Source organism: Streptomyces sp. CA-106110, assembly GCF_050936285.1.
Classification (GTDB): Bacteria; Actinomycetota; Actinomycetes; order Streptomycetales; family Streptomycetaceae; genus Streptomyces.
Genome location: NZ_JBNJNB010000001.1, coordinates 5,744,862 through 5,801,556, shown reverse-complemented (window position 1 = coordinate 5,801,556; position 56,695 = coordinate 5,744,862). Strand labels below are relative to the sequence as shown.

52 protein-coding genes, 1 tRNA gene and 4 pseudogenes (2 of these 57 only partly in view) are annotated in these 56,695 nt (G+C 68.6%); 39 read left to right on the top strand and 18 right to left on the bottom strand.

Annotated elements, in window-relative coordinates:
• From ACQEXA_RS26710 to ACQEXA_RS26685, 6 genes and pseudogenes are all read left to right on the top strand, one after another.
• Positions 1-144 (top strand): annotated as a pseudogene (locus tag ACQEXA_RS26710) (ISAzo13 family transposase) (its annotated part extends 828 nt beyond the left edge of the window); the annotation flags it as partial.
• A 610-nt stretch (positions 145-754) separates the two neighbouring features.
• Positions 755-2,173 carry a group II intron reverse transcriptase/maturase gene (gene ltrA, locus ACQEXA_RS26705; RefSeq protein WP_433131268.1) on the top strand — a complete coding sequence of 473 codons (1,419 nt, stop codon included), beginning with the start codon at positions 755-757 and terminating at the stop codon, positions 2,171-2,173.
• 708 nt (positions 2,174-2,881) lie between these two features.
• On the top strand, positions 2,882-4,309 hold the full coding sequence (gene ltrA, locus ACQEXA_RS26700; protein WP_433131266.1) for a group II intron reverse transcriptase/maturase: 1,428 nt from the start codon (positions 2,882-2,884) through the stop codon (positions 4,307-4,309).
• 121 nt (positions 4,310-4,430) lie between these two features.
• Positions 4,431-5,101: pseudogene (locus ACQEXA_RS26695) on the top strand (ISAzo13-like element transposase-related protein); the annotation flags it as partial.
• Positions 5,102-5,171: 70 nt separating this feature from the next.
• Entirely contained in the window at positions 5,172-5,531 is a 360-nt protein-coding gene (locus ACQEXA_RS26690) for a nuclear transport factor 2 family protein (RefSeq protein ID WP_433131264.1), read from the top strand.
• Positions 5,532-6,177: 646 nt separating this feature from the next.
• The gene (locus ACQEXA_RS26685; RefSeq protein WP_432928856.1) at positions 6,178-7,647 is read left to right on the top strand and encodes a transposase; all 1,470 of its coding nucleotides are present in this window, start codon (positions 6,178-6,180) and stop codon (positions 7,645-7,647) included.
• 8 nt (positions 7,648-7,655) lie between these two features.
• On the opposite strand, the gene ACQEXA_RS26680 is transcribed toward ACQEXA_RS26685, so the two are convergent.
• A complete protein-coding gene (locus tag ACQEXA_RS26680) occupies positions 7,656-8,903 on the bottom strand; it encodes an ISL3 family transposase (RefSeq protein ID WP_433131262.1) in 1,248 nt (415 codons plus the stop codon).
• A 126-nt stretch (positions 8,904-9,029) separates the two neighbouring features.
• On the opposite strand from ACQEXA_RS26680, the pseudogene ACQEXA_RS26675 reads away from it, so the two are divergent.
• The 7 genes and pseudogenes from ACQEXA_RS26675 (at position 9,030) to ACQEXA_RS26645 (ending at position 15,195) form a co-directional block, all read left to right on the top strand.
• Positions 9,030-10,181, top strand: a pseudogene (locus ACQEXA_RS26675) (IS630 family transposase).
• A gap of 79 nt (positions 10,182-10,260) precedes the next feature.
• Positions 10,261-10,917, top strand: coding sequence for a hypothetical protein (locus ACQEXA_RS26670; RefSeq protein WP_432930703.1), 657 nt, complete (start codon positions 10,261-10,263; stop codon positions 10,915-10,917).
• 134 nt (positions 10,918-11,051) lie between these two features.
• Positions 11,052-11,174 (top strand): hypothetical protein, encoded by a 123-nt coding sequence (locus ACQEXA_RS26665; protein WP_432930705.1) that lies wholly within the window; start codon positions 11,052-11,054, stop codon positions 11,172-11,174.
• A 222-nt stretch (positions 11,175-11,396) separates the two neighbouring features.
• Positions 11,397-11,669 carry a hypothetical protein gene (locus ACQEXA_RS26660; protein WP_433131260.1) on the top strand — a complete coding sequence of 91 codons (273 nt, stop codon included), beginning with the start codon at positions 11,397-11,399 and terminating at the stop codon, positions 11,667-11,669.
• Positions 11,670-11,780: 111 nt separating this feature from the next.
• Positions 11,781-12,710, top strand: a complete 930-nt coding sequence (locus ACQEXA_RS26655) for an ADP-ribosylglycohydrolase family protein (protein ID WP_433131258.1) — start codon at positions 11,781-11,783, stop codon at positions 12,708-12,710.
• Between the two features lie 884 nt (positions 12,711-13,594).
• On the top strand, positions 13,595-14,281 hold the full coding sequence (locus tag ACQEXA_RS26650) for a GNAT family N-acetyltransferase (protein WP_433131256.1): 687 nt from the start codon (positions 13,595-13,597) through the stop codon (positions 14,279-14,281).
• 440 nt (positions 14,282-14,721) lie between these two features.
• Complete coding sequence (locus ACQEXA_RS26645; protein ID WP_433131254.1) at positions 14,722-15,195, top strand: DUF4240 domain-containing protein; 474 nt, start codon at positions 14,722-14,724, stop codon at positions 15,193-15,195.
• A gap of 355 nt (positions 15,196-15,550) precedes the next feature.
• Here the strand turns inward: ACQEXA_RS26645 and ACQEXA_RS26640 are convergent, their stop codons facing one another.
• From ACQEXA_RS26640 to ACQEXA_RS26630, 3 genes are all read right to left on the bottom strand, one after another.
• Positions 15,551-16,243, bottom strand: coding sequence for an LAETG motif-containing sortase-dependent surface protein (locus ACQEXA_RS26640; protein WP_433131252.1), 693 nt, complete (start codon positions 16,241-16,243; stop codon positions 15,551-15,553).
• A gap of 806 nt (positions 16,244-17,049) precedes the next feature.
• Positions 17,050-17,658, bottom strand: coding sequence for a GNAT family N-acetyltransferase (locus ACQEXA_RS26635; RefSeq protein ID WP_433131250.1), 609 nt, complete (start codon positions 17,656-17,658; stop codon positions 17,050-17,052).
• Positions 17,655-18,422, bottom strand: a complete 768-nt coding sequence (locus ACQEXA_RS26630) for a GntR family transcriptional regulator (protein WP_433131248.1) — start codon at positions 18,420-18,422, stop codon at positions 17,655-17,657. Before ACQEXA_RS26630 ends, ACQEXA_RS26635 begins: the two co-directional genes overlap by 4 nt.
• Before the next feature lie 737 nt (positions 18,423-19,159).
• Here ACQEXA_RS26630 and ACQEXA_RS26625 point away from each other — a divergent pair.
• The 16 genes from ACQEXA_RS26625 to ACQEXA_RS26550 all read left to right on the top strand — a co-directional run bounded on the left by ACQEXA_RS26625 (position 19,160) and on the right by ACQEXA_RS26550 (position 31,841).
• On the top strand, positions 19,160-19,417 hold the full coding sequence (locus ACQEXA_RS26625; RefSeq protein ID WP_433131246.1) for a DUF6284 family protein: 258 nt from the start codon (positions 19,160-19,162) through the stop codon (positions 19,415-19,417).
• Positions 19,417-19,698, top strand: coding sequence for a DUF6303 family protein (locus ACQEXA_RS26620; RefSeq protein ID WP_433131244.1), 282 nt, complete (start codon positions 19,417-19,419; stop codon positions 19,696-19,698). The genes ACQEXA_RS26625 and ACQEXA_RS26620 overlap by 1 nt, the downstream gene beginning before the upstream one ends.
• Positions 19,695-20,705: a DUF2637 domain-containing protein gene (locus ACQEXA_RS26615; RefSeq protein WP_433131242.1), complete on the top strand. Its 1,011-nt coding sequence runs from the start codon at positions 19,695-19,697 to the stop codon at positions 20,703-20,705. Before ACQEXA_RS26620 ends, ACQEXA_RS26615 begins: the two co-directional genes overlap by 4 nt.
• Entirely contained in the window at positions 20,705-21,058 is a 354-nt protein-coding gene (locus ACQEXA_RS26610) for an RRQRL motif-containing zinc-binding protein (RefSeq protein WP_433131240.1), read from the top strand. Before ACQEXA_RS26615 ends, ACQEXA_RS26610 begins: the two co-directional genes overlap by 1 nt.
• A 75-nt stretch (positions 21,059-21,133) precedes the next feature.
• On the top strand, positions 21,134-22,663 hold the full coding sequence (locus ACQEXA_RS26605) for a hypothetical protein (protein ID WP_433131238.1): 1,530 nt from the start codon (positions 21,134-21,136) through the stop codon (positions 22,661-22,663).
• Position 22,664: 1 nt separating this feature from the next.
• Positions 22,665-24,782 (top strand): hypothetical protein, encoded by a 2,118-nt coding sequence (locus ACQEXA_RS26600; protein ID WP_433131236.1) that lies wholly within the window; start codon positions 22,665-22,667, stop codon positions 24,780-24,782.
• Positions 24,783-24,980: 198 nt separating this feature from the next.
• Complete coding sequence (locus ACQEXA_RS26595) at positions 24,981-25,172, top strand: hypothetical protein (protein WP_433131234.1); 192 nt, start codon at positions 24,981-24,983, stop codon at positions 25,170-25,172.
• Between the two features lie 20 nt (positions 25,173-25,192).
• Complete coding sequence (locus tag ACQEXA_RS26590) at positions 25,193-25,369, top strand: hypothetical protein (RefSeq protein WP_433131232.1); 177 nt, start codon at positions 25,193-25,195, stop codon at positions 25,367-25,369.
• 42 nt (positions 25,370-25,411) lie between these two features.
• The gene (locus tag ACQEXA_RS26585; protein WP_433131230.1) at positions 25,412-25,699 is read left to right on the top strand and encodes a hypothetical protein; all 288 of its coding nucleotides are present in this window, start codon (positions 25,412-25,414) and stop codon (positions 25,697-25,699) included.
• A 16-nt stretch (positions 25,700-25,715) separates the two neighbouring features.
• Positions 25,716-26,171 (top strand): single-stranded DNA-binding protein, encoded by a 456-nt coding sequence (gene ssb / locus ACQEXA_RS26580; RefSeq protein ID WP_433131228.1) that lies wholly within the window; start codon positions 25,716-25,718, stop codon positions 26,169-26,171.
• A gap of 171 nt (positions 26,172-26,342) precedes the next feature.
• Positions 26,343-27,149: a DUF7221 family queuine tRNA-ribosyltransferase-like protein gene (locus ACQEXA_RS26575; protein WP_433131226.1), complete on the top strand. Its 807-nt coding sequence runs from the start codon at positions 26,343-26,345 to the stop codon at positions 27,147-27,149.
• Positions 27,146-28,096, top strand: a complete 951-nt coding sequence (locus tag ACQEXA_RS26570) for a bifunctional DNA primase/polymerase (RefSeq protein WP_433131224.1) — start codon at positions 27,146-27,148, stop codon at positions 28,094-28,096. Before ACQEXA_RS26575 ends, ACQEXA_RS26570 begins: the two co-directional genes overlap by 4 nt.
• Complete coding sequence (locus ACQEXA_RS26565; RefSeq protein ID WP_433131222.1) at positions 28,093-28,509, top strand: hypothetical protein; 417 nt, start codon at positions 28,093-28,095, stop codon at positions 28,507-28,509. The genes ACQEXA_RS26570 and ACQEXA_RS26565 overlap by 4 nt, the downstream gene beginning before the upstream one ends.
• On the top strand, positions 28,506-29,759 hold the full coding sequence (locus ACQEXA_RS26560) for a DUF3631 domain-containing protein (protein WP_433131220.1): 1,254 nt from the start codon (positions 28,506-28,508) through the stop codon (positions 29,757-29,759). The genes ACQEXA_RS26565 and ACQEXA_RS26560 overlap by 4 nt, the downstream gene beginning before the upstream one ends.
• Positions 29,760-29,938: 179 nt before the next feature.
• Entirely contained in the window at positions 29,939-30,259 is a 321-nt protein-coding gene (locus ACQEXA_RS26555) for a helix-turn-helix domain-containing protein (RefSeq protein ID WP_433131218.1), read from the top strand.
• A 67-nt stretch (positions 30,260-30,326) separates the two neighbouring features.
• Positions 30,327-31,841 (top strand): LacI family DNA-binding transcriptional regulator, encoded by a 1,515-nt coding sequence (locus ACQEXA_RS26550; protein ID WP_433131216.1) that lies wholly within the window; start codon positions 30,327-30,329, stop codon positions 31,839-31,841.
• Positions 31,842-31,959: 118 nt separating this feature from the next.
• On the opposite strand, the gene ACQEXA_RS26545 is transcribed toward ACQEXA_RS26550, so the two are convergent.
• From ACQEXA_RS26545 to ACQEXA_RS26535, 3 genes are all read right to left on the bottom strand, one after another.
• Positions 31,960-32,033 (bottom strand) — tRNA-Pro (locus tag ACQEXA_RS26545).
• Positions 32,034-32,066: 33 nt separating this feature from the next.
• Positions 32,067-32,852 carry a Pr6Pr family membrane protein gene (locus ACQEXA_RS26540; protein WP_432930707.1) on the bottom strand — a complete coding sequence of 262 codons (786 nt, stop codon included), beginning with the start codon at positions 32,850-32,852 and terminating at the stop codon, positions 32,067-32,069.
• A gap of 100 nt (positions 32,853-32,952) precedes the next feature.
• Complete coding sequence (locus ACQEXA_RS26535; protein WP_432930709.1) at positions 32,953-33,879, bottom strand: metallophosphoesterase; 927 nt, start codon at positions 33,877-33,879, stop codon at positions 32,953-32,955.
• 175 nt (positions 33,880-34,054) lie between these two features.
• Between ACQEXA_RS26535 and ACQEXA_RS26530 the strand changes: the two genes are divergently transcribed.
• Positions 34,055-34,522: a GatB/YqeY domain-containing protein gene (locus ACQEXA_RS26530; RefSeq protein WP_433131214.1), complete on the top strand. Its 468-nt coding sequence runs from the start codon at positions 34,055-34,057 to the stop codon at positions 34,520-34,522.
• A gap of 113 nt (positions 34,523-34,635) precedes the next feature.
• Here ACQEXA_RS26530 and ACQEXA_RS26525 read toward each other — a convergent pair whose 3' ends face one another.
• Positions 34,636-36,927 carry a transglycosylase domain-containing protein gene (locus ACQEXA_RS26525; protein ID WP_433131212.1) on the bottom strand — a complete coding sequence of 764 codons (2,292 nt, stop codon included), beginning with the start codon at positions 36,925-36,927 and terminating at the stop codon, positions 34,636-34,638.
• Positions 36,928-37,334: 407 nt separating this feature from the next.
• Here ACQEXA_RS26525 and ACQEXA_RS26520 point away from each other — a divergent pair, with 407 nt between their 5' ends.
• Positions 37,335-37,673, top strand: coding sequence for a WhiB family transcriptional regulator (locus tag ACQEXA_RS26520; protein ID WP_432930715.1), 339 nt, complete (start codon positions 37,335-37,337; stop codon positions 37,671-37,673).
• 617 nt (positions 37,674-38,290) lie between these two features.
• On the opposite strand, the gene ACQEXA_RS26515 is transcribed toward ACQEXA_RS26520, so the two are convergent.
• Both ACQEXA_RS26515 and ACQEXA_RS26510 read right to left on the bottom strand, forming a co-directional pair.
• The gene (locus tag ACQEXA_RS26515) at positions 38,291-39,679 is read right to left on the bottom strand and encodes an ArsA family ATPase (protein ID WP_432930717.1); all 1,389 of its coding nucleotides are present in this window, start codon (positions 39,677-39,679) and stop codon (positions 38,291-38,293) included.
• Positions 39,676-40,653, bottom strand: coding sequence for an ArsA family ATPase (locus ACQEXA_RS26510; RefSeq protein ID WP_432930719.1), 978 nt, complete (start codon positions 40,651-40,653; stop codon positions 39,676-39,678). Before ACQEXA_RS26510 ends, ACQEXA_RS26515 begins: the two co-directional genes overlap by 4 nt.
• 596 nt (positions 40,654-41,249) lie before the next feature.
• On the opposite strand from ACQEXA_RS26510, the pseudogene ACQEXA_RS26505 reads away from it, so the two are divergent.
• Positions 41,250-42,477 (top strand): annotated as a pseudogene (locus tag ACQEXA_RS26505) (IS110 family transposase).
• Between the two features lie 598 nt (positions 42,478-43,075).
• On the opposite strand, the gene ACQEXA_RS26500 reads toward ACQEXA_RS26505, so the two are convergent.
• Both ACQEXA_RS26500 and ACQEXA_RS26495 read right to left on the bottom strand, forming a co-directional pair.
• Entirely contained in the window at positions 43,076-43,234 is a 159-nt protein-coding gene (locus ACQEXA_RS26500; RefSeq protein ID WP_432939394.1) for a helix-turn-helix domain-containing protein, read from the bottom strand.
• Between the two features lie 86 nt (positions 43,235-43,320).
• On the bottom strand, positions 43,321-45,006 hold the full coding sequence (locus tag ACQEXA_RS26495) for a recombinase family protein (RefSeq protein ID WP_433131209.1): 1,686 nt from the start codon (positions 45,004-45,006) through the stop codon (positions 43,321-43,323).
• Here ACQEXA_RS26495 and ACQEXA_RS26490 point away from each other — a divergent pair.
• The 4 genes from ACQEXA_RS26490 (at position 45,005) to ACQEXA_RS26475 (ending at position 47,490) form a co-directional block, all read left to right on the top strand.
• Positions 45,005-45,181, top strand: a complete 177-nt coding sequence (locus ACQEXA_RS26490) for a DUF4177 domain-containing protein (RefSeq protein ID WP_359401980.1) — start codon at positions 45,005-45,007, stop codon at positions 45,179-45,181. The two genes, ACQEXA_RS26495 and ACQEXA_RS26490, sit on opposite strands and share 2 nt — an antisense overlap.
• Positions 45,178-45,645: a RidA family protein gene (locus ACQEXA_RS26485; protein ID WP_360996101.1), complete on the top strand. Its 468-nt coding sequence runs from the start codon at positions 45,178-45,180 to the stop codon at positions 45,643-45,645. Before ACQEXA_RS26490 ends, ACQEXA_RS26485 begins: the two co-directional genes overlap by 4 nt.
• A gap of 119 nt (positions 45,646-45,764) precedes the next feature.
• A complete protein-coding gene (locus tag ACQEXA_RS26480) occupies positions 45,765-46,634 on the top strand; it encodes an NUDIX hydrolase (RefSeq protein WP_432930724.1) in 870 nt (289 codons plus the stop codon).
• Between the two features lie 25 nt (positions 46,635-46,659).
• Positions 46,660-47,490, top strand: coding sequence for an MBL fold metallo-hydrolase (locus ACQEXA_RS26475; protein ID WP_432930726.1), 831 nt, complete (start codon positions 46,660-46,662; stop codon positions 47,488-47,490).
• A 174-nt stretch (positions 47,491-47,664) separates the two neighbouring features.
• Here the strand turns inward: ACQEXA_RS26475 and ACQEXA_RS26470 are convergent, their stop codons facing one another.
• Entirely contained in the window at positions 47,665-48,339 is a 675-nt protein-coding gene (locus ACQEXA_RS26470) for a Crp/Fnr family transcriptional regulator (protein WP_030573597.1), read from the bottom strand.
• A 274-nt stretch (positions 48,340-48,613) separates the two neighbouring features.
• Between ACQEXA_RS26470 and nth the strand changes: the two genes are divergently transcribed.
• The 3 genes from nth to ACQEXA_RS26455 all read left to right on the top strand — a co-directional run bounded on the left by nth (position 48,614) and on the right by ACQEXA_RS26455 (position 51,922).
• Positions 48,614-49,753: an endonuclease III gene (gene nth / locus ACQEXA_RS26465; protein WP_433131207.1), complete on the top strand. Its 1,140-nt coding sequence runs from the start codon at positions 48,614-48,616 to the stop codon at positions 49,751-49,753.
• A 162-nt stretch (positions 49,754-49,915) separates the two neighbouring features.
• The gene (locus tag ACQEXA_RS26460) at positions 49,916-50,602 is read left to right on the top strand and encodes an NUDIX hydrolase (RefSeq protein ID WP_432930731.1); all 687 of its coding nucleotides are present in this window, start codon (positions 49,916-49,918) and stop codon (positions 50,600-50,602) included.
• 120 nt (positions 50,603-50,722) lie between these two features.
• Positions 50,723-51,922 carry a MarP family serine protease gene (locus tag ACQEXA_RS26455; RefSeq protein WP_432930733.1) on the top strand — a complete coding sequence of 400 codons (1,200 nt, stop codon included), beginning with the start codon at positions 50,723-50,725 and terminating at the stop codon, positions 51,920-51,922.
• A 39-nt stretch (positions 51,923-51,961) separates the two neighbouring features.
• Here ACQEXA_RS26455 and ACQEXA_RS26450 read toward each other — a convergent pair whose 3' ends face one another.
• The 5 genes from ACQEXA_RS26450 to acs form a co-directional block, all read right to left on the bottom strand.
• Complete coding sequence (locus ACQEXA_RS26450; RefSeq protein WP_359402001.1) at positions 51,962-52,141, bottom strand: hypothetical protein; 180 nt, start codon at positions 52,139-52,141, stop codon at positions 51,962-51,964.
• A 199-nt stretch (positions 52,142-52,340) separates the two neighbouring features.
• The gene (locus ACQEXA_RS26445) at positions 52,341-53,291 is read right to left on the bottom strand and encodes an alpha/beta fold hydrolase (RefSeq protein ID WP_433131205.1); all 951 of its coding nucleotides are present in this window, start codon (positions 53,289-53,291) and stop codon (positions 52,341-52,343) included.
• Positions 53,288-53,767 (bottom strand): phage holin family protein, encoded by a 480-nt coding sequence (locus tag ACQEXA_RS26440; protein WP_432930736.1) that lies wholly within the window; start codon positions 53,765-53,767, stop codon positions 53,288-53,290. The genes ACQEXA_RS26445 and ACQEXA_RS26440 overlap by 4 nt, the downstream gene beginning before the upstream one ends.
• Before the next feature lie 172 nt (positions 53,768-53,939).
• Positions 53,940-55,361 carry a Na+/H+ antiporter NhaA gene (nhaA, locus tag ACQEXA_RS26435; RefSeq protein WP_432939397.1) on the bottom strand — a complete coding sequence of 474 codons (1,422 nt, stop codon included), beginning with the start codon at positions 55,359-55,361 and terminating at the stop codon, positions 53,940-53,942.
• A gap of 261 nt (positions 55,362-55,622) precedes the next feature.
• Positions 55,623-56,695, bottom strand: the 3' portion of a protein-coding gene (gene acs, locus ACQEXA_RS26430) for an acetate--CoA ligase (RefSeq protein ID WP_432930738.1). Its footprint extends 889 nt past the window's final position; the window shows 1,073 of its 1,962 coding nt (coding positions 890-1,962); its start codon lies beyond the right edge, outside the window; its stop codon occupies positions 55,623-55,625.

Here is a 56,695-nt window from a genome sequence, read left to right as displayed (position 1 = left end):
ATCACCGCCGACGCCGGCTCGAACGATCCCCGTCGCTGGACGTGGAAGAAGCACCTGGCCGCCTTCGCCCTGGAGAGCGGCTTGGAGATCACGGTCTGCCACTTTCCGCCGGGCACGTCGAAATGGAACAAAATCGAAGTGCGCCACGAGGCGCCGGTGCGCCGTGAGGCGCGGTGAATCGAAGGAGGTGCGAGACCTCCTCGCCAGGTTGTCGCAGCAGCCTGGTGGGAGCTGAGCGCAGTCCGATCCGGGAGACGCCGGGGAGGGCGGGAAGCAGCGCTGACAAAGCCGGGACTGCTCGGAACTACCAGACGGGCCGGGTCCGGCGAGCGAGATCAGAGGGCGTACGAGAGGAACCAGTGGTAAAGCTCCGTAAGCGTGGCACCGGCTCAAATCTGGTGGATATGGGCCGGGTTGTAGCGCACAGTTCGCTCGTTGAGCGGGCTGACTCCGTAGCCGACTTGGCGTGTCGGTGGGGAGGCCACGGCGAAAGCCTGCGGCGTAACCGTGGCGATGCTGCCGGGGCAAAGCTGGGCGCCGGACTGACCGATCGATTCACCGTGAACACGGGAACCATCTCGCGTTGTTCCCCGGGCCCGGAATCCATCCGGGTTCTTGGGATAGATACGTCGTCTGTCGAAGGCGCGGGATGGGGCGGAGGCCCCGTAGTAGTCCGAGCGGACGAGAGGTCCGCGCATGGCGAAGGGGGCCAGCAAGTCGGCAATAAGGATGCTGGAATGCCGGGAGGCCGTTGGTGAATACCGACGAACTGGAATACGTCTTACTCAAGGCGGAACGCCGGGTACTGGAAATCCAGACCAAGCTGCACCGTTGGGCCAGTGATGACCCTCATCGCAGGTTCGATGATCTGTACAACCTCGCCGCGGACCCGGGCTTCCTGCTGGTGGCCTGGGATCGGGTGCGGAATAACAAGGGCGCGCGCACGGCGGGAGTGGACGGCGAGACCGCCTACTACATCGAGTCCGTGCGGGGGCTGGAGGGGTTCCTTTCGGAACTGCGAGATGATCTCAAAGCCCGCACCTTCCGGCCCCTCCCGGCTCGGCGACGCGCGATTCCCAAGGCTGGCGGCAAGGTCCGCTACTTGGGGGTCGCGACCATCCGAGACCGGGTAGTCCAGGCGTCCGTGAAACTGGTGTTGGAGCCGATTTTCGAGGCGAATTTCCTCCCGTGTTCCTACGGATTCCGTCCGAATCGCCGGGCTCACGACGCAGTGGCCGAGGTGCACCATTTCGCATCCCGCTCGTATGAGTGGATTGTTGAAGGTGACATCAAAGCCTGCTTCGACGAAATCTCGCACACTGCTCTTATGGGCCGGGTGCGGGAACGGGTCGGAGACAAACGTGTCTTGGATCTGGTGAAGGCATTTCTGAAGGCTGGCATCCTCGATGAGGACGGCACGCTGGTGGATACCAACGCTGGGACTCCGCAAGGGTCGATTCTTTCGCCGTTGCTGAGCAATGTGGCTCTCTCGGTCCTGGACGAGCATATCGCCCAAGGGCCGGGCGGCCCCGGAGCCAGCCCGTATGGAAGGGCCAAGCGACGCCGTCAAGGTCTGCCCAACTACCGTCTCGTGCGGTATGCGGACGACTGGTGCCTGCTCGTGTCGGGCACCAAGGCACACGCTGAAGCCCTGCGGGAAGAAATCGCCGGGGTCCTGTCCACGATGGGCTTACGCCTGTCGCCGGAGAAGACCCTGATTACCCATATCGACGAGGGCCTCGTCTTCCTCGGCTGGCGCATCCAGCGCCACCAGAAGCGAGGCACCGGCAAACAGTACGTCTACGTCTATCCAGCCAAGAAGGCCCTGGTGGCCGTCATGGCCAAGGTGAAGACGATATGCCGGCGGAGCACGAACCTGTCGCTCGAAGACCTGCTGCGTCAGCTCAACCGGATGCTGCGGGGCTGGACCGCGTACTTCAAGTACGGGTGCTCGAACGCGACTTTCAGCTATCTGAGGGCCTATCTCTGGAAGGAGATCATCAGATGGCAGGAGCGCAAGCATCGGCGCGTTCCTTGGAAGGTACTACGCCGACGCTACGGCATCTGGCCCGCCGAGGGCGGGAAGGAATTGTTCGATCCGGCAAGAGTGAGCGCAAAGCGCTACTACTACCGGGGAACACGCATCCCGACACTGTGGCCGAGCACAGCATGAAGTGAACACCGACCCACGGGACTTGTGGAGAGCCCGGTGCGCTTAGCGGTGCACGCCGGGTTCGGGAGGCGACCCGGAGAAACGGGCTGGTCGTGAGGCCAGTACCGCGCTCCGGGTCGACCTCACCTGTTACCGGGCAGGGGTGAAAGGCCCCTGCCGCCGGACTGTCGCAGCAGTCCGGTGAAGCTGAGGGCAGCCGATCCGTGGAGACGCGCGGGGAGGTAGGAGCAGCCCTGACAACGACGGAGCGCGTCGGTACTTCCAGACGGCGCGTGTCCGGCAAGCAAGACGAGACGCCGTACGAGAGGAACCAGTGCCTGACGTCCCGTAAGTGTTCCACCGGCTCCAATCTGGAGGATATGGGCTGGGTGCAGCGCACGTCGCCCGTCGGGTGACGACTTCGAAGCCGGTCTTTCGATGCTGGTGAGAAGGCCACGCTGAATGCCTGCGGCGTAGGCGTGGCGATGCTGTCGGGGTAGAGCTGGGCGGCTCGCTCGTCGACCGGAGAGTGGTGAACGTGGGAAGCGTGCTGGAATCGCCCTTCCCGGCTGGCACCCAGTCAGCCGGTGGGCAGGCCCGTCGTCGGCTGACGGCTCCAGTGCGTGGCGGAGGTCCCGTAGTAGTCCGAGCGCACGAGAGGTGCGTGCATGGCGAAGGGGGCCAGCAAGTCTGTGGCCGAAGTGCTGGAAGACCAGGAGGTTTTCGCCGGTGAATACCGACGAACTTGAGGCCGTCACGTATGTGGCGGAGCGACGGGTACTGGAGATCCAGACCAAGCTGCACCGTTGGGCCCGTGATGATCCTCATCGCAGGTTTGATGATCTGTTCAACCTTGTCGCCGATCCCGCGTTCCTGCTGGTCGCGTGGGATCGGGTGCGGGGTAACAAGGGTGCGAAGACCGCCGGGGTGGATGGCCGCACTGCGGCGTCCATCGTGGCGCGGACGGGAGTCGAGGAGTTCCTCGGCGGGCTGCGGGACAGCATCAAGGACCGCAGATTCCGTCCGCTGCCGGTGCGGGAGCGGATGATCCCCAAGCCAGGTGGCAAGTTGCGCCGGCTGGGGATCGCCACGATCGCGGACCGGGTGGTGCAGGCATCCTTGAAGCTGGTGCTGGAGCCGATCTTCGAGACGGAGTTCCTCCCGTGTTCCTACGGGTTCCGTCCGAACCGCCGGGCTCATGACGCGGTGGCCGAGGTGCGTTTCTTCACGTCCAAGTCGTATGAGTGGATCGTGGAGGGCGACATCAAAGCCTGCTTCGACGAGATCTCGCACTCCGCTCTGATGGATCGGGTGTGTAAGCGCGTCGGAGACAAACGCGTTCTGGCCTTGGTGAAGGCGTTCTTGAAGTCGGGCATCCTCGGCGAGGACCGTGTGCTTCGGGAGACCACCGCCGGGACCCCGCAGGGTTCGATTCTCTCGCCGTTGATGAGCAACGTGGCTCTGTCGGTCCTGGACGAGTACATCGCCCAGTCGCCGGGAGGCCCGGGGTCTACGCCCTGGGCGCGGGCCAAGCGGCGTCGTCAAGGTCACCCCAACTACCGGCTGTCCAGGTACGCGGATGACTGGTGCCTGATGGTCCACGGCACCAAGGACGACGCCGAAGCTCTGCGCGAAGAGATCGCGGAGGTGTTGTCCACGATGGGTTTGCGCCTGTCCGTGGAGAAGACCCTGATCACCCATATCGACGAGGGACTGGATTTCCTCGGGTGGCACATCCAGCGCCACCGCAAACGGGGGTCCAGCCGCTGCTACGTCTACACCTATCCCTCGCGCAAGGCCCTCAAGGCCGCGATGGACAAGGTCAAGGCGATCCGCCGCGGAACGGCCACCGGCCTGCCACTGGACGAACTGCTCATCCAGATCAACAAGATGCTGTTCGGCTGGTGCATGTACTTCCGCCCCGGAGTGTCCAGCGCGACCTTCCAGTACCTGAGCTCGTACACGTGGGGCCAGGTCATGAAGTGGCTGCGCCGCAAGCACCACCGGATCAACCGGAGGGACCTCCGCCGCCGCTACTGCGGCGGGGGGTGGTGGCCAGCAGGGGAGGAACGGACGCTGTTCGATCCCGGCAAGGTACGCACCACGCGTTACCGATACCGAGGATCAGCCATCCCTTCTCCCTGGCCATCCGGATGAGGGCAATCACCAACAATCTGACGGGACTTGTGGAGCGCCCGGTGCCGTGAGAGCGGCACGCCGGGTGCGGGAAGCGGCCCAGAGAAACGGCTCGATCGAAAGACGAGACCGCGCTCTGGGCCGACTTCACCACCGAATGTTCTGCCACATCACCGCGAACTGGCGCGGCCGACCACTGACCAGCTACCAGGTCGTCATCGAAACCATCGCCGCGACGACCACCCGCACCGGGCTGACCATCGACGCCGAGCTGGACACCGGCAGCTACCGCCTGGGCACTACGGTGACCGCCGCCGAGTTCCAGGCCCTGCCAATCACGCCCGACGCGTTCCACGGCGACTGGAACTACACCCTGGCGCCAGTCCCGCCCCGAACGCCACAGACGCCGGCGACCGCCCGGCGGATCGACCCCGACCTGACCACGATGCTCAGCAATCCGGCCCTGACCGGCATGCCACGGTCCGACTTCGAACGCCTGGTGGCAGTCTCCGAGCCGTACTGGGACGCCCTGGCCGAAGCGGCCTTCCAGCGACGCTTCCACCGTCCGCGCAGTTACCTCCACCCGCAGACCAGCAGCCTGGACCACTACCACCGCCTCCTGGCAGCGCTCTTACGCCGACGCAGGGCGATCACCAGCACCCTCCTGGCCCAGCTGCTGGGCGTTACCCGCACCAACCTCTCCAACCAGTTCCAAGACGGGCACCGGCTCCTGGACCTGCATCGCATCGCCGTTACACCGCTGCCTGGGTCGCCCGCCCGGACCCTCGAACAGCTTCGAGTTCGCTTGCCTGACGAGGACCATCCGGAAGATCAACCCTGACAGTTATTCAGAAACAAGCCCACAATGGACAGGAAAACTGTCATGACCGACACCACCAGTCCCGCGCTGTGCACCGCATTGGCCTACTTCGAAGCGTGGACCGGCCACGACATCGACAAAGCTTTGAGCTACCTGTCGGAGGATTTCGTGTGCGACGCGCCGGCCGGTCGCCTGGCAGGTCCCGCGGCGTTCCGGGATTTCATGGCCCCGTTCCTGCAAATCCTCACCGGTTCCCGCCTGATCGCCGCGTTCGGCGACGAGGACACCGCGCTGATCATGTATGACACGCAGACCATTCCGGTGCCCAGCGCTCCCGCCGCCGAGCACCTCACTGTCCGCAACGGCAAGATCATTCACGACCGGTTCGTCTTCGACCGGACCCCGTTCCAGGCCGCGAGCTGACCGATCAGCGTCGCCGGGGAGCCCGCCAGCTGGTGGGCTCCCCGCACCGTTACGGGACAGCCTTCAGGAACGTCAATACCTCGTTCGCGACGACGTTGGGGCAATGTAGGACACACAGGTGGCCGAGATCGCTCAGCAGGACCGCGCGGCCACCGGGACGCTACCGTCCATCCGACACCGTCATGGCGTTCCTCGAAGCACTGTGACTATGCCGACCTGCTGTCCGGGGATGCCGCTGCCAGCACCGCCACCGGACAGCAGGTCGGCATAACCCGCAGGTCTTCATAGACGCCTTATGCCGACGTTGGCATAAGGCGTCGCTGGTGACGACTGCTCTGGCCAGTTCGGCGACGGTGTCCAGCAGTGAGGACTTTCCAGTAAGCGCCCGTCGCTCGCTGTGATCGCGATGCCGACGGTGCGGTCCATGCGTTCCCCAAGTCCGGGCAGGCGTAAGGCCGGGTCTTCGAAGTTAGGCGGGGTAGAGGTGTCCTCGGGCTCGCCGGGTGGTGACGCAGCGTGTCCGTAGGCGTTGGTTGTCGGCGTTGCGGAACCCTTGCATTTTGAGTTCCCGGTCACTCCGGGTGATGCGGGCTGGTCGGGGGCGGGACGGATTCCGCGGTTCTTATGACAACAGGGCGGCCTTTGCATGATCGTGTCTTCTCGCCACGAGTTGACAGTCGATCAGGCAAAGGCCGTGATGCACACTCTTCCTTCTCCCACGCCCGGTGTCGATGCCCTGCATGAACTGGCCGCGTTTCGAAGTCAGTTGCGCTCCTGTTTGTACCGTCGGGGCGATGCGCTGTTCGAACTCGCCGATGCGATGCTGTGCACCGCTGGTCCGGTGCAGTCGCCGGTGGAGCTGTCGCTGGAGCCGGAGTTCCTCCGGCGGCACAGTTCGGTGTACGACGCGCTGCACCACGGAGGGGTCTCGGCCGACCGGCTGCGGCAGGCCCTGGTCCAGCGCCTGTCCCCGGCCCGGGCGGGCGAGCCGCTGATGTTCGCCATCGACACCACCCCGCTGGCCCGTCCCGACGCGCGCTTCGCCGACCAGCGGACCATGGTGATGGTCCGCACCAAGGGGCCGGACATGTTCCTGCCCGGCTGGGACTACAGCATCCTGGTCGGCATCGGCTGGGGCGCCACCTCCTGGGTGCAGCCGCTGGAGGCGCGGCGGGTGCGCCCCACCGAGCAAGCCGGCGAGGTCGCCCTGCGGCAGATCCGCACCCTGCTGGCAGACCTGCAGGCCACCCGCCGCTGGCAGCTGGGCGACCCGCCCCCGTTGATCCTGCTGGACGCCGGCTACCGGGGCGCGGAACTGGCCACCGAGCTGGACTGCCTGCCCGTCCAGCTCCTGGTGCGACTGCGCGGCAACCGGCGCTTCCACTTCGACCCGCCGCCAAGGCTGCCCGGCACCAACGGGCGCCCCCAGCGGCACGGCGCGGAGTTCTCCTGCGCCCGCCCCGACACCCGCCCGGCCCCCGACAGCGAAGTCAGCCTTGACAGCGACCGGTACGGGAAGGTGACCATCCGCGCCTGGCACAACCTGCACCAGCAGCTGACCCGCCGCTCCAGTTGGTGGAGCGACTGGCCCGAGGACGAGTCCCTACCCATCGTGCGCGGCACCGTCCTGCAGGTGCAGGTCGAGCGGCTGCCGCACGGCGGCGGCACGGAGAAGGACTTGTGGCTGTGGCACCTTGGCCCCCAGCCCGCCGACCCCGTTCTGATGTGGATGGCGTACATGCGCCGCTTCGACCAGGAACACTTCCACCGGTTCGTCAAGGGCCACCTCGGCCTGGGCGCCGCGCGCCTGGACGCAGCCGAAGCCGTCGACCGGTGGATAGCGCTCGTCCTGGCCGCATACGCGCAGCTGTATCTCGCCCGGGACCTCGTCGACGATCTCCGCCGCCCCTGGCAGGCCCGTCCGCCCGTCGACGCCACCTTGAGCCCCTACCGGGTCCGGTTGGGGTTTCGCCGCCTCCGCGCGAAACTGCCCGCGATCACCAGGGCGCCGAAACCCCGGCCCGCAGGGCCCGGCCGCCCCAAAGGCTCACGGAACAGGCCGAAACTTCCCCGCCCTACCTACAGACCCCCGACCAGCCCGCATCACCCGGAGTGACCGGGAACTCAAAATGCAAGGAACCCGAAGGCGTTGCGGGCGACGAGCTTGATCACGCGGTTGATCCCTTCGCTTTTGGCGTTGTGGTGGCCGGTGTCGATGAAGGCGGCGATCTCGGGCCACCAGCGGTCGACGGTGGCGGCGAGCTTGGTGACCTCGGGGATGTCGCTGTTTGCGCACCAGGTCAGGAACTTCCATCTGGCATGGCCGATTTGTTCGCGGACGGCGCTGGTGCGGGCCAGCGCGAGCAGGGTGCGCAGGCTCTCCTTGGCGATCCACGCGGTCAGCAGTCGCTGTCCGATCGATCCTTGGTCCAGGAGCGGGTTCCACATCCGTTCGAACTGCTCGTGGGTGAGGTCCTCGCGGTTGCGCAGGAGGCGGTTGCGGGCCTTCCACTCCGGGTCGGTGGCGCGTCCGCGTCGGCCCCGGATCTCGGCGGTGGTGCGGCGCCGGACGGTGGAGAGCATCTTGTTGGCGAGCTGGACGACATGGAAGTGGTCGACCACGATCACCGCGTGGGGAAGGCCGGTGCGGAGGGCGGCGCGGTAGGTGGCCGACATGTCGATGGCGACATGCCGGATGTTCGTGCGCCAGGTCAGTGGGGTGGTGGACAGCCAGGCCAGGACGTCGGCGGCGCTGCGTCCCTCGACCTGGCCGAGGAGCCCGCCGGTGCCAAGGGCGTCGACGAAGCCGGTGTGCCAGCGGTCCCGGGTCAGCTGCCACTTTCCGGTGTCGGGGTCCTGTTCCCAGCGGGGCCGTCCGCGTCTGGTCTCGTCCACGCCCAGCACTTCCACCTCGGGCAGTTCGGCGTCGGTCACCTCACGGGCGGCCGTGCGGAATGCGGACATCACCGTTGGCCAGGAGATGCGCAGGTCGCGGGCGGCCTGGACGACGGTGGAGCCGGCATCACGCACCCGCAGGGCCGCGGCGCGACGCAGCCCGCCAGTGATCCGGGCACCTGCCAGAATCTGGGGCACCTGCTCGGTGAAGGACTTTCGGGCGCAGTCCGGCTCGTGGCAGTACCAGCGGCGTTTGAGCCATGCCAGCTCCAATCCCCGTTCACCGTAGGGGAGATCACGTGGCCGGGTGCGGACCAGGCCCTTCACCCGTAAAGCGAACGTCCCGCAGGACGGGCAGGCCCGCGCGGTCTCGTCCGCGGTGACCAGGTGCACTCGCCGGGTGCCGTCCGTCAGGCGCTCGACTCGCTCCAGGGCCAGGCCGTCGAGGTCCAACAGCGTCGTCGTATTGTTGTCCAAGCCCGTGGTTCCATGTGATCAAGCTGCGTAAAGAACAGTCATGATCGATGGCCACGGGCGCCTTGCGTCCAGGGGCCCGGACAGCCAATCACTCACACTGCGTGACAGGCACGAGCAACGACGGACATCGCACCCCCGCCTAACTTCGAAGACCCGTCAAAGCCTGTTCGAGCGCGTCGGCTCACCGATGAGGAAGGCCGGATCCTGCTAAGGATCGTGCGGCGGGGCTGGCACCAGACGGTCAAGGTCCGCCGGGCGATGATGGTCCTTGCGTCGGTCTCGGGGAACACCAACGAGGTCATCGCGCGGCTGGTGGCCGCGGATCCGGACACGGTCCGTGATGTTATCCACGCCTTCAACGACCGCGGGCTGGAGTGCCTGGACTGCGCTGGGCGGGCGGGGCACCGCGGCGGATCACCGAGCAGGACGAGGCGTACATCGTCCAGGTGGCCACCGCCCGGCCCAGGTCGCTGGGCCGGCCGTTCACCCACTGGAGCCTGCGCAAGCTGGCCGACTACCTCTCCCACCCACCCGCCGGGGCCAGCCGGGTGGTCATCGGCCGCACCAGGCTGGGCGAGACCCTGCGCCGGCACCAGATCTCCTTCCAGCGCACCCGCACCTGGAAGGAGACCACCGACCCGGACGCCGACGCCAAACTCGACTGCATCGAGGAGGTCACCCGCCGCTTTCCCGACCGGTGCTTTCGCCTTCGACCAGTTCGGGCCGCTGCCCATCCGCCCCTGCCCCGGCACCTGCTGGGCCAGACGCAAGCACCCTGACCGGCTGCGCGCGACCTACCACCGCCACCACGGCATCGGCTACTTCCACGGCTGCTACAGCCTGGGCGACGACACCCTGTGGGGCACCACCCGCCGGCGCAAGGGCGCCGACCACACGCTGACCGCGCTGAAGAGCATCCGAGCCGCCCGGCCGGACGGCGCCCCGATCTACGTGATCGCCGACAACTGGTCCGGGAACAAGACCCCCGCCATCCGGGCCTGGGCCACAGCCCACAAGGTGCACCTGTGCTTCACCCCGACCGACGCCTCCTGGGCCAACCCCATCGAGCCGCACTTTGGACCACTGCGCAGCTTCGTGATCGGCAACAACGACCCGCCCAACCACCCAGCACTCGCCCGGCAGATGCAGGACTACCTGCGCTGGCGCAACGACCATCGCCGCCACCCGACCGTCCTGCAAGCCCAGCGCCGCGAACGCGCCCGCATCCGCAGCGAGAAAGGCATCCGCTGGGGCCGCCCCCATCCGAAAGCCGCATGAACAACCAAACTGGCGCCCCATCACGGACAACGCACAAGCTGCAAGGGGCTGCCCGCTCCCATCGCGATACGGTGCTGCCATGTCACGATCAGTCGAAACCGGCTCAGTGTTGTCTCCCGTCACCGCGGACGACGTCGACCTTGCTGTGCGACTCGCCGTGGGCGTCCTTCGTGAGGCACCCGCGGCGGGGTGGGACGGCAAGGCCGGTTCGCTGGAGTGGGACTGCTGGGAGACCGTCGAGCACCTCGCCCACGACCTGTTCCACTACGCCGTCCAACTGGGGCCGCAGAGCCCGCCGCTGGACACCCATGTCCCCTTCGCCTTGAGACAGAAGAGGCCGGGCGGACCTGCGACCTTCGTTTTCGCGGACCATGATGCCGGTCCGGCCGGCCTGCTACAGGTGCTGGAGGCGAGCGGTGCCCTGCTGGTCGCTATGGTGCGAACGACGCCGCAGCGGGTCCGCGCCTACCACGTTTACGGGGTGTCGGACCCCGAGGGCTTCGCGGCAATGGGGGTGGTGGAGACGCTGGTGCACACGCACGATGTGGCGGAAGGCTTCGGGCTTGCCTGGACCCCGCCGCCCGCTCTCTGCTCGCGAGTGCTCACCCGTCTGTTCCCAGAAGCCCCGGCCAGCGCGGATCCCTGGCTCACCCTGTTGTGGGCCACCGGGCGCGCCGAACTGCCCGGGCACCCTCGTCTCACCACATGGCACTGGGACAGCACGCTGCGGTCATAGGCGCGGATCGACTTGAGCCGAGGTCAGTCTGAATACCGTGCCCGTACCGCGGTGAGAGCGCACCGAGCCAACCGTCCCGCCGGCAACCCGGCGAACCTATGCGGTCACAGCACTATGACCACATCACTCCTGGCATGCGGCGGAGGCTGATGACCGCGCTCACCGAGATGTGGGAGGAAGGGTTGGGCGCGCGCCGGGCCATGAGCCAAGGCCCGCCGGTGGCTGTCCTGGGCGCGCTGCTGAGGGCCCGCCAGTAGAGCGCGGCTCTGGAGACAGATTCCAAGATCTTCTCCAGGATTTCTCCAGAGGCGCCCTGGAAACCAGTCAGGGACCTGACCCGCGATGCGGATCAGGTCCCTGACCTGGTGTTTCACTGTCGGGGTGGCGGGATTTGAACCCACGACCTCTTCGTCCCGAATAAGGTCCGGGCAAGATCCAGACCTCTCCTCCGGGGCATTCACCCAGTTCAAGGCCTCGGCATGAGTTGGTCCACCGAGGTGTCTGGGAGGCACTGGGAGAAGATCTTCTCCCAGATTTCTCCCACACTCGGAACAGATGACTGCGGGCAGCCAGCACCTGGCGCAGGGCCGCATCGGCAGCGCCCGGATCCTCGGGCGGCGGCCCCGCAAGGCCAATGCGGCGCCACGTACGCGCAGCAGGCACAGGCCTCCGGTGACACCACCACCGCCCAGGCGTTCACCAGCATCAAGGGCGACGAGATGGGCCCCAAGGCCACCTACACCGCGGAGTGACTCCGGGGCGAACGTCGCCTGGCACATGAACTGCGGGCCGGGACGGTTTCCCAGGCGGATCACCGCCGCGATCGTGGCTCGTGCGCTGTGCGGTGTCGATAGCCTGACCCAGTGGAGGGCATTCAGCGGGCCGCCGGGGCGGTCATCGGCTCGGCGGTGGGCGACGCGCTGGGGGCCCCTTTCGAGTTCGGCCCCGCCGGGGCGTTCTCTGCACGGTTCCCTGCGCCTGGTGCCGGTGGTGAGATGTGCGGAGGCGGTGGCTGGGATCCGGGTGAGGCCACGGATGACACCCAGATGGCCGTCCTGGTCGCCGAGTCGTTGCTGGAGTGCGGCGGGCTGAACCTGCCAGACATGTTCGCCCGCTTTCAGCATTGGGCGGTGTCTGATCCCAAGGACATCGGGCTGCAGACCGAGGACGTCCTGACCAACGGCATGCCCTGGGATCTGGCCGCCGGGATTCACTTCCAGATCAACCAGCGTGCCGCGGGCAACGGCTCCTTGATGCGGGCCTCCACCTCCGCGGTCCACTTCGCCCGCGACGGCCAGCAAGCAACGATGGATGCTGCCCGCCGCATTGCCGCTCTAACCCACGGCGACGGGGCCGCCTGGGAAGGCACGGCCATTTTCCATGAGCTCGTCCGGGTCACCCTGTACGGCGCCGATCCCCTCGCCGCGCTCCCGGCCACCGTGGCCCTTGTGCACCCGGACCATCGCGATCGGTACGCCACTGTCCTTGCCCCGGACTGGCACCCTGATCAGGCCACGGAGTTCAACGGCGCCGTCTGGCCATGCCTGGGCTCGGCGATCTGGGCCTTGCGCACCACTGCCACGTTCGAGGACGCGATACGTGCCGCGATCGACCTCGGCGGAGACACCGACACAGTCGCCGCCGTCACCGGCGGCCTCGCCGGCGCGGCCTACGGGCTGGCCGGGATTCCGCACCGATGGACCGAAACGCTGCACGTCCCCCTCCCAGGTTCCGGCGGGCGGGTCCTCAGGCTCGGAGAGCTACTGGATCTCGCACACCGCCTCGCGACCTGAATATCCTCAGGGGGAACGTGAGTCACCCGAGCCCTGAGCTTGGGAATCACCGACCTCGTCGACGGCATGAGCCCGTGACCAGGGCGTACGTGCCTGTCGGCCTCCATGGTGCTATGCCCCCTCACTCCGTGGTTGTCCGTGGTTGACCGCCCCTTCTGGTGCGCATCTGGTGCGGGCTCCCCGCGACGGTCGCGCCAGCCGGCATGCCCGGACACGGCTCCGGAGGCCGCTTTGCTCTCGGGCAATGCAGCAGGTCCGAAGCTCACGCGCGATTGATCGGGCGGAGCGTGTCCACGCATGGTCCGCGGCTTCTTGACGATCGACCGGGCGCCGACACTCGTTTTGCAACCGTCGCTTGCCTTCGAGCCCCGGACCAACACGCTTTCCAACTGTGGTGGTGGGGGCGCGGGGCTCGTACAGGGTTGTTCACCTGCGTTCACGGCTGGCCGGTCCATGAGTCGATTGCCATGTGTGGTCCGGGCTGAACAGCCATGTACGGCGCTGAATGAGACGGAAACTGAGACGGCCCGACCTGTGACTGGGCTGCCGCAGGGGACGCGCAACCTTCTGATCCGTAGCTCTACAGAGATCGGTCAACCAGGGCCATAGAGGTTGCTATTCGGTCCCTGAGGGCGGTTGTCGTTCGTAGCCGGTTGCTGAGATTGCTGTATTTCTCTGCAGTACAGCGCGGGCGGCGGCGAGGCGGCTGGTTAGGGTGTGCGGGTGGGTGTCGCCCTGGACCTGCTCGAACTGGGCAAGTTCGGCTTCCAGTCGGATTGAGGTCTTCGGCGAGGTATGGCCGTGTTAATCCCGTGCGCGCGCTCCCTCGGGCCTGGCAGTATCGGGCCATGTCGAGGGATCCTTTGCTGGTCAGTGCTCAGGGCGTGTGGCAGGAGCTGGCATCGGTGCCAATCCCATTCGATGCGGCGGGCGAGGTCAGCGTCGTCCTCTCGCCTGGGTCGAGGATCGGCCCACATGGGTGGGTAGGCATCGTGCTCCTGGGAGGCGCCGCCATCGTGACGGCTCCGAGCGAGGAAACCGCCGGCCGCATTCGTAGGGTGTTTGCCGAGCTGCCCGATGACAAGCTGACAGATCCCGAGGAGATCGGGAAAGTGCTTCCGATCGGTGAGGTTCTTGGGCCCTTCGCGCTTGCGTATGTCACGAACGACGGCTTCCGAGCGGCAGCACCCCCGGCGGGACTGCGCGTGGAAGAAGTGCCCGGCTACTTCGATCTGGGCGATCTGGAACAGGTTGCCGGGCCGGAGGACGCCTTGGAGGCCGGCCTGGACGAGTTGTCCTCTCCTGCGTTTGTCGTCCGAGTGGACGGCCAGGTTGTCGCTGCGGCCGTCTATTACGAATGGCCGGACGGGGTGGCCAGCGTGTCTGTGCTGACTGCACCCGCTTGGCGTCGGAAGGGCCTTTCCCGTGCGACTGGATCTGCCGCGGTGAAGCACGCGCTCGCGCAAGGCATGCTCCCGCAGTGGCGGACTCGGAGCGCGGCGGCGAAGAAGGTCGCGCTCGGGCTCGGGTTCACCGAGCTCGGGACTCACCTCAGCGTCGAACTGCTCTGATCACCGGGACTGCCCAGCGAAGGGGGGCGCACGGCATCTCCTGGTGCTCCGTTGAAGGAGGAGCAGCCCATCACCCGAAGTCCCTAGTTTGGAAGACCACGTATGCGGGTGAGCGTTGACCTGGTAACTCCCTGACCTGGGCCGGAGCGCGCTCGGCGCCGCTGTTCCCCGTGAGTCCCCGCTGCGTCCCGCCGGACCGGGCACGCAACGGGCACGGGGCACAGCCGACCCTCTGCTTTTCAAGCGAGTTGATCGTGCGGAGTTCATCAGTTTCGGTCCCGATGACGACCAAGGTCGACAGTCCGCGACATACCGCTGCGTGCCGTGGCGTCCGTCCTCGTTGCCGTCAGCCCGGCGGTCTGGCTGTCGTAGTCGGGTGCCGTTGAGCGGCTTCGGATGGCCCAGAGACGGTCCAGCTGCCGGGTCGTACGCTCTTGGCCATGATGATGACCTGGGCCGACTTCTGGGCATTGATAGGCACTCTGGACGGCAAGACCGATGAAGCTGGTTGCCGCCGTCTTGCTGTAGAGCTCAGCAATCGCCCGGTTTCCGACATCCAAGGCTTCGCCGAGCGCCTAGCGGAGGCTTTGTACCGTCTGGATCAAGAGAAGTTCGGCACCCTGCCGGTCGCCGACCTGACGCTGCGGGACGGTGAGCCCTTCCCGCAATCTGCAGACAGCTTCCTGTACTCACGCTGCGCCGTGGTGGCCGCCGGCCGATCCGTCTGGGAGTCCGTGTTCTTCGACGTCGACCAGTTCGCCCCGTACACCGCCTCTACGCGTGACGGCAAGTCACTTCTCTATGTGCCTGATCAGGCCTACGAGATGGCAACCGGCAAGGAGCGGGACCGGTCCACTCGCTACTGCTTCGAGACCTTCTCGAACCGGGACGGCTGGCCACATCTACAAGCTTGAGGCGGAGTTTCAATGGCTGAGTCAAGCTGATCACGAGGCTTTGATGTCCACCCTCATCCTTATCAGGTCGATCACGTGGGGTTGCTGATGTCGCATACCGCGTGCAGTGTCTCGACCGGCATTCCGCTGAGGTTCAGCGTCAATCGCTCGTGTTCGCGCTTGTTGGTGTCAGCCGCAGATGTCAGAACAGCGAGGGGGGCTTGACAAGCTCGGTGGGCAGGGCACCCCTGATCACGCAAACTCCGCCTGCATGTTGGCGACTCTCCAGGACTGAATCAACCCGTCGGTCGCCGTCCTCAGGGGTACGGCGACCGTGCGCGAAATGCCGACCAGGTCGGTGTGGCGGCAGGGTCTTTTAGCGGGAGCCGTGTGCTGCTCGACGGCGCAGCGCGACGACAATGCCTCCGCCGGCCACGACCAGGGCTGCGGCGACGCCAGCGATCACGGTGGTACCGCTGCCCGCGCCGGTCTCGGCAAGGTTGCTGCTACCGCCTGCGGGGGACGGGGCGCTGCTCGCCCCAGGCGCGGCGGCCGCGCTGCTGCTCTGTGCCGGGCTCGGCAGGGCGGTTGGGGCGGCGGAGGATGTCGAGGAGGGATGCGCGGAGGGAGTGGCAGGCGTCGAGGAGGTGGAGCCGGAGGGCGCGCAGGTTTCATTCGCTACGACGGTCAGCGGCTGGACGTCAGCGTCGACCTGGTCGCCTGCCTTGACGTGAACCCGGAAGGTCTCCCCTGCGTACCAATCCAGGGGGGTGAGATCGACGGATACGCCCTGTGCGGTCGGGTGCTCGATCGTCTTGGTGGCGACGAGCCTTTCGCCCCCGGGCATACTCAGCTGCACGTACAGGCTGACAGTAGCCGGGGTCCCGGAGGCGTCCTTGTCGGTGACGCGGATGACGCCGTTGCCGCCTGCGTCGCATACGGCCACTGCCGAGAAGTCGCTGATGCTGCAAGCCAACGCCGTGTCAGCGATACCGATGGAGAGTGCGGCCGCGGCGCCGAAAGTGCCTATGACTCGTGCCGCTTTGGCGGTGCGATGAGAAAGGAACACTTTTGTCCTTTGAAGTCGATGAGGATGCGATGGAAATCCGCTGGGTCGGCAGGCGAGCCCGGGGGTCCGAAACTCCCAACATTTACAATCCTATTGACCCTCCTGTCAAAGATGCGTCACTACTGATCATGATGCGATGAATAGCTGGTCATGACCGAGCCTGGGATCGGTCAACTGATGGTCATGGGTGGACCTGATCCCGACCGCACTCGGCGTGGCCGTGGTGCGCCAGCGCCCACGGGTTCATATCTGTGGCGGCATCATTCTCCTCAACCCACCACCCACCCCAGCTCCCATCCCGTCCGCCGTCGACCCACACACCGTGGAGCAGGCGTGGTTCAAGGGCGTCAAGGTGGAGCGCGCCACTGTACGAACGACCTTGACGCCCCTGGGCCGCGTCTGCTCGGCTCTGCCTGGGTCGACGGTGGACGGGATGGGAGCTCCCCACGCACGCCCTCTACGTGCCCGCAGTCGGGAACGGCGCCCCCTCCATCCCGGTGCCGGCCGATCCCCCGCCGGAGGCATTGTCTTGACTGTGGCCCGCTCTATGCGGTGATCGACTCATGGCCACCGGCCCTATCCACACATGGGCGCGCGGAGGCGCAGCCGGGGCGGAGCGGGCCGGAGGCAGGAGCGGCGCCCCGAGCGGAGCAGGTAGCGCGCCCGGCGGAGCGGAGCGCAGCCGGGGCTTGATGGAAGTAGGGAAAGTTCTACCGCTCGTGCGGCGTTGGTTTTCAAGGGGGTCGCGCCGAGCAGGTCCGCAGCGCTCTGACCTGCCGAATGGGACTAGCAGCCATTGAGCTGTGCTATCTGGCCCACACATGACCCACGGCCACCCAAATGACTCTGACCTCAAGCCAGGAGTTCCGGGGGGGGGCCGTTTCGTCAGTGAACCCATGATTTGCGGGGTGTGTAGCTCGCTGCGCGAGCCAACCGGAGACGCGGGGGCCACCGTTGACCGCACCTCCTTCGGTGACTGTTCTGACATGCTCGAATCCCTGGCCTAGGTAGTAGCGCTGAAGCCCTTCGTTCGTCGTCCACGCGTCCAGGCGTAGCCACTTGGCCGACGCTCGATAGGCGCGGTCCCCTGCCCAATTGAGTAGTCGGGCCCCAAGGTTCCGCCCGGCATGGCTGCGGGCCACGGTGAGCTTGTTGACGAACAGGGATGATTCGCTCAGCTCCTTCGCTGTCCACAGACCGTCTTCGGCTTCCGGTGTGAGCGTGATGGTGCCGGCAGTCGTGTGCCCGTCGCGGAGCATGAACACGGTGCCCGCTTCGATCGTGGCCAGCAACTTCTCAGCCGGATACGGGCGGCTCCACTGGTCAGAGCCAAGTCCACGCAGCCAAGCTGCGGCTTCCTCACGGAAGGCCAGCAGCTTGGCCAGGTCATGGGGTTCTGCGGGCGCGATAATCACGTGTTCTCGCTTCGGGCGGCAAGGTCGCCGATCTCGTAGTTCATGCGGTTGAGGTCGCCCCGGAAGGTCGTGATGGTGCAGCGGATGGGTTTCCGCTCGGAATAGCCCGTGCGCGTCCACAGCATCACCGGAACGCCGGCGCCGATTTCGAGCAACCGCGCCTCCTCGGGCGTGGGCATACGCGCAGCGATCTCGTCGAAATACCCGACTTGCTCAGTCCCCAGCCTGGTGAGGTACCGCGTGGTCCCCTCCTCAATGTCTCCGGGCTCAGCCAGGCGCGGCGCCTCCTCGACAAGCCATCCGGGGTAGTAGGTCGCCTGTGTGGACCACGGCGTGTCGTCCACGTACCGGTGGCAGAAGCGCAGCACGGTCGTTGAGCCCGGCTCGACCTTGAGGCGTTCGGCGATCTCCTTCGGCGCGGGCGTCATCTCCACGCGGAAGGTCTGATGCGGTCGACGGCCGGCGTTCGTCACGTCCGTGTTGTAGGCGTCGCCGTTCTGCGGGAAGGTCAGGTTCTCGAACTTCGAGGCGTTCAGCGTGAAGACCTCATGTGATCGGACCTCGTAGCCGAGTCCCTGACTAGACGTCACGAGACCTTCGCTGACCAGCAGCTTTAGCCCGTTCCGCACGGTGTTCCGCGACGCCGTGAATCGCTTGGAGAGCTCACTCTCCGACGGAAGGCGTGACCCCGGCGGGTAGGTGCCATCGCCGATCCCCCGGCGAAGGGCGTCGGCCAGTTGCCTGTACCTCGGTTGCTCGCTCATGGCCCCATCATGATGCACTCGGTCAACTCATTGGTACATGTTGCCCCCAATCCCTTGACGACTCACCGTCGGCCAGTGCAGCATCACAGTCAGCAGCTTGTACCTACAAGCTGCGCAGGGGGTCCAACTAGTCCAGGGATCTCCGCCTGCGCAGACAACGCCCGAAGGAAAGCCCGCAGGGGTGAGTACGGAGGAAGCGTCCGTTGCTTGTGAACTGAACAGTGATCGTGCGGGGCTGACGCGAGTCGGCGGTCGCGGTAGGTGCCTAGGGCGAGGGTCCGGGGGCAAACCGCCGTGATGAACGTCGTCTCTCCCCTACGCGCTTGGCAGGCGCCACCCGGCCTTTCCGGGTGTGGGGAAGTACAGCGGGGCCCCAATGCACGTGGCGGCAAGAGTGAGACCGCCCCCGCAGCGACCGGGTGATGTCGTCGGCGGCACGCCAACCTGCACCAAATCCGTGCAGGCCGCCCTGCTGGCGTCAGAGCAGTGACGATGACGCGCCCGATTCCCGGCTCGGGACCGGTCCGCCTGGCAACGGCGAACCGGTGAAGACGGGTCCCTACATCCCCACAATCGCCCCGGCATCCAGCCGTGAAGGGCGCGGGATCAAATCCCGCCCGGGGCACTCCGGCCGCGCGTGGCGTGCGGCTGAGCACCCCAGAGCGGCGCGCACCCCCGGAGATTAGGCCCTCCGGGGGTGCTGTTCGGGCCGTTCCAGAGCTGAGGAGTTACGACCCATGGAGTACATCGGTGCTGTTCAGATGGTTGTTACCGCCATCGAGTACGACCGCGAGCCGACGGCTGCGGAGCTGGACGCCATCGAGCGGGAGCTCCCGCTCATCTCCGCCGAGGTGGAGTTGCTGGACGTGCAGATCGCGCTACTGGACCGCACACCGTCGCCGTTGGACGCCCGGCGCCTGCGCCGAGCGCAGAACAGGGTCCTGGCTGAGTGGGCAGCGCTGGCCAACCGCGTCCCCTCGGGGGAGGCGGCCTAATGCCGGAAGAGTTCACGGCGCAGATGTCGATGCGTCGGGGGTGGTGGCGTCTGTACGTGGTGCTGCTGAACACCTCCGAGCGGTGGCCGGAGTACGGCTTCGGCGCCACGGTGCCAACGTTCACGCAACGCACGGAAGCGCTCAGCGTGCTCGGTTTCGAGCCGGTACCGGGCGCTGAGTGGACGTGGACGGAGGACAGCGAGACCCCCGACGTTCCCACCTCCCCGGTCGTTCTCATCGCCGCCGTCCGGGTGTGTTCACGGGCGGGGGTGGGCGCGTGAACGCCGATCAGATCCGTTCAGCGGAGCGGGCGCTGTCGGCCGGCACATGGCTGATCGTCGCAGGCGCGATGCTCTATTCGATCCTCACCGTCACCCCGCTTGCAGCCGCTCACACCCCTGACCGGTGGCGCTGGACCGCCCCGATTCTGCCCCTGGTGGTGGATGCCGCGGTGGTCATCGTGGTCCGCCTGGATGCGGTGCTGGCCCGGCTCGGGGGTAACGGCGGCAAGTGGCCCATCGCGCTGCGGTGGATGACCGGCTGCATGACCCTCGCGCTCAACGTCGCCGACTCCGCCCTGAAAAACGACCTGGTGGGCGTGGCTGTGCACGCGGTCGCGCCGCTGCTGCTGATCGTCACCGCGGAAACCGGGCTTGCCTACCGGCGCGCCATCGCCAAGGCAGTGAACGCGCTGGAGGAAAGGCAACAGGCAGAGCGGGAAGCGCGCGAGCGTGCCGCGGCGCAGCGGCGTGAGGATGCCGCGCGTCGGGCGCGGGAGGAGCGCGAGCACACGGCCGCTTTGGCCCGTGAACAGCGTGAGCACGAAGCCCGCATGGCGCGTGAACAAGCCGAGCGGGAAGAGCGCGCGCGGCGGGAGGAACGCGAGCGCGAGCAGGCCCGCGAGCGCGTGGATCGGGAGGAGCGTGAACGCGCCGAGCGTGAGCGTGAACAACTCCAGCGCGAGCATGAACGCCGTGAACGGGAAGCCGCCGAGCGTGCCGAGCAGGAGCGGCGAGAGCGCCTTGAGCGGGAGCGCCGCGACCGACAGCAGCGGGAGGAGCAGGCCGCGCGTGAACGCGCCGCGCTCCTGTCGGCCGGCCCCGCCACGGAGAAGCTGACCGAGGACCGGGCCCGCGCCGTCGCCCACGCCGCCTACGTCGAGGGCCTGCCAGTGCGGGCCGCGGCAGAGCTGTGCGGCTGGTCGGTGGGCTGGGTTTCTGCCCGCTACAGCGACCTGCGTGAGTCGGCGGTCGGCGTATCCGCTGACCTCGCCATTTCGGGCCGCTGATGGCTGCCAAGTCTGACGGGACTCTGCCTGTGTACCGGTGGCGGCTGGCCCCGGAAGGGCTGGCCACGGTCCGCCAACTCCGAGCGATGGACCTGCGGCCCGGTGGACAGGACGTGGCCGCCCAGATCGAGCGTCCGCGGCGGCGCCGCGGTCCGCTGGTCGCCTACCTCTACCGCATCGACGCAGCCAAGCCCGTACGGCCGATGACGCCCGCGAAATGGGCGGCGCTGGCCAAGGCGAACGCCACCCGGCGCAGGTGCCCGCAGTGCGGTCGGGATGCCGGATACGTCATCCCGCCCTCGCTCGGCATGTGCGCCCCTTGCGCCTACCCGGAAGAACAGCGCGTCGCATAAGCCCTGTTGGCAGGCCCGGCCGACCACCTTCCACAGTCCCGGCCGGGCCCTACTCCGTGAAGGAGTGCTCACAGCATGACGGAACTCAGCACTGAGCCGGTAGCCGTCGAGGATGCCCCGACCACATCGCCCCCGCCTCCCGAGCCGCAGACCACCGCAGCCCTGGCCGGGAAGGAGGTGGAGCACACGCCCGGCGGCTGGCCGGTCGTCCCGCTCGCCCTGACGGGGGCGAACACGACCGTGGGCGCGGTCGCCGCCGCTTCCCTGGCCGGGGGCCCGATCGCTGCGATCGTGGCTGCAACCGGTGCGGTCGTGCTCGGAACGTTTGCCGCCAAGCGCTCCCGCAAGCCCAGCACCCGTCGCGAGGCCCGCCGGGCCGCGGCCCGCGCCGCTGGTCGTACAGCTGCCCGCAGCGCGGGCCTGCGCCGCGGCGGCACGGGAGCAGGCGGCAGCCGAAACGCTGGTGCCCGGTCCGGTCGCGTGCCGGGCCAGCACCGCCGCGGCAGCACCGGAGCCGGTAGCAAGCCCCGCAGCACGGCTGGTCACGGCGCGTCCACACACCCGACCGGCAGGGCGGGTAAGGCTGCTGGCCGGGTGGGGCAGATACGGGCCCTGCGAGCGTCGCAGCAGGCCGCGGCCGGGTCCCGCGCCGACAAGCGGGCACAGACCACCGCAGCCCGCCGCGCGGTCGCCGACGCCCGCCGCAACGCCAAAACCGCCGTCGGCAAAGCCCAGTTGGGCAAGCGCGAAAACGGCGGGGGTCGCCTGCTGGGCGGTGCCGCCCGCAAGGCCCGCGCAGTGCGGGACGCGGCCATCGCCAAGCACCGCGCCAAGCGCGACACCAAGACGGCCGACACGGTCGCCGCGCAGCGGGCCGCGGTCCGCAAGGCACCCGCCCGCAAGGCGGCCCGGCAGGCGCTGCGCAGGTCCGCGGCCTGCTTCCACGGCCGCCGCCTGCTCGCCGCCCTGCTCGCCCTCCCGATCGGCCTGCTCGGCTGCCTGACCACCCCGCTCGGACGCAAGCTCGGCATTCCGTGGCTGATGCACCCCGGGCGCCGCCTGTACCGGCGTCTGGTCCTGGCGGCTGCCGAGCAGCGCGCCGAGCGGGATGAAGCCGCCCGCAGCACGCTGCGCGAGCAGGAGGCCGCCGCGGATGCGGAGGCTGCCAAGGACGGCACGGAAGGCATCGCGGACGACGTTCAGCGGCCCGCGGTCAAGGTCCCCGCCCACACCACACCCGAGGTGAGTGAAGGAGAGCACGTGTCCGGATTCCGATTCGAAGAGGCCGCCTCCGAGATGGAGCAGGCCGCCACCCAGTACGACCCCGAGAACGCCATGGAGATCCTCGCCATGGTCGAGGGACTCCCGGCCGCGCTGACCAGCGTGGCAAACGTGATGAAGATCCTCGCCGAGCGCTCCGACGGCGAGTTCCCGCTGGAGAAGGAAGTCGCGGACGGCTTCAACGACATCTTCGGCGCCCTGATGAGCGCCGTCGCCGTCGCCGAGGACATGGGCCCGCTGTTCCGCCAGGCGCACGAGCAGGACATCGCCCGGCACGAGGACCCCCGCAACGGCCACGACGCTGAGAAGGGCTGGAACGTCTGAGATGAGCAGCACCGCCACCGCCAACAAGAGCAGTGGCCCGGTGCTGGACTGGGCTGCCGGGCACGGACCCGTGACCGGTGCCCTGTCCGCCACCACCGGAGCCTTCGCCGTCGCCGCCACCGGCGCCGCCACCGCCATGCCCCCTGGCTGGGCCCTCGCCGTCGGCGCCGCCGGCGCCCTTGGCCACACCGTCGTCGGCCTGCGCGTACGCAACGCCGGCCGCACCCTCGCCACCCGCGCCGCCTCCTGGCTCATCGGCGCCGGATGGACCACCTGGGCCATGACCCACGGCCCCCTCACCTGGGCCGCCCTCGGATCCCTCGCCACCATCGGCGTTGGCATCGGCGCCGCCGCCCGCTCCACCGCCCTGTACGAAGAGGCTCGAGAAGAGGAGGCCGTCGCAGCCGAGCAGCGGCAGATCGCCGCGGAGCTGTCCGCGGAGCGCCGGGCCATCGCCGCGGAATGGGTGGACCGCATCCAGCGGGTGTGTTCCATCACCGTGCGCGTCCTGGGCGTGGAGAAGTGGGAAACCGGCGCCGGGTTCTCCATCGACGCGGAGCTGCCCCCGGGCGGCGCCACCTGGAACAAGATCGCTGCCGAGTCGGCCCGCCTGTCCGCCGATGCGCGGCTGCCGCACGGCTGCACCGCCACCGCCTCCCCGGGCATCCACCAGGGGAGGGTCATCATCGACGTGACCACCGTCAACGTCCTGGAAGAGGAGCGCACCTACCCGGCCGACTACGGGCCGCTCTCCCTACACACCGGCATCCCGTGGGGCTACCGAACCAACGCGGAAAGCATCCTCGCCTACCTGCGCGAGCAGTGCGCGCTGATCGTCGGCCCGACCGGATCGGGCAAGACCAACATGGTCCACACGATCCTCGCCGGGTTCGCCCGCGCCGAAGACGTGCTCACGTGGGTGATCGACCTCAACGCCGGATCCGCCGGCCTGCCCTGGGTGCTGCCGGCCCTCAACGGGGAGATCACGGCAGAGGATGGCAAGCCCGTGCGTCCCGGTGTGGACTGGCTCGCCGGAACGTATGACGAGGCCCTGCTCATGCTGGAGACCGCGGTGCGGGTGGCCAAGCAGCGCAAGATGGGCTACCAAGACGTGCTGGCCAAGGCCAACGCCGACCTGCTGCCCATCGGCCGGACGATCCCGCAGATCATGCTGGTGATCGATGAGGGGGCGGAGATCCTGGCCAGCCCCGACCGCAGCATGCGCAAACTCGCGGAGAAGATCCTCGAAGTGATCCGGATCGCCCGCGCCATGGGCATCCGCACCGTCCTCACCGCCCTGGGCGCCACCGGCAGCGTGCTCAGCAACCTCATGATCCGCCGCGAAGCCAAGGTCCGCGTCGCGCTGACCGGGGGTGAGACGGAGGGGATGGACCTGGGCAAGATGTTCCCCGGCACCCGCGGCCTGCGCGTCGACCAAGCCCCCTACAAGGGTGCGGGATTCATGGGGACCCCGGAGTCTCCGGCCGCGCTGTTCAAGGCGTGGCGGATCCTCCCGAACCAGATCCGGGAGATCATCGCCGCCACCTCCGACCGCCACCCCCGGCTGGACAACGTGTCCGCCAAGGCGGCCGGGCCCGCCTACGCCCGCCGCTGGGACGCCGACCGCATCGCGTGGATGCGCGACCACACCCCCGGCGACGACAACACCGACGCCGCACCGTCCGGGGCGGGGTCGGGGCTGAAGCTGTCCGCGCTGACCAGACGGGAGACGGAGCAAGTCTCGCCGGAAGACGAGATGCTGCGCCGCTTCCGGGCGGAGATCGACGCCCAGTTCGGCACCGCGCCCGACCCGCACACCCCGATCGCGGATGTTCCGCCGCCGGCTTCGGGTGGGCTGAACCTATCGGCGCTGCGGGGCGAGCAGGATAGCCCCGCGCAACAGGAGGCACTGGCGCTGCTGCTGACCGCCGGGCGGGAGGGCACCGGGGCATCCGCGATCGCCCGCGCGCTCGCCGACGCCCACGGCACGACCCGTCAGACGGTCGTCGGCTGGCTCAAGGCATGGGTGAAGGACGGCACCGCCGTCCGTGTTGGGGAGGGCACCAAGGCCCGCTACGTCCACCGTCAGCACGCCTCCGAACCGCCTTCCGAGTGCTGATCGCTTGTCGCTTGTCGCCTCGCCAAAACACATGCCCCCTGACGGGTCCTTGGAGGCCCGGAAACGGCTTGTGACCTGCAAGGCGACAAGCGACAAGACAAGACAAGCGACAAGCCAGACGACAAGTAACGCGACAAGCCACAGCGCGGGCAGTACCCCACGGGTGCTGCCCGCCGCACGTTCCCCGGGAGGCCGCTCGTGATCGTGACCCTGTCCGCCGTCGCACTCTTCGGGGTGCTGGCCTTTGTCCTGCTACGGGGCCGCTACGTCGGCCCGTTCAGCGCTCTCGTGCTGTTCCTGTTCGGCTTCTTCACCGCCAGCACCGGCGCCGCCGGTCCCGTCCGCGCCATATGCCTCGCGCTCGCCGACGCCGCCCGCCACCTCACCTGACTCCTGGCAGGAGCCCCACCATGCCCGACCACGACCAGCCCACCCCCGCGTGGCAGCCACGCATGACCGACGCCGACGCCACCGCCGAAGCCCGCCGGATCATCGCCGACGCCTACCGGCCCGTCCCGCAGATGCCGACCTCCTACCGCGACACCACCCCGCTGCCCGCCTACGGCACGACCCCGCCCGTGCCGTAGGCGGACCGCCGGATCGTCCCCGCCTGGGCCGCGGGCACCGCCGTGGCCGGCATCGGCGTCGGCGCTACCTGCGTCGGCCTCGGGTGCGGGATCTGGCTCGCCTGCCAGGGCTTCGCCGCCGTGACCCTCACCAGCGTCCTGTTCCTCACGCTGCCGATCGCGGCCGTAGCCGCCGTCGCCGCCACCATCGGATCCGCCGCGCGCTCCCTCAAAGCCACCCGCACCGAAACCCACCACCACTACGCCGGCCCCGTCCGGCAGGAGACCAACACGATCACCGCACCCGCCTACGGGCTGATCGCCCGCAACCGCAACGAACTGAACCGCTGAACTGGAGAGGAACCACATGTCGTTCGGAGAGACCCCGATCACCCTCGTCGGCAACCTGACCGACGACCCCGAACTGAAGTTCACCGAGGGCGGCGCCGCGCTCGCGAAGTTCACCATCGCCGTCACCCCGCGCAGCTTCGACCGCGCCTCGAACCAGTGGAAGGACGGCACCACCGCCTTCTACCGCTGCGCCGCCTGGCGCACCCTCGCAGAACACATCGCGGAGAGCTTCCAGAAGGGTTCCCGCGTCGTCGCGGTCGGCCGGATGCGCCAGCACGACTGGACGACCGAGCAGGGCGAGAAGCGTTCCATGCTCGCCGTCGAGGTCGACGACATCGGCGCCTCGGTGCGCTTCACCACCGTCCAGATCAACGCCAAGCGCGCCACACCGTCCGGCCCGGCCGGTGACGACCCGTGGGCCGTGGCCAACAGCGGCGCCGGGGCCACGACGGACGCCGAACCCCCGTTCTAGCTACGCCAAGGGCGGCCCCCGCATCTCGCCAAAGAACTGGGGCCGCCCTTGTCCACCTGTCCCTCATCAGACCTGTGGAGGTCTTCCAGCATGACCCACGCCATCCCCATCCGGCGAGCCTTACTGCCAGCCAGCCCCGCCCCCGAGTCGGGATCTCCCGCCGCGGGTGGGATGCGGTTCTACCTGACCACCCACAAGCGGCACTGGATCAAGCGCACCGATGTGCCGCTGTTCCTGAAGTCCGAGCACTTCGCCGCGGCGGCCACCCTCTACCCCGCCAAGGGCCCGTACGCGGTCGACTCCGGCGGGTTCTCGGAGCTCCAGCGTCACGGCTACTGGACCCGCACTCCCCGCCAGTACGTCGAGGACCTGCGCCGCATCTGGGAATGCGTCGGACCCTACGACTGGGCCGCACAGCAGGACTGGATGTGCGAAGACCTCATCATCCACGGCGGCAAGGTCGGGAAGAACGTGTTCGTCGGCACGCACCTGAGCGTCGCCGAGCACCAGCGCCGGACCGTGGCCAACTTCCTCGAACTGCGCTCCCTCGCCCGGGACCTGCGCATCGCCCCCGTCATTCAGGGGCGCACGGTCCCGGACTATGAGCGGTGCGTAGATCTGTACGAGAAGGCCGGTGTCGACCTGCGGGCAGAGCCCGTCGTCGGGCTGGGGTCGGTGTGCCGCCTGCAGTCCACCCGCGAAGGGGCCGCGATCGTCACCGCGATGGCCGCGCACGGCTTCAAGCTGCACGGCTTCGGCTTCAAGATTCTCGGCCTGGAACGCGTCGGCCACCTGCTCGCCTCCGCGGACTCCGCCGCCTGGAGCGCGCACGCCCGCCGCCGCCCCTCGCTGCCCGGCCACACCACGCACAAGAACTGCGCCAACTGCCTGGAGTACGCCCTGCGCTGGCGCACCCGCGTCATCAACGCCATCCCCACCCAGCACCAAATGCTGCTCACCAACAGGAGCGCAGCATGAGCCTTCTCGACGCCATCGAGGCCTCTACCGTCGACCTCGGCAACCTGCATCTGCTGGCCGCCGCGCTGTGCGCTGCGGAGCGTGGCTGGCCCGTCATCCCTCTGCAGCCCGGCACCAAGCGTCCGGCCGGACACCCGGAACGCTCCTGCCCCGGCACGGGCCGCTGCACCGGCGGGCACCGCACCCCCGAGCAGCGCGCCACCACCGACCCGGAACTGATCCAAGCCGCGTGGAAGCGCACCCCGTACAACGTCGGGATCGCCACCGGCCCGGCCGGGTTGCTGGTGATCGATCTGGACCTGTGCAAGCCGGGAGATGAAGAAGGAGCGCCTGACGGCGCCGCTTCTTTGCAGGCGCTCTGCGAGCGCGCCGGCGAGCAGATCCCGCCCACCTACCAGGTGCGGACTCCCAGCAGGGGCCGCCACCTGTACTTCACCGCCCCACCAGGCGGGAGGCTGTCCAGCAGCGTCAACCGGCTCGGCCCGCACATCGACACCCGCGCCTGGGGCGGCTACGTCGTCGCCCCCGGCAGCACCATCCCAGAGGGCGCCTACGAGGTACTGGAAGACGCCTCCGTCGCGGCGCTGCCGCACTGGCTGACTCCCCTGTTGGCCGAGCCGTGCCGGCCCGCTATGACGCCCGCGCCGCTGCTCATCCCTGGCCAGACCACCCGGCGGGCTGCCGTGGCGTTGGAGCGCGAGACGGCCAGCGTCAGGGGCACCCCAGAGGGCGGAGGCCCGGAGGGCGGCCGGAACAAGCAACTCTTGGTGAGCGCCCGCGCTCTGGGGCGCTTCGTGGCCTGGGGCGAGATCCCCCGCGACGTGTTGGAGGAGGCTTTTCAGGGGGCGGGAGAGGCGGCCGGACTGCCCGCAGCCGAGTGCCGGGCCACGATCCGCAGTGCCCTGGACTGGTCCATCCGCACCTGCCGGCCCAGGGACGCCGCATGAGCCCCCGCCCTGAAAAGCCCACCCGACCCGACTCCCCGCGCTCGCGCCCGGCCAGCGGTGGCACCGCGGGAGGCCGTGGCACGAAGAGCGACGGCCGACAGGCCGTCCTTTCGGCCTTTCGTTCTGACCCGCACCCGGCCGACCACGCGCACCACCGCACCGGCGACCCGACACCGGACCGGACCGGCATCCGTATCTACGCCCCGCCGGTCTACCGCTCCCATGGGGACGGCGCTCGCTGGTCCAAGCGCTACGCCGACACCCCCACCGCCGCCTACGCCTGCCCCTGCGGGCAGACCGGTTCCGCCCGCGGACAGCAAGCGGTGGCCGACCTGGTCACCGAGTACGAGGCCCACAAGCACTTCTGCACGGGAGTTCCCGCCCCGCACTCCGAAAGGAGGAACGCCGCATGACCGAGACCACCACGCCTGCGCCCATCGACGGCGCCGCCCTGCTCGATGAAGTCGAAGCGTTCCACCGCCGCTTCAACATCTTCCCCACCGAAGCCGCCTACGTCGCCGTCACCCTGTGGGACGCGCACGCGCACCTGATCGACGCGTTCGACGGCACCGCCCGCCTGGCTTTCCTGAGCCCCGAGCCGGGGTCGGGCAAATCCCGCGCCCTGGAGATCGTGGAGACCCTCACCCCGCGCGCGGCCACCACCGTCAACGCCTCCGCCAACGCACTCTTCCGGCTCGTGGAGGCCGAAGGCGGAACGCCGACGCTCCTCTTCGATGAGATCGACACCGTCTTCGGCCCCAAAGCCGGAGGCAACGAAGAGGTCCGCGGGTTCCTGAACTCCGGTTATCGGCGTGGTGCCAAGTCCCTGCGCTGCGTCGGGGACGGCTCGAACCAGAGCACCGAGTGGTTCTCCTCGTTCTGCGCGGTCGCCATGGCCGGGCTCGGCTCGCTGCCGGACACGATCCTGACCCGCTCGGTCATCATCCGGATGCGTAAGAAGGCCCCCAACGAGAAGGCCGAGCCCTATCGTCGGCGCGTCCACGAAAGGCAGGGCCACGCCCTGCGTGACCGGCTCGCTGACTGGGCTGCCACTGTGCACGACGAGGTCGCTCAAGCGTGGCCGGAGATGCCCGACGGTGTCTCCGACCGGCCCGCCGACGTGTGGGAGCCGCTCCTCGCGGTCGCCGACGCGGCCGGCGGCTTCTGGCCCGAGCGCGCCCGTGCCGCCTGCGTCGAACTCATCAAGGCCGCCCAGGAAGGCGACGAAGCCTCCCTCGGGGTCCGCTTGTTGACCGACCTGCGCGACCGCGTGTTCTGCGGCGCTGACCGCATGCCCACCGCCGCCATCCTCGAAGTCCTCCATGGGCTCGATGACGCGCCCTGGGCCGACCTGAACGACGACGGCAAGCCGCTCACGGCTCGCGGCCTGTCCAAGCTCCTGAGCCAGTACGTCCGCCCCGACAACACCCCCATCCGGCCCCGCGGAATCCGCGTCGGCAGCGGCACCCCGAAGGGCTACTACGCAGAGGATCTGACCGACGCCTGGGCCCGCTACTGCCCCCCGCCCCCCGAAAAGTCCGCAACAGCCGCAACAGCCGCAACACCGCAGGTCAACGGGGATGAATCCGTGGCGGAAGCCCCTGCCGAGAGCCGCCACATGTTCGCGGAAACCGACACACGCCCACTGCGCATCGCAGGCTGACCACCCCCACCCCGACAGTGCCACCGCGCCCCGGTGCGGCGGCAGCTATCCGCAACACAACCGGCATCCGCAACAGATCCAAGCCGCTGACCTGCAATGTTGCGGCGTGGCGGATGTTGCGGATTCCCCAGAGGGGAGCGCGGTCGACGCAGGCCGTGCCCCACACAGGAAGAGGAGTCATGACCTCCGGCCAGAAGAATCAGAGCCTGCCCTTGACGTACTCGCCTGCTGAAGTCGCCGATGCGTTGGACTGCTCGGAGTGGTGGGTGAAGGAACAGGCGCGTCGTCGCCGTATCCCGTTCCTACGGAGCGGCAGTGGCTACCGCTTCACCCGGACGCACATCGAGGAGATCTTCCACATCCTTGAGGAGCGTCCGGACCAGGTGAATACGTCCGAGAGTAAGAGCACTCCAGCCCGTCGCCGAACGGTCGTCTCCTTCGACGCCCCTGCGGTGCAGCTAAGGGCGCGACGTCCACGACGCGCCCAGAACGCCGCCTGACAACGAGACCTCGACGGGTGGGAGCCGAACCACCGACTCCCACCCGTCGTTTGTGATGAGAGGGAGCATGGGGTTCGCCGAGAACCGCGACACGTACTGGCGTGGCCGCTACAAGATCTCGCCGGGCAAGTACGGCACCGTGGCCGATGAGAAAGGCAACGTCATTCGCTTCCGCACGAAGCGCGAAGCCAAGCAAGCTGCCGACGCAGAAGAGGTCAAGGTGCGGCGCGGCACATGGAAGGACCCGGCGGCCGGACAGACCACCTTCGGTGAGTACGCCTCGAAGTGGTACGCGGCGCAAGATCTAGCCGCGTCGACCATGCAGAACTACCGGCGTCACCTGGAAGAACACCTACTGCCGGAGTTCGAGGACCGGTCACTGGCGTCCATCCAACGCGCGGACGTCGACGCCTGGGAGAAGAAAGAAAAGGCGCTCTACGCCGCATCCAGCGTGAAGACCTGGCGCGGCACGCTCCACCTGCTCCTGGAAGACGCGGTGGACGACGAACTCATCAGCTCCAACCCTGCCACGAAGCGCCGTGGTAGGGGGAAACGCGCTGGACGCTCACGTGATCGCGGGCCGGAAAAGGTCGTCGCGGATCCGCTCGGCATCCTGCTGTGCGCCGAGCGTGCCTCGCTCCTCTCCGGGCGCGATGACGAGTTCGTAGCCCTTGTAACCAAGGGCTACACGGGCATGCGGTGGGCCGAAATCGTGGGCCTTGAGACGGAGTTCATCCGCCCCTCAGCCGTGCGTGTGGAATGGCAGCTCTACGAACTCGACTCCGGAGAGTTCGAGCGCTGCCCGCCCAAGGACGACAGCTACCGCACCATCGACGCCCCCGCGTGGCTCGCTCGCTTGTGGACTAGGCACATAGCGCGTACGCAGCCGAAGCCCTGCATCTGCCACGGCAAGACGTACGTATTCCGAGGACAGGGCGTGTCCCGCACAGGGGAGACCGGCGCGAAGGTGGTGGACGTGGCGAGACGCGCAGGCGTCTCCACCGGCACCGTGTCCAACGTCCTGAACCGGCCGGACGCGGTAGCCGAAGCCACCAGGGCGCGCGTGCAGGAGGCCATCGAGGCTCTCGGGTTCACCCGCGGTGGGGGCGCTGTCGACCAAGCGGAGCACTGGCGCCGGAACGGGTTCGCCACGTGGCTCTTCACGCCGGCAGTCTCCGGCTGGTACCCGAAGAAGGCGCCGCAGGAGGCGCGGCCCGTACCCGTGCTCGCCCACCCCTGGCCCGGTGTGCCGGCGCGGGGGAGAGGGGCCCAAGCGCGGGCGGATTCCTGCTGGGTGCCGATCGCGAGGGGGCTCACGCCTCATGGGCTGCGGCACACGCACAAGACGCGCATGGAGGGGTTCCGGACCCCGCCGAAGCTGATGGATGAGCGCATGGGGCACATTGACGGATCGGTGCAGGCGCGCTACTCGCACATCACCCGAGAGATGCGCGCGGAGCTCTTGGCTCACCTCTCTGACGAGTGGGAAGCGTCCCTCGATGCTCGGATGGCTATGTGTCCCACGTCACCGGTTGTCGTGCTCGACGACCTCTTGCAGGAGCGTCTGAGAGCACGTCGGTAGGCCCCGTCTGGGCGCCGAATTCCAAGATCTTCTCCCAGATTTCTCCCAGGAGGCTCGGAAACCACTCAGGGGCCTGATCCGCTCTCGCGGATCAGGCCCCTGACCTGGTACTTCACTGTCGGGGTGGCGGGATTTGAACCCACGACCTCTTCGTCCCGAACGAAGCGCGCTGCCAAGCTGCGCTACACCCCGATGTCGCTGCTTGTCGCTGCGACGACGTTTACTTTAGCCCACCGGGGGCTGGAGACGAAATCCGGTTTTCGAGCTGCAGCGGGTCGGGTCCGGGCGGACGTGGTCGAGGGCGACCAGGAGCACGGCCAGGGCGAAGCACGCCAGGCCGATCAGGAGCGCGTTGGCGAGCACGCTCCGGTAGCCGAGCCGGTCCACGTCCAGGAACGCGTAGAGGTAGCGGCCCTCTGTTCCCGGCAGGAGCAGCCCGCCGCGCGTCAGGGAGAAGACCAGGTACGCCATGGGGTAGAGCAGCCATTTCCGCGCGTGCCGCAGGGTCAGCGCGGACGGGCGCGTCAGCAGGAGCCAGTCCAGCAGTGCCGCGACCGGCGTCAGCGTGTGCATCACCTGGTTGGCGAGCCACGACCAGCCGGGGTGTGGGCTGGTCTGGCCCGTCATGGAGAAGCGGCCGGGTTCGTTCACGATCAGCACGTGGTAGACCAGGCCGGCGATCAAGGCGTACAACAGCGTGCCGCCGGTCACCAGCGGGGGCAGCGGGCGGTGAGCCGTCCACGCTCGCCAGGCCGACACCGCGAAGACGAGCGCGACGAGTATGTTCGCCTGGATCGTGAAGTAGCTCAGCACCTGGACCGGGCTGCCCAGGAGGAGGTCGACGGCCACCGCCGCCCCGGCCGCTGCCGCGAGCAGCATGCGGTAGGAGGCCGCCATCGGGCGGAACACGGGAGCCACCACGGCGGCTACGGGCACGACGGACGGCCGCAGCCCTCGCCTGCCCGGCACCGCCGGGAGGTCCGGGATCTCCTTGGGTATCGGCGAGGTCATGTCCTCACGCTAAGCGGGGAGGGCAAAACGGGCGATACGGGCAGTCCGGGCAGGTGACATCCCCGGTCGGCGCCCGGCCCTGCCGCGCCTCCTTCGGCCGCTACTGCTTGGCGATCAGCGTCAGCAGCGACGCCTCCGGCGGGCACGCGAACCGTACGGGCGTATAGCGGCTCGTCCCGCAGCCCGCCGACACGTGCAGGTAGGACGACTGACCCTCCGCCGCGTGCCGGGACAGGCCCTTCACCCGGTCGGTGTCCAGGTCGCAGTTGGTGACCAGGGCGCCGTAGAAGGGGATGCACAACTGGCCGCCGTGGGTGTGGCCCGCCAGGATCAGCGGGTAGCCGTCGGCCGTGAACGCGTCGAGGCTGCGCAGATACGGCGCGTGGACCACGCCCATGGAGAAGTCCGCCGACGAGGACGGGCCCCCCGCGACACGCGCGTACCGGTCGCGCTTGATGTGCGGGTCGTCCAGGCCTGTCAGCTCGATGTCCAGGTCGTCGATCTTGAGCATGCCCCGGGTGTTCGTCAGGTTCACCCAGCCCGCCGCGTCGAAGCCGTCGCGCAGGTCCTCCCAGGGGTTGTGGATCACGCCGACCACGGGCGCATTGCCGTTCAGGCCGTGCTGGCCCCTCGCCTTCTCCACCAAGTAGCGTCCGGGGTTGCGCAGTGTGGGGCCGTAGTAGTCGTTCGAACCGAAGACGTACGCCCCCGGGAACTCCATCAGCGGGCCCAGTGCGTCCAGCACCTCCGGAACGCCCTCAGGGTCGGAGAGGTTGTCTCCGGTGTTGATCACGAAGTCCGGGGCCAGGCCCGCCAGCGAACGCAGCCAGCGCTGCTTCTTGCGCTGCCCGCTCACCATGTGGATGTCGGAGATCTGGAGTACGCGCAAGGGACGGGCCCCCGGTGGCAGCACCGGGACCGTCACCCGGCGCAGCCGGAAGGAACGGGCCTCGAACCCGGCCGAGTACAGCAGTCCGGCGGCGGCAACCGCCGTGATTCCCAGGGGTACTCCGTATCGCGCGCGCATAGGACCATCGTGTCAGAACACGAGGGCACCTCGACTCACCTGTGGACAACCGTGCATCGCCCGCGCAGGCGCGTGTGCAGAACGGGAGCCGATGCGGGTCCGGACGTGCGGACAACGGCCGCGCCTGTGGAAATCGACGGGCAGCCGCCATGTCGCACCTGCCACAATCGGAGCCATGACCACGCTCAAGTCGAAGCTGCACGAAGACCTCAACGCCGCGATCAAGAAGCGCGACGAGCTCCGCTCCTCGACGCTCCGGCTGACACTCGCCGCCATCACCAAGGAGGAGGTCGCGGGCAAGGAGAAGCGCGAGCTCTCCGACGACGAGGTCACCAAGGTGATCACCCGCGAGGCGAAGAAGCGCCGCGAGGCCGCCGATGCCTTCGCGCAGGGTGGGCGCCCCGAGCAGGCCGAGCGGGAGAAGGCGGAGGGAGAGGTGCTCGCCGAGTACCTGCCCAAGCCGATGTCCGACGACGAGCTGCGGCAGATCGTCGCCCAGGCCGTGGAAGAGGCGAAGGCGGCCGGTGCAGAGGGCCCGCGCGCCATGGGCCAGGTCATGAAGATCGTGAACCCGAAGGTGGCGGGCCAGGCGGAGGGTGGCCGGGTCGCCGCCGTGGTCAAGGAGCTCCTCGCGGGCGGCTGACCGACCCGGCCTCGCGCCGGCGCCTACGGGTGCGTACGACAGCGGGGGCGTCCCTTCACAGGAGAGACGCCCCCGTCGTCGTACAAGGAGGGGAAACGCGGAACTCGGGCTGGTCAGCCCCTCCGGCCGCCGGTTCCGTTCCCGTTCCCCTGGAGGAATCCCTCAGGGATGGAGAAGGACGGTTGCGGGTTCGCGCCGCCGTTGGTCGATCCGTTGGTGGCTCCGGTGGTCCCGCCGATGGTCAGCCCGCCGTCGATCAGACCGCCGATCTGTCCACCGTTCTGGTTCCCGTTGGTGTCGCCGTTGCCGTGCCCGTCTCCGCCGTCCCTCCGGTCGGGGCTGTCGGGGATGTTGACCAGGTTGAAGTCCTCGACCGGCTTGCCCGACAGTGCGCCCGACATCATGTCGCGCCAGATCGGGCCCGGGACCTGACCGCCGTAGACCTTGTCGTAGGTGACGCCGCCGATGGTGATGTGGGTCATCTGCCGCTTGTGCGCCGGGTCGCCGACCCAGACCGCGCCCGCCATGTTCGGCGTGTAGCCGACGAACCAGGCCGCGTAGCGGAAGTCCGTCGTACCGGTCTTGCCCGCGCTGGGGCGGTCGCCGAGGCCGGCCTGCGTGCCCGTGCCGTCCTCGACCACGCCCTTCAGGATGGTGTTGATCGTGTCCGCGGTGGTCTCCGACATCGCGCGCGAGCACGTCGTCTTCGGAACGGGCAGCGACTTCTTCTGGTTGCCGACGGTCTGTGTGATCGACTCGATGGCGACCGGGGTGCAGTACGTGCCGCGGTCGGCGAAGGTCGCGTACGCGCTCGCCATGGTCAGCGGGGACATCTCCTGGGTGCCGAGCGCGATCGACGGGGCCTGGTTGATCTGCCCGCCGTCCGCGCGGTTCACGCCCATCTTCTTGGCCATCTGCGTCACCGGGCAGATGCCGATGTCACTGATCAACTGCACGTAGTAGGTGTTGACCGACTTGGCGGTCGCTTCCTTCATGCCGTACGGACCGTGCTCCGACTCGTTCTCGTTGGTGAGCTTGGTGCCGTCGGTGTTCACCCACTGCTTGCCGTCGCAGGCCGACACCGGGCTCGGGTACGCCATCTCGTAGGGCGACGGGTACTCCTGGGTGGCGGGCATGCCGCCCTCGATGGCGGCGGCGGCAACGATCGGCTTGAACGTCGAACCGGGCTGGTAGCCCGCGCCACCGCCCATCGCCTTGTCCACCGAGAGGTTGATCTGCGTCTCGTTCTTGCCGAAGCCGTACGGGCGGGACTGGCCCATCCCGAGGATCTTGCCGGTGCCGGGCTCGACGATGGTCGCGGCCGTGGCCACGTCGTCGCTCTGGTTGACGTGCTCCTTGATGGACTTCTGCACCGAGTCCTGCGCCTGCGGGTCCAGCGTCGTGCGGATCGTGAGGCCGCCTCGGTTCCAGATCTTCGCCCGGTCCGTCTGGGTCTTGCCGAAGACCGGGTTGTTCAGGAACACCTCGCGGACGTAGTCGCAGAAGAAGCCCGCGCCCTTGACCGCGGTGATGCAGCCGTTCTTCGGCTGGCTGACGTGCAGCCCGAGGGGGGTCGCCTTGGCCTTGTCGGCTTCGCCCTGCGTGATGTCGTGCACCTCGGCCATGCGCTGCAGCACCACGTTGCGCCGCTTCTTGGCCTCCGCCTCGTCGCTCACCGGGTCGTACCGGGTGGGCGACTGGACGAGACCCGCGAGCAGCGCGGACTCCTGAAGGTTCAGGTCCTTGGCGTGCTTGGAGAAGTAGCGCTGGGAGGCGGCCTCGACGCCGTACGCCTGCTGACCGAAGAACGTGATGTTCAGGTAGTTCTCGAGGATCTTCTTCTTGCCGAGCTTCTGCTCGATCTGGATCGCGTACTTCAGCTCGCGGATCTTCCGGCCGAACGTCTGCTGGGTGGCCTGGGCGACCTTCGTCGGGTCGTCGCCGGCCTCCTCCACGAAGTAGTTCTTCACCAGCTGCTGGGTGAGCGTGGAGGCGCCCTGGGCCACTCCGCCGTTCTGCGCGTTCTGGTTCAGCGCGCGCAGAACGCCCTTCAGGTCGATCGCGCCGTGCTGGTAGAACCGCGAGTCCTCGATCGCGACGATCGCCTTCTGCATGTACGGCGAGATGTCCTTGAGTTCCACCACCGTGCGGTCGCGCGAGTAGACCGTGGCGATCGCGCTCCCCTGGTTGTCGAGGATGGTGGTGCGCTGGCTCAGCTGCGGGCTCTTGAGATTGGCCGGGATGTCGTCGAATCCCTTGACCGACCCCTTGGCGGCAAGCCCGAGCGCGCCTGCGGCGGGCAGCGCGATGCCGGCCATCACCGCCCCCGCGAGCACACTCACTCCGAGGAACTTGGCGGCCTGCTGCACGAGGGACAGCCCCCCGCCCGAGCGCTTCTTTGGCATGAGGGAAGCCTACGTTCTCATTCGCCGGACACGCGTCTAGGCCTTGGCCTAAGCTGATCTCAACTGTCACAGCAGTAGGGCCACGTATCAAATACGTCCGGCGAACCCGAATCGTTCCGGTGTTCCCCAACATTTTTGTTGGGTACGTGCCCGAATCCGCCTTGTGTGTCACCAGGCATCCGTTGTGGCGCAGCTGAACCGTCCGGTTTTTCCGGGAAGTCGTGTATGTCGTCAGCTCACTCCCCCGGGTGATCTGCCGTTTACCCATAGTCCGTTCGGGCCATTCAAGATTGGGCCCGAAGGGGGTGTTGCGCTGTGCCCACCTTCCGTAACGTCCTCAACTGGCGGCGGTGAATATGCCGCTGCCGCCGTGGGGGAGCCTCGATTCGGGAGAGGACGGCGCCGGTATGGGCTGGGTAACCGACTGGAGTCGGCAGGCGGCCTGCCGCACTACCGATCCAGATGAACTGTTTGTGCAAGGAGCAGCGCAGAACAGGGCCAAGGCAGTGTGCACCGGATGTCCGGTACGCACAGAATGTCTGGCCGATGCTTTGGACAACCGCGTCGAGTTCGGCGTGTGGGGAGGCATGACGGAGCGGGAGCGCCGCGCACTGCTGCGCAGGCGGCCGACCGTCACCTCGTGGCGCCACCTACTGGAGACCGCGCGCACCGAGTACGAGCGCGGAGCGGGTCTGCTGCCACTTGACGAGGAAGAGGTCTACGAGAACTACGCCGCTGTGGGCTGACGGGCAGAGTCGCTTCCGGGTGCGGAGTTCGCCGCCGGAGGGGGCCGTTGGTCACCCCGGCGCATGGCTGTCCGCGGCCGGCGCGCCTGGCCATTGCTGGATGTTCGGCATGCCCGTCCATGGCCGGATGCGGGGCGCCCTCGGGCGCCCCGGCCTGCCCTTGGTGGCATTCGCGGAACCCGTGGTGTTCGCGGGATCCATGGGAGCTGATTCGCCGAGGCGGTGACGTCTTGGGGGTCTGCCTGGTGAGGCGGTTGTCGCCGCCGTGAACGGGCTTGGCCTGTGTTGCGGTCGTCACAAACATGCCTTTATAACAGGCATTTCGGTCATTGGGATGCACGTTGGGCCTGCGGGACGCTCCCCGCAGCCTCTTGCGGCTCTCTGGCCACGAGGGTTCGAGGCCGGCTCGCTGTTGAGTTGTGCGCCGGCATAGCGCATCCGCGCACAGGTCCCGTTCCTACGACCGCCTTGGTGTGGGGCGGACGGGACTTCGGCGGATGCCGCCGACCTGGTCGCAGCCATGGCAGGGTGCCGTCGGCACCCTCGCGTGTGCCCGGCGTACAGAAGGACACGGCGCCACAGGGCCCGGCGCGCCCAGGGCAGGCGCCCAAGGCTCCCTACGCGTACGCCTCATCCTCCTCAGTGCCACCGAGTTGGTTGGCCGCGAGCCGGTCCCCGATGTCCCGCAGCCCCGTCAGGTCGTGGACGTCCCCGGGCAGCGCGGCCACTTCCGCCACAGGCACCTCCGGGTGACGTGCGGTGAAACGATCACGGGTGCGCTGCTCGCGGGAGAGCAGCTGCATACGCTCCGCATGCAGCCTCAACAGGCCTGCGGTGAGTTGCTCGACGCTCCGGTCCTGGTCCGCGACGGCGGGGGAGCCTGCGTCACGGTCCGGTGCTCCGGATGAAGAAGCTTCTGAACTGCCATGCGTGTCGGGAGAGTTACGAATTCCAGCCTTCCCGCCCCGCTGATCCACAATGCGGGACTCTTCAAGATTTTCGGCGGCGCCGAGCGCTCGCTCGGCGGAGAGCTGGGCGGCGCCGCTGCCGTGGACACGGTTCAGCACCAGGCCGGCCAGCGGCATGTCCTCGGCGGCCAGGCGCTGCACGAAGTACGCCGCCTCCCGCAGTGCGTCCCGCTCGGGCGCCGCCACCACCAGAAACGCCGTACCGGGCGCCTGCAGCAGCTTGTACGTGGCGTCCGCGCGCGTGCGGAACCCCCCGAACATGGTGTCCATGGCGGCCACGAACGTCTGGACGTCCTTCAGGAGCTGACCCCCGAGCAGCTTGCCCAGGGCGCCCGTCATCATCGACATCCCGACGTTCAGGAACTTCATCCCCGCACGGCCACCCACCTTCGCCGGGGCCATCAGGACCCGGATCAGCTTGCCGTCGAGGAAGGACCCGAGGCGCTTGGGGGCATCCAGGAAGTCCAGTGCGGACCGAGAGGGCGGGGTGTCGACGACGATGAGGTCCCATTCGTCCCGCGCCCGCAGCTGCCCCAGCTTCTCCATCGCCATGTACTCCTGCGTGCCCGCGAAGCCCGCCGAGAGCGACTGGTAGAAGGGGTTGCCCAGAATGGCGGCGGCCCGCTCGCGATCCGCGTGCGCCTCGACGATCTCGTCGAAGGTGCGCTTCATGTCGAGCATCATGGCGTGCAGTTCGCCGCCCGCGCTCTCGTCGATGCCCTTCACCCGCCGGGGGGTGTTGTCGAGCGCGTCGATACCCATGGACTGGGCGAGCCGGCGAGCCGGGTCGATGGTCAGCACGACCACCTTGCGGCCGCGCTCGGCGGCGCGCAGCCCCAGGGCGGCCGCCGTCGTCGTCTTGCCGACGCCACCGGAGCCGCAGCACACGACGATGCGGGTGTTCGGGTCGTCGAGGAGCGGGTCGACCTCCAGGACGGGGCCCGGGTTCAACGCGCGCGTGGAATTCGTCTCGAGGGGATTGGCCACGTCCTGGGCGGAGGCCGTGTCGTCGCTCGCGGGGGCGGGGTCCGATGTCATGAGATCCCTTGCTGACGCAGTTCCGTGGCAAGTTCGTACAAGCCCGCCAGGTCCATTCCTTCGGCGAGCAGCGGCAGTTCGTGCAGGGGCAGGCCCAGTTCCATGAGCGCGCTCCGCTGCTCGCGCTCCAGGGCGAACCGCTCCGCGTACTCGTCGGCCTGCTCGAGCAGCGGGTCCACCAGACGCTCCGCGAGCCCGCCACGGCGCGCCCCGCCGAGGCCGGCGGCCGACAGGGACTTGGCGACAGCCGTTCGCGGCACGGCCCGCGCGAGGTCGAGGTCCGACTCGTCCAGCACCACGGGCCGCACCATGTTCACGACGATCCGGCCCACCTGCAGCTTCGCGGCACGCAGTTCGGTGATCCCGTCCGCCGTCTCCTGCACGGGCATCTCCTCCAGGAGCGCCACCAGATGCACGGCCGTCTCCCGGGACTTGAGCACCCGCATCACGGCCTGGGCCTGATTGTGTATCGGGCCGATCTTGGCGAGGCCCGCCACCTCGTCGTTCACGTTCAGGAAGCGGGCGATGCGTCCGGTGGGCGGCGCGTCCATCACCACGTAGTCGTACACGAACCGGCCGTCGCGGTCCTTCCTGCGGACGGCCTCGCACGCCTTGCCGGTCAGGAGCACATCCCTCAGGCCGGGCGCGATGGTGGTGGCGAAGTCGATGGCACCGAGCTTCCTCAGCGCCCGCCCGGCGCCCCCCAGTTTGTAGAACATCTGGAGGTAGTCCAGCAGAGCGAGCTCGGGGTCGATGGCCAGCGCGTACACCTCGCCGCCGCCCGGGGCGACGGCGATCTTGCGCTCCTCGTACGGCAGCGCCTCCGTCTCGAAGAGTTGTGCGATGCCTTGTCTGCCCTCCACCTCGACGAGGAGAGTGCGCTTGCCCTCGGTCGCGAGGGCGAGCGCCAGTGCGGCGGCCACCGTGGTCTTACCGGTGCCGCCCTTGCCGCTTACGACCTGGAGCCTGCTCACGTCTTCGAGCCTAATTCCTTTCCAACGGCCCCGGGGCGTCAGGTCGAGTCACCGGGGTGTTCGAGCAGTGAGGGCTGTCACGCCTACTTCGAGCTGGGCCTGTGAGGCCTCTGGTTAGAGCGTGCGGACGGTTCTCCTGCTTGTGGTGGTGGCGGTCGCGTGGGCGTCGAGCGGATGTCTTCACGCGACCTGGTCAGCAAGACCTCCTCAGAGAACGGCGGCGCTCGACGTCTTCGCGGCCGTCACCACCCAAAGCATTGGCGAGACTGCGAGTGCTGCGCGGACGCCCATAAAGGGCCTGGCCTTGATGCCTCCTACCAGAGCGGCGACGCGCAGGACTCGCAGCCCGTCAACAACCGACCACTTGATCACTCGTTGGTGTTGGTGGGACGAGCCCGCCGCACGGTGACCTCTTGTTGCACCCGAGCCCTGTGAGCTCCCGCATAGACCGAGGCCCGCGCGGCGCGCTGGTGCCACGAACACGGCTAGTGAGGTGTCGGACCGGCCCCGGTGGCCGAGTCCTGGAATTAGGTCGCTGCGTGGCCCGCATGCGCTCGTGACCAGCGCAAACACCCGTGCCATGGGAGGAAACAACCTTGATCTTCTGCGGAATCGACTGGGCGGAACGGCGTCACGACGTCGCCCTGGTCGACGACACCGGCGAGTTACGCGCCAAGCGCCGCATCACCGACGACGCGGCCGGTTACCAGCTCCTCCTGGACCTGCTCGCCGAGCACGGCGATACCGAGGACACCCCGATCCCGGTCGCCATCGAGACCTCCAGGGGTCTGCTGGTCGCCGTGCTGCGCCAGGGCAAGCGCCAGGTCTTCGCCATCAACCCGATGGCCGCCGCCCGTTACCGCGACCGCCACAGCGTCTCGCGCAAGAAGTCCGACCCCGGCGACGCCCTGGTCCTGGCCAACATCCTGCGCACCGACATGCACGCCCACCGGCCGCTACCGCAGGACACCGATCTGGGCCGCGCCATCGCCGTCCTGGCCAGGGCCCACCGGCCGCACCTGGAACCGGCAGCAGAACTCCAACCAGCTCCGCTCCCTGCTGCGCGAGTACTACCCATCCGCCCTGGACGCCTTCGCACCCTGGCAGAACGGCCTCTGCCGTCCCGAGGCACGCGAACTACTCAGGCTCGCTCCCACTCCCTCCCGGGCCGCAAGGCTGAGCCGCACGCAGATCCAGGCCGCGCTCAAGCGCGCCGGCCGCAAGCGCGGCATCGAGGCCGAGGCCGACCGGATCCGCGAAGTCTTCCGCGCAGAGTGGGCTCACCAGCCGCTGCTGGTCGAGGACGCGCTCGGCAAGCAGATGCTCGCCCTCCTGGGTCAGCTGGAGGCCGCGTGCACCGCGGCCGACGACCTCGCCAAGGCGGTGGAGGAGGCGTTCTCTCAGCACCCGGACGCTGACGTGATCCTCAGCTTCCCCGGGCTCGGCGTCCAGCTCGGCGCCCGGGTGCTGGCCGAGATCGGGGACGACCGCAGCCGGTTCGCCGACGCCCGCGGACTGAAGGCGTACGCCGGCTCCTCGCCCATCACCAGGGCCTCCGGCAAGAAGTCGAGCATCACCCGGCGGCGAGTGAAGAACGACCGCCTCAACCACGCCGGCTACCTCTGGGCCTTCGCGGCCCCCAACGGATCACCCGGAGCCAAGGCCCACTACCGACGTCGACGTGACGTTCACGGAGACTGGCACGCGGCCGCCCTGCGAAATCTCTTCAACCGGATGCTCGGTCAGCTCTACCGCTGCCTGTGGGAGCACGAGGTGTTCGAAGAACAGACGGCTTTCCCCGCCACGATGGCCGCCGCGGCTTGACTCTTAGATTCGTGAGGTGTCTAACCAGTCTGTGTGCGCCCTACGCGGGAGGCTGTGGACAACTCCCTCCGCCGTCGGCCACATGTCCCCTCGAACCGACGCGCCGGACGGCCGGATACCGCCGGTCACATCGGGGTCGCGGTCGAACGGATGCCGCTGGTCCCACCAGGACCGTGGTCGGCCACATGACCCGGTCGCCGCGACGGCTACAGTCGGCCCATGACCAAGTAAGAATATGCGAAAGGCTACGTCATGCACCATGGCGTGAATCAGTAGTCGTCTGACCTGCGGCTATGCGTGCTCCTCCAGCCTCAGCGGGGCTGCCATCTCTCCAGCGATCCACCTGCGCACGAGGGGCATGGAACCTGTCCGGTTGTGTGACAGATACGACAGCCGTCGAAGCCCCCGCAGTGCGGGCACCACACAGATCAGGACTGATCTGGGATGACCCCCCGGTTGAACAATTTCGCAGCGATATGTGCGGAGCTGGGGGTCGGGTCCATGGGGCGCGCTCGCCCAGAGATTGACCCACCCCCATGCCCAGACATGCGAAAGACCGTCCACCACGATGGGTAGATGCTCTCTCAAACGGGCGGGGTCACTCCGCGTCGGCAAGCGCCCGATACAGCGTCGCGCGGGACACATTGAGTGCCTTGGCAATGGCCGTGACGCTCTCTCCCTTCGCCTTACGCACCTTGGCCGCAGCGAGCTTGTCAGCATGGGGTTCCCAGCTCTCTCGGGGCGCAAGGGCTCCCAGTGCGCTTTACGGCCCGTCTGTGGGCATGAGAAAGCCCCGCCCGACCACTGGGACCGAACGTGGCTGAGGGGGAGGCTCAGGGGCGCCTACACCCACTCGATGGACACGCGCCCCTCGATCACGGCAGATGCCTTACTGCCTCGGCTCTTTTCGCTGGGCAGCGCCTTTCGCACGGTCACCCGCTTGCAGAACAGCGCCACGAAGCTACGCCGGTCGGTCAGCGTCGCCGACTCCCACCAGGACCCCGGACCCAGCGGGTCACCGTTGTCTGACTCGGTCCACGCGCCGATGGGCAGCACCAGCGAACCAGCCTGCCCGAGTGCCTCCAGCCTGCTGTCAGCGGCGCGTAGCCGCTCCTGCTGCGTCCGGATGTCCTCCTGCCAGCGTGCCCGGCCGACGGGGTCACCGGCGTACAGGTCACGGTCGTCGTACAACTGCGTCAGAGCCCGCGTAGCGTCTGCCCGCTCCTGCACGACCGCTTGCCGCTCCTGCGCTGCCTCGGGCGTCTCGTTCACCTCGGCGTAGTGCGCGCTGACGCGAGTGAGGGTTTCCCGCGACTCCTCATCCCATTCCGCTGCCGCAATCACCGCGAAAATGCTCCGGACCACATGATCGTCGAGGGCGGCGCGCGAAATGTAGCTGCGCCCCTCATGGTCACCAGGCGCAGCGCTTACCGGCTTCCCTGCCGGGCGGTTGCAGAAGTAGCTGGGGCGCGCTGAGTTGTTGGCCGACATCGAGCAGCCACACGCGCAGACCAGTACGCCCATGGATGAGAGCAGCGCCGTAGTCCGGTGCTCATTCATGCGGACCGGCCGGGCGTCGAGCCATTCCTGCACGGCGAACCAATCAGCTTCGCTGAGGATCGGTTCCCATGCGCGGACCGGCTTACCCTCGGCGTCCCGCTGTATCCGGTGGCCGGTCACGCGCCCATTGGTGCCGTAGGTGGCCTCAGTGTGGAAGCCAGCGATATGCGGGTGGCGAAGCATGCGGATGAGCGTCTTGGGGTGCCATGAGCTACCGGCCGTGCGCTTCCCGCGCGAGGCACCCAGGGTCGGGACCCCTTCGGTATTCAGCGTCGAGCAGATTGAGTGCACAGAGTCAGTGCCAGCGAGCAGGGCCTTCACAACGCGCCGGATAACTTCCGCCTCATCCGGATGAGTTACGAGGGTCTGCACGGCAACAGGTTTGCCGCCGGGAGCAGTCCGGTTCTCCTGCTGAAGCCTGCGACCGTATGGCGCCTTGCCGCCCACATAACCTCCCAGCGAACGGGCCAGTGCAGCAGCGTCACGGACGGCCGTCGACTTGTTCTTGGACTCCTGGTGCGCTGCGTCGAGGCGGAAGATCAGGTGAATCAGGTCCATGGTGTCGCCGGGCCAGAATACGCCCTCCATGGTCGACACGATGGTTACGCCCAGCGAGAGCAATTCGTTGACGATTGGGATTGCGTCGCGCGGCTCTAGGCGGGAAAGCCTTGAAATGTTGTAGACGACGACCACGTTGACCCGGCCCATGCGACAGCCGCGCAACAGCCGCTCAAAATCCGGCCGCTCCGTCCCGCTGTAGGCAGAGATGCCGACGTCCTCATAGTGTCCACACCAGGTGGCTTCACGGCCCTGCCGCGCGGCCTTAGTGGCGAACGACTCGAACCGTGCCCGGTTGGCGTCGCGCTGGCTCGCGGGGCTTGCCTCGCTGCCGTTGACCCGTCCGTAGGACTGCCGTGTGTAGCCTGCGACGTGAAGGTTCATACCGCTGACCACCTGGGGTGTTGTCATGGCAGATTCTCGCCATCGTTCATGGGAATACGCAACCGTGCCGCTGCTCGTCCACGCCACGAAGCAGATTCTGGACACCTGGGGCGAGGACGGCTGGGAGCTCGTCCAGGTCGTGCCCGGGCCGAACAACCCCGAGCAGCTGGTGGCCTACCTGAAGCGGGAGAAGCAGGCATGAGCGCGGTCGAGTCACGGCTTGCCGAACTGGGGCTGACGCTGCCGGAGGTCGTGCCGCCGCTCGCCGCCTACCAGCCGGCCGTGCGGTCCGGGGCGTATGTGTACACCGCCGGCCAGCTCCCGATGGTCGAGGGCAAGCTTCCGGTGACCGGCAAGGTGGGCGCCGAGGTCACCGCCGAGGAGGCCAAGGACCTGGCCCGCACCTGCGCGTTGAACGCTCTGGCCGCGGTCAAGTCCGTGACGGGCGACCTCGACCGTATCGCGCGTGTCGTGAAGGTCGTCGGCTTCGTGGCGTCGGCATCGGACTTCACGGGCCAGCCGGGCGTCGTCAATGGTGCCAGTGAGCTGCTCGCCGAGGTGCTCGGCGACAAGGGCGTGCACGCCCGCAGCGCGGTCGGTGTGGCGGTGCTTCCGCTGGACGCGCCGGTCGAGGTGGAGATCCAGGTGGAGCTGACCGAGGCGTGATCGACCCCCCAGGGTGACGGCCGTCCCGCCCGGATACGGGTGCTGGAGAGGCGCTGGTCCCCTGGAGGAGACGATCATTGCCTCTCGAACATCAGCTCACTACGGGATAGCCTCCGCTCATGGGGAATGGGCAGTGGTTTCCACCGGAGTGGCCAGAGCGGATCCGCGCACTCGCAGAGGGCACGCTCACTCCGGTCGTGCCGAAGCGCGCGGCCACCGTGATGCTCCTCCGGGACACCGACGGGTTCCCCGCCGTCCACATGTTGCGCAGACGCGCCTCCATGGCCTTCGCCGGAGGCGCGTACGCCTACCCGGGGGGCGGTGTCGACCCGCGCGACCACGACCGTACGATCCGCTGGGCGGGTCCCACGCGCGCGTGGTGGGCGGACCGCCTCGGTGTCGACGAGACGTCCGCCCAGGCCATCGTCTGCGCCGCCGTACGGGAGACGTACGAGGAGGCCGGTGTCCTGCTGGCCGGGCCCACCGCGGAGACCGTCGTGGGGGACACCACGGGCACGGACTGGGAGGTGGACCGCGCCTCGCTGGTCGCCCGTGACCTCTCCTTCGCCGAGTTCCTCGACCGCCGGGGGCTCGTCCTGCGCTCGGACCTGCTGGGGGCGTGGACGCGCTGGATCACCCCCGAGTTCGAGCCCCGCCGCTACGACACTTGGTTCTTCGTGGCCGCGCTCCCCGAGGGGCAGCGCACCCGGAACGCCTCCACGGAGGCCGACCGCACGGTGTGGATCCGTCCGTCGGAGGCGGCGACCGCGTACGACAAGGGCGAACTGCTCATGATGCCGCCGACCGTCGCGACCCTGCGCCAACTGGTGCCCTATGCCACCGCGGCCGACGCCCTGCGGGCCGCGCCGGACCGCGATCTGACCCCGGTTCTGGCCCGGGCCCGCCTGGAGGGCGGCGAGGTGGTGCTGAGCTGGCCCGGCCACGACGAGTTCACCAAGCACATCCCGACGGGTGGAGCGCCCGCATGAACCACGCCACGGAAGGTGCCTCCGCATGACGGACGCTGCAGCTCTCCCCGGACAGCCGCGCGGCGGGGTCCTCTCGGGTCCCGCCACCGAGCGTGCCGTCAATGTCCTCGCCCCCAACGCGTCGGCGATGACCCTCGACGGCACCAACACCTGGATCGTCTCCGAGCCCGACTCCGAGCTCGCGGTCGTGATCGATCCCGGGCCGCTCGACGACGGACACCTGAGCAATGTGATCGACACGGCGGAGAAGGCCGGCAAACAGGTCGCGCTCACGCTGCTCACGCACGGCCACCCGGACCACGCGGAGGGCGCCGTACGGTTCGCCGAGCTGACCCGCACCCCTGTGCGGGCCCTGGACCCGGCGCTCCGGCTCGGCGACGAGGGACTCGGCCACGGCGATGTCGTCACGGTCGGCGGCCTGGAACTGCGCGTCGTGTCGACGCCGGGCCATACCGCGGACTCGCTGAGCTTCCACCTCCCGGCCGATCGCGCCGTCCTGACAGGTGACACCATCCTCGGCCGCGGTACGACCGTCGTGGCGCACCCCGACGGCCGGCTCGGGGACTATCTGGACTCCCTGCGCCGCCTGAGGTCGCTGACCGTCGACGACGGCGTCCACACCGTGCTGCCCGGCCACGGGCCCGTCCTGGAGGACGCCCAGGGCGCCGTCGAGTTCTACCTCGCCCACCGCGCCCACCGACTCGCCCAGGTCGAGACCGCGGTCGAGAACGGTCACCGCACACCCGACGAGGTCGTGGCACACGTCTACGCCGACGTGGACCGTTCCCTGTGGCCGGCGGCCGAGCTGTCCGTACGGGCGCAACTGGACTACCTGCGGGAACACGGGCTGATCTGAGGCGCCCGGAAGCCGCTCACGGACCTGGTCGACGACGGGCCGCAAGAGGCCGCTCGGCGGCGAGGCCCTTCAGGCCAGGGTGAGGATGCGCGGGCGAAGGCCCTGACGGCGACGACAACGGGCCCCGCCTCCTCGGAGGACGGGGCCCAGGGTCGTACCGGCCGGGACCAGGCGTCAGCGGGAGCGCTTGGCCAGCCGCTCCACGTCCAGCAGGATCACCGCGCGGGCCTCCAGACGGAGCCAGCCGCGCCCGGCGAAGTCCGCCAGCGCCTTGTTGACCGTCTCCCGGGACGCGCCGACCAGCTGGGCCAGCTCCTCCTGGGTGAGGTCGTGCACGACGTGGATGCCCTCCTCGGACTGCACGCCGAACCGTCGCGAGAGGTCCAGCAGCGCGCGGGCCACACGGCCGGGCACGTCCGAGAAGACCAGGTCGGACATCTGGTCGTTGGTCTTGCGCAGCCGTCGTGCGACGGCGCGCAGCAGAGCCGCGGCCACCTCGGGCCGCGCGTTCAGCCACGGCTGAAGGTCGCCGTGGCCCAGGCCCAGCAGCTTGACCTCGGTCAGCGCGGTGGCCGTCGCCGTACGCGGACCGGGGTCGAACAGCGACAGCTCGCCGATCAGCTCACCGGGGCCGAGGACCGCGAGCATGTTCTCGCGCCCGTCGGGCGAGGTGCGGTGAAGCTTGACCTTGCCCTCCATGACCACGTACAGGCGGTCACCGGGGTCGCCCTCGTGGAACAGCGAGTCGCCGCGGGCGAGGGTCACCTCACTCATGGAGGCGCGGAGCTCCGCGGCCTGCTCGTCATCGAGCGCCGCGAAGAGCGGGGCGCGCCGCAGAACGTCGTCCACGAGTTCTCTCCTTGTCGACCTGCTCAGGGGATCTTGCTCCCCCGTATACCAGGGGACCGTGTTCCCCATTTTGCCGGGCGGTCCAAACAGTGTGATCTGTCACAAGGATGCCGCACGGATGTGCCGGGGTATGCGGCAGGGGTCCAATCGGGGGCCGATCTTCTGGCTCCAGGGCGGATGTCGGTGCCGGGCTTTAGGCTGGCCGGGTGTCCAAATACCGGTGAGAGCACAGGCCAAGGGGGCTGGGCGGGTGGTTGTACGTCGCGATTCTGCTGTGGGCGAACAGGGCTCCGGCGGCGGCAGGAAAACGGCAAAGACGGCGAAGGCGACGCCTGAGCAGGCGCCGTCGAAGCGGCCTGCCAACAAGGCGACCGCCAAGAAGGCCACCACGGGGACGGCCTTCGCCGCTTCCGAGACGGCCACATCGGCGAAGTCGGCCACGCCCGCGAAGTCGGCATCGGCGAAGAAGTCGGCGCCAGCGAAAAAGACGGCCGCCAAGAAGACCCCGGCGGCGAAGGCCGCGGTCAAGAAGGCCACCTCGGCGAAGAAGGCCGCCACGCCGGAGGCCGTCTACGAGAAGGGCACGGTCGCCGTGAAGGCCGCCGCCCCGGCCAGGACGATCGCAGCGAAGCCCCCCGGCAACGAGTCACGCGCAGCTCTCGTCCGCCGCGCCCGCCGTATCAACCGCGAACTCGCCGAGGTGTACCCCTACGCCCACCCGGAGCTGGACTTCGAGAACCCCTTCCAGCTGATCGTCGCGACGGTCCTGTCCGCGCAGACCACCGACCTGCGAGTGAACCAGACCACCCCGGGGCTCTTCGCCAGGTACCCGACTCCCGAGGACCTCGCGGCCGCCAATCCGGAGGACGTCGAGGAGATCCTGCGCCCGACCGGCTTCTTCCGGGCCAAGACCAAGTCCGTGATCGGTCTCTCCAAGGCGCTGGTGGAGCAGTTCGGCGGCGAGGTGCCCGACATCGTGGAGGACCTCGTCAAGCTGCCCGGCGTGGGCCGCAAGACCGCTTTCGTGGTGCTGGGGAACGCCTTCGGCCACCCCGGCATCACCGTCGACACGCATTTCCAGCGGCTTGTACGGCGGTGGCAGTGGACCGACCAGACCGACCCCGACAAGATCGAGGCGGCGGTCGGTGCGCTCTTCCCGAAGAGCGAGTGGACGATGCTGTCGCACCATGTGATCTTCCACGGCCGCCGGATCTGCCATGCCCGCAAGCCGGCCTGCGGCGCCTGCCCGATCGCCCCGCTGTGCCCGGCGTACGGGGAGGGCGAGACCGATCCCGAGAAGGCGAAGAAGCTCCTGAAGTACGAGAAGGGCGGCTTCCCGGGCCAGCGGCTCAAGCCTCCGCAGGCCTATCTGGACGCAGGCGGAAAGCCTGCGCCGCCGCTGGGGGCCGGGTGAGGCGCCGGGGCAGGAGCGCGCGCCGGTCAGGCGAGGGAGGGCGCATGGGGGCCGGTCCCCAGGACACCCACACGGGGGACGTGCGGAACGATTCACGCTTCCGCGGGCGTTGGGATCGGCAGAACGGGGGTGGCGATGACACACGCGAGTAATACGGATCGCATGAGCGACACGGACGGCGAACGGCTGCGTCTGAACACGGAGGGACTGCCCGACTGGCTGGACCCGGTCGTGCGGGCGGTGCAGACCGTCGAGCCGCTCCAGCTCAGCCGATTTCTGCCGCCGGAGGACGGCGCGGGGCGCCAGTCGGCCGTGCTGATCCTGTTCGGCGAGGGCGATCACGGCCCCGAGATGCTGCTGATGGAGCGCGCCGGTTCGCTGCGCTCGCACGCGGGCCAGCCCTCGTTCCCCGGTGGTGCTCTCGACCCCGAGGACGGCGACCCGAGGGCCGACGGCCCGCTGCGGGCCGCTCTCCGCGAGGCCGAGGAGGAGACCGGGCTCGATCCGAGCGGTGTCCAGCTCTTCGGTGTGCTGCCCAAGCTGTACATCCCGGTCAGTGGTTTCGTCGTGACCCCCGTCCTCGGCTGGTGGCGCGAGAGGAGCCCGGTGGGTGTCGTCGATCCCAATGAGACCGCGCGGGTCTTTACCGTGCCCGTGGCGGATCTCACGGATCCGGCCAACAGAGCCACCACCGTCCACCCGAGTGGCCATCGGGGTCCGGCATTCCTGGTCGAATCCGCCCTTGTCTGGGGTTTCACGGCGGGCGTCATCGACCGCCTGCTTCACTACGCGGGCTGGGAGCGCCCCTGGGACCGCGACAAGCAGGTCCCGCTGGACTGGCGCGCATGACAAGGTGACCCCCGTGCTGTCTTTTTCCGGGGGACGTCGTGCCCTCTTGCCGTTGTGTGACGGGCCGGGTCCCCGGCCGGACGAAGACGGCCCGAATGTGACGAGGCGAGGCTCGAATCAGTGAACGTGCTGGACATCCTGTTGCTGGTCGCCGCCGTGTGGTTCGCGATCGTCGGCTACCGCCAGGGTTTCGTCGTCGGCATCCTGTCGGTGATCGGCTTCTTGGGGGGTGGGCTGCTTGCGGTCTATCTGCTGCCCTTCCTCTGGGACAGGGCGACGAGTGACCACAAGGTGAGCACGACCGCCGCCGTCGTCGCTGTCGTCGTCGTGATCGTCTGCGCTTCCGTCGGCCAGGCTCTGACCACGCACCTCGGCAACAAGCTGCGCCGGTACATCACCTGGTCCCCGGCGCGCGCCCTGGACGCCACGGGCGGCGCCCTCGTCAACGTGGTGGCGATGCTTCTGGTCGCCTGGCTGATCGGCTCGGCCCTCGCCGGTACGACGCTGCCGACGCTCGGGAAGGAGGTCCGCAGCTCCAAGGTGCTCCTCGGGGTCTCCCGTGCCCTGCCCGAGCAGGCGGACACCTGGTTCGCCGACTTCTCCACGGTCCTCGCGCAGAACGGCTTCCCGCAGGTCTTCAGCCCGTTCGCGAACGAGCCCATCACCGAGGTGCGGCCCCCCGACCCGGCCCTCGCGAAGAGTGAGGTCGCCACGCGCGCGCAGCGGTCCATCGTCAAGGTCATGGGTACGGCGCAGCGCTGCGGCAAGGTCCTCGAAGGAACCGGCTTCGTCTTCGGCAACCGCCGCGTGATGACCAACGCGCACGTGGTCGGCGGGGTCGACGAGCCCACCGTCCAGATAGGCGGCGAGGGCAGGAGGTACGACGCGAAGGTCGTGCTCTACGACTGGCACCGCGACATCGCCGTACTCGACGTGCCCGACCTGAATGCGCCGGCGCTGCAGTTCACGTCCAAGGACGCGGCCGGCGGCAGCAACGCGATCGTCGCCGGATTCCCGGAGAACGGCTCGTACAACGTCCAGCCCGCGCGCGTCCGTGGCCGCATCACGGCCAACGGCCCGGACATCTACCACCGCGGCACGGTCCGCCGCGATGTGTACTCGCTGTTCGCGACCGTCCGCCAGGGCAACTCCGGAGGCCCCTTGCTCACACCCGAGGGCAGGGTCTACGGAGTGGTCTTCGCCAAGTCCCTCGACGACCCCGACACGGGGTACGCGCTCAGCGCGGACGAGGTCCGGGAGGACATCTCCAAGGGGCGTACGGCAAATCAGCAGGTGGACAGCGACAGCTGTGCGCTCTGACTGCGGAGAGCGGGGGCACCCGCTTTCCGGAAGACCGGGTCAGCCGCGTTGGTGACGCAGACGTACCGAGACCCAGCGGGCCCGGCGGCGCAGAATGTGGTGGATGCTGACGCGGGGGTCGGTGCCCGCCAGCTGCGGGGCGCCCCCCTCGTGGGAGCCCGGCCCTGCGGCCGAGCTGCGGTTGCGTGCTACGTCACTGTAGTCGTGCGTCCAGCCCATACCCCGACGTCTGCCCCCGCCCCAAGGTCGATAACCGCTCCTGCACCCCCCAATTGGCTTATGCGGCGGGCATGTGGCCGGTCGGGGAACGGGCGTTCCCGTCCGGCCACCGAGTGCATCCGCGAGGTCACCGAACGGGGTCGCATGCGATCTCCCCGGGGCCCGATCCGGCGGGGGCGGGACGTGGCTCGGACGTGGGTCAGCGGTCGGGTTCGGGATCCCGGAGCCAGTTGATCAGCTCGGCGGAGAACGCCACCGGGTCCTCCTCGTGCGGGAAGTGGCCCAGCCCGTCGAACAGCCGCCAGCGGTACGGCGCCTCGACGTACTCGCCCGATCCTGCTGCGCTCCTCGTGCGCATCACGGGGTCCAGGGAGCCGTGCAGATGCAGCATGGGCACCCGCACCGGCCGCTTCATGCGGCGGTTGAACTGGATGCCGTCAGGGCGGGCCAGCGAGCGCACCATCCAGCGGTACGGCTCGATCGAGCAGTGTGCCGTCGACGGGATGGACATGGCGCGCCGGTACACCTCCACGGCCTCGTCGTCGGGCAGTCGCGGGCCCGACCAGTCCCGGATGAGCCGTCCGACCAGGGCGGCGTTGTCGGCGGTGAGGTGGCGCTCAGGGATCCAGGGCCGCTGGAACCCCCATATGTAGGAGCCCGCGGCCGTCTGCCTGAAGTCGCCGAGCATCGCCGAGCGCCAGCGTCGCGGGTGCGGCATCGAGGCGACCACGAGCCGCCGCACGAGCTTGGGGCGCATGGCCGCCGCCGTCCAGGCGAGGTACCCGCCCAGATCGTGACCGACGAGTGCGGCGTCGGGCTCGCCCAGGGACCGGACGACCCCGGTGATGTCGAGCGCCAGATTCGCCGGGTCGTAACCGCGCGGCGTACGGTCGCTGCCGCCCACCCCCCGCAGATCCATCGCCACGGCCCTGAAGCCGGCGTCGGCGAGAGCGACCAGCTGATGCCGCCAGGCCCACCAGAACTGCGGGAAACCGTGCAGCAGGAGCACCAGCGGGCCGTCGCCCAGTTCCGCGATGTGGAAGCGTGCGCCGTTGGCCGCGACGTCCCGGTGCGTCACCTGCTTTTCGCCGGGTACGTCGAGCCGCACGACCGAGGTGGGTTGCGCCGAAGGAGTGGCGGGGTCCGTCATGAGGACGAGCGTGCCACAGCCTCGGCAGCCTTGTCGGTCGAGTTCGGCTGACGAGGGTGCGGCTTGGCGTGCTGCAGCACGCCCGCGGTCTCCTTCATCGAAGCGGCGACCTTCTGCGGGCCCTTGCTCTTCTTGGCCTTCTTCGCGAAGACCGTGCCGATGAGCGCGAGCAGCGCGGCGACGAGCACGTTGGCGGCGAAGGACAGCAGGAAGCAGACGGCCATGTTCCAGCCGCTCCAGGTCCGGATCCCGTACGCCAGCGCGAAGTTGAGCATGGGCAGGGAGAACAGCAGTACGGCGCCCGCGGCCGAGAACGCGCCGCCGCTCGTCGCGCCGCGCTTGACGTCCTGCCGGAGCTGGGCCTTGGCCAGCGCGATCTCGTCGTGCACCAGCGCGGACATTTCGGTCGTCGCCGAGGCGAACAGCTGGCCGATGCTGCGTTCGGCGCCGACCGGGCTGCCGTCGGGTGCGCTCATCGCGGTCTCCCTGCTCTCTGCGTGTCTGCTCCGCGCCGCTGCGGAGTTGTGTGGATGTGTCAGATCATGCCGGACGGTCGTTCTCCTCGCTTGGCCCGCCCGCTACTTCGGCAAGTGTGCCGCTGTCCGCGTCCGGACGGCGGGCGGCGCCCGCTCAGCCGGACGCGGCGTCTCAGCGACCGGAGGACGGCTGCTTCCCGGCGTCGGACGGCGACCCGCTCACCGCTCCCTTGAGTGCGGCGAGCCTGCGGTGCTCGGCGGCCCTGCGTTCGAGGATCTCGGCCATCCGCAGGTGGTAGGCCGGATCGTCGTCCGCGTAGACGTCCGGAATGCCGTCGAGGTCCTCGTCGCGCTCCTCGTCCGCGCAGAGTGCGCGGTACTTGGCGTTCCGTATCTTCAGCAGCATGGTGGCGCACAGGGCTGCGATCAGGGACCCGACGAGGACCGCCGTCTTGACCTCGTCGGTGAGCACGGCGTCGCCCGCGAAGGCGAGTTCGCCTATGAGCAGGGAGACGGTGAATCCGATCCCCGCCAGAGTGGCGACCGCGAACACGTCCGCCCAGGCGAGCCCTTCGCTGAGCGTGGCGCGCGTGAAGCGGACCGCCAGCCATGTACCGCCGAAGATGCCGACCGTCTTCCCTACGACGAGGCCGAGTACGACGCCGAGGGTCTCCGGCCTGGTGAAGACGTCCCCGAGGGCCCCGCCCGAGATCACGACGCCCGCGTTGAACAGGGCGAACAGCGGCACAGCGAGCCCCGCTGACAGGGGCCGTACGAGATGTTCGATGTACTCGCCGGGGGAGTGCTCCTCGTCCCCGTGGCGGTGGCAGCGCAGCATCAGCCCCATGGCCACGCCGGCGATGGTGGCGTGGACACCGCTGTTGTGCATCAGGCCCCAGATGACCAGCGCGAGCGGGACGTACACGTACCAGCCGCGTACGCCCTTGCGTAGCAGCACCCAGAACGCGACGAGCCCGACCATGGCGCCGCCGAGGGCCACGAAGTCGAGACGGTTCGTGAAGAAGACGGCGATGATCAGGATCGCGAACAGGTCGTCGACGACGGCGAGGGTGAGCAGGAAGGCGCGCAGGGCCGAGGGCAGGGAGGTGCCGATGACCGCGAGGACCGCGAGCGCGAACGCGATGTCGGTGGCCGTGGGGACCGCCCAGCCGGCGAAGGAGCCGCCGTAGGCAGCGTTGGTGAGGGCGTAGACGACCGCGGGTACGGCCATACCGCAGAGCGCGGCGATCACGGGGAGTACCGCGGCGCGCGGGTCCCGGAGATCGCCTGCGACCAGTTCGCGCTTGAGTTCGATGCCGGCGACGAAGAAGAAGATCGCGAGGAGGCCGTCGGCAGCCCAGTGCTGGACGGACAGATGCAGTCCGAGGGTGGCGGGCCCGAAGCTGAAGTGGCCGATGTTCTCGTAGGCGCTGTGCAGCACGCCTGTGTTGGACCAGATCAGGGCCACGACCGCGGCGAGCAGAAGCAGCACACCACCGACGGTCTCGGCGCGCAGCGCATTCGTGACGATCGTCCGCTCGGGAAGGGAGAGACGTCCGAGGAACGTGCGGTCACGGGTGCGGGGCGTGGCCACGGTGAAGACCTCCGGGTCGGTACGACGGCTGACCACCGTCCGGGATCGCGGACGGCTCGCCGACCAGACTTCCCGGCACACCCATCAATCATTTTACCTGACCCATACGAATTAAATATGTGCTTATCGTGCGGAAGCGGGGTCAGGCGGACGGCGAACGGGAACGCGTGAGCGGGAGGTGGGGGAGGGTTCGGGCATGAAGAACAGAAAAACGGGGCGCCCGGCTGCTGCCGGGCGCCCCGTCGCGAACCAGGGGACTGCTCAGTCCTCGCCGGGCGCCGCCGGCAGCTTCGCCTGGATCAGGTCCATCACGGTCGAGTCCGTCAGCGTGGTGACGTCACCCAGCTGACGGTTCTCGGCGACATCGCGCAGCAGACGCCGCATGATCTTGCCCGACCGCGTCTTCGGCAGCTCCCCCACCGGAAGGATCCGCTTCGGCTTGGCGATGGGGCCGAGCGTCGCGCCGACGTGGTTGCGCAGCTCGGCGACGAGACCGTCGTCCTCGGACGCCGTGCCCCGCAGGATCACGAACGCCACGATCGCCTGCCCGGTGGTCTCGTCCGCGGCACCCACGACCGCCGCCTCGGCGACCGCGGGGTGCGACACCAGTGCCGACTCGACCTCCGTGGTGGAGATGTTGTGCCCGGACACGAGCATCACGTCGTCGACCCGCCCGAGCAGCCAGATGTCGCCGTCGTCGTCCTTCTTCGCGCCGTCCCCAGCGAAGTACTTGCCTTCGAAGCGCGACCAGTACGTGTCGATGAACCGCTGGTCGTCACCCCAGATGGTGCGCAGCATCGACGGCCACGGCTCGGTGAGCACCAGATAGCCGCCGCCTCCGTTCGACACCTCGTTCGCTTCGTCGTCGACCACGGTCGCGGAGATGCCCGGCAGGGGCCGCTGCGCCGAACCCGGCTTGGTCTCGGTCACGCCCGGGAGCGGCGAGATCATCATCGCGCCGGTCTCGGTCTGCCACCAGGTGTCCACGATCGGCGTGCGGTCGGCACCGATGTTCTTGCGGTACCAGATCCAGGCCTCGGGGTTGATGGGCTCGCCCACGGACCCGAGGACCCGCAGGGTGCTCAGATCGAACTTGGCGGGGATGTCGTCGCCCCACTTCATGAACGTGCGGATGGCCGTCGGCGCCGTGTACAGGATGGTCACCCCGTACTTCTGCACGATCTCCCAGAACCGGCCCTGGTGCGGGGTGTCCGGCGTGCCCTCGTACATGACCTGGGTCGCGCCGTTGGCCAGCGGCCCGTACACGATGTACGAGTGCCCGGTGACCCAGCCGACGTCCGCGGTGCACCAGTAGACGTCGCTCTCCGGCTTGA

Coding starts and splice junctions, on each gene's coding strand:
- ACQEXA_RS26690 (WP_433131264.1), top strand. CDS start 5,172: ATGACCGACACCACCAGTCCCGCGCTGTGCACCGCATTGGCCTACTTC.
- ACQEXA_RS26685 (WP_432928856.1), top strand. CDS start 6,178: ATGATCGTGTCTTCTCGCCACGAGTTGACAGTCGATCAGGCAAAGGCC.
- ACQEXA_RS26670 (WP_432930703.1), top strand. CDS start 10,261: ATGTCACGATCAGTCGAAACCGGCTCAGTGTTGTCTCCCGTCACCGCG.
- ACQEXA_RS26665 (WP_432930705.1), top strand. CDS start 11,052: ATGCGGCGGAGGCTGATGACCGCGCTCACCGAGATGTGGGAGGAAGGG.
- ACQEXA_RS26660 (WP_433131260.1), top strand. CDS start 11,397: ATGAGTTGGTCCACCGAGGTGTCTGGGAGGCACTGGGAGAAGATCTTC.
- ACQEXA_RS26645 (WP_433131254.1), top strand. CDS start 14,722: ATGATGATGACCTGGGCCGACTTCTGGGCATTGATAGGCACTCTGGAC.
- ACQEXA_RS26630 (WP_433131248.1), bottom strand. CDS start 18,422: ATGAGCGAGCAACCGAGGTACAGGCAACTGGCCGACGCCCTTCGCCGG.
- ACQEXA_RS26625 (WP_433131246.1), top strand. CDS start 19,160: ATGGAGTACATCGGTGCTGTTCAGATGGTTGTTACCGCCATCGAGTAC.
- ACQEXA_RS26620 (WP_433131244.1), top strand. CDS start 19,417: ATGCCGGAAGAGTTCACGGCGCAGATGTCGATGCGTCGGGGGTGGTGG.
- ACQEXA_RS26610 (WP_433131240.1), top strand. CDS start 20,705: ATGGCTGCCAAGTCTGACGGGACTCTGCCTGTGTACCGGTGGCGGCTG.
- ACQEXA_RS26605 (WP_433131238.1), top strand. CDS start 21,134: ATGACGGAACTCAGCACTGAGCCGGTAGCCGTCGAGGATGCCCCGACC.
- ACQEXA_RS26600 (WP_433131236.1), top strand. CDS start 22,665: ATGAGCAGCACCGCCACCGCCAACAAGAGCAGTGGCCCGGTGCTGGAC.
- ACQEXA_RS26590 (WP_433131232.1), top strand. CDS start 25,193: ATGCCCGACCACGACCAGCCCACCCCCGCGTGGCAGCCACGCATGACC.
- ssb (WP_433131228.1), top strand. CDS start 25,716: ATGTCGTTCGGAGAGACCCCGATCACCCTCGTCGGCAACCTGACCGAC.
- ACQEXA_RS26575 (WP_433131226.1), top strand. CDS start 26,343: ATGCGGTTCTACCTGACCACCCACAAGCGGCACTGGATCAAGCGCACC.
- ACQEXA_RS26570 (WP_433131224.1), top strand. CDS start 27,146: ATGAGCCTTCTCGACGCCATCGAGGCCTCTACCGTCGACCTCGGCAAC.
- ACQEXA_RS26565 (WP_433131222.1), top strand. CDS start 28,093: ATGAGCCCCCGCCCTGAAAAGCCCACCCGACCCGACTCCCCGCGCTCG.
- ACQEXA_RS26560 (WP_433131220.1), top strand. CDS start 28,506: ATGACCGAGACCACCACGCCTGCGCCCATCGACGGCGCCGCCCTGCTC.
- ACQEXA_RS26555 (WP_433131218.1), top strand. CDS start 29,939: ATGACCTCCGGCCAGAAGAATCAGAGCCTGCCCTTGACGTACTCGCCT.
- ACQEXA_RS26550 (WP_433131216.1), top strand. CDS start 30,327: ATGGGGTTCGCCGAGAACCGCGACACGTACTGGCGTGGCCGCTACAAG.
- ACQEXA_RS26540 (WP_432930707.1), bottom strand. CDS start 32,852: ATGACCTCGCCGATACCCAAGGAGATCCCGGACCTCCCGGCGGTGCCG.
- ACQEXA_RS26535 (WP_432930709.1), bottom strand. CDS start 33,879: ATGCGCGCGCGATACGGAGTACCCCTGGGAATCACGGCGGTTGCCGCC.
- ACQEXA_RS26530 (WP_433131214.1), top strand. CDS start 34,055: ATGACCACGCTCAAGTCGAAGCTGCACGAAGACCTCAACGCCGCGATC.
- ACQEXA_RS26525 (WP_433131212.1), bottom strand. CDS start 36,927: ATGCCAAAGAAGCGCTCGGGCGGGGGGCTGTCCCTCGTGCAGCAGGCC.
- ACQEXA_RS26520 (WP_432930715.1), top strand. CDS start 37,335: ATGGGCTGGGTAACCGACTGGAGTCGGCAGGCGGCCTGCCGCACTACC.
- ACQEXA_RS26515 (WP_432930717.1), bottom strand. CDS start 39,679: ATGACATCGGACCCCGCCCCCGCGAGCGACGACACGGCCTCCGCCCAG.
- ACQEXA_RS26490 (WP_359401980.1), top strand. CDS start 45,005: ATGGCAGATTCTCGCCATCGTTCATGGGAATACGCAACCGTGCCGCTG.
- ACQEXA_RS26495 (WP_433131209.1), bottom strand. CDS start 45,006: ATGACAACACCCCAGGTGGTCAGCGGTATGAACCTTCACGTCGCAGGC.
- ACQEXA_RS26485 (WP_360996101.1), top strand. CDS start 45,178: ATGAGCGCGGTCGAGTCACGGCTTGCCGAACTGGGGCTGACGCTGCCG.
- ACQEXA_RS26480 (WP_432930724.1), top strand. CDS start 45,765: ATGGGGAATGGGCAGTGGTTTCCACCGGAGTGGCCAGAGCGGATCCGC.
- ACQEXA_RS26475 (WP_432930726.1), top strand. CDS start 46,660: ATGACGGACGCTGCAGCTCTCCCCGGACAGCCGCGCGGCGGGGTCCTC.
- ACQEXA_RS26460 (WP_432930731.1), top strand. CDS start 49,916: ATGAGCGACACGGACGGCGAACGGCTGCGTCTGAACACGGAGGGACTG.
- ACQEXA_RS26450 (WP_359402001.1), bottom strand. CDS start 52,141: ATGGGCTGGACGCACGACTACAGTGACGTAGCACGCAACCGCAGCTCG.
- ACQEXA_RS26445 (WP_433131205.1), bottom strand. CDS start 53,291: ATGACGGACCCCGCCACTCCTTCGGCGCAACCCACCTCGGTCGTGCGG.
- ACQEXA_RS26440 (WP_432930736.1), bottom strand. CDS start 53,767: ATGAGCGCACCCGACGGCAGCCCGGTCGGCGCCGAACGCAGCATCGGC.